Genomic DNA, 52,622 nt, shown 5'->3' with positions numbered 1-52,622 from the left:
GCCCCAAAACTAATGCAAAATTAGAAACTGCTATAATTATACAAATTGTACAATTTACCTAATTTAAAAAAAATGTACAATATTTCTCATTGACTTCAATCAACATAAGCGAGGCGGTATGACTGCTGTAAGTGCAACTGAAGCTCGTGCTAATTTTCAAGAACTCATTAATCGTGCTGAATATAAGGGTGAGCGCATTCTCATTCAGCGTCATGGCAAGGCTGTTGGGGCGATTATTGGTCTAGAAGACTTAAGATTGCTGGAAGCTATAGAAGATGCTATTGACTCTGCTGAACTGCGTCGTGCTGTTGAGCAAAATGACGGCTTTACCACACTAGAAGCGATTATTGCTAGTCGTGGGGATGAGTGAGCGTTATGATTTGAGAATTGCCAAAACTGCTGAGAAAGACTTGATTGATTTACCTGCGAAACAGTTTAAACAGGTCGTATCGAAGATTTTCTCGCTCCAGAGCAATCCTCGACCTCAAGACTACAAAGCACTCAAAGGTTATGAAGGTGGTTATCGCGTAGATCAAGGAGAGTACAGAATTCTGTATACGATTGATGATGAAAATTTGCTTGTTGATATCTTCAGAGTTGGCAAGAGAAATGATAATCAGGTGTATAAAAATCTGTAAACTTTGATAACACCTGAGAACTGCTACTGCACATTGCAAGTAAATGAAGTACAGTACTGAGGTCTAAAAGGCAGACAGAAAACCCTTTTTACTTCTGACTCCTGACTCCTGACTCCTGACTCCTGAATTCTGCTGTATATGTCCGATTCTCAAACTATTAGCGCTGCTGTTGCCAAACTTTACAACACCTACCCCTTCCCGCCAGAACCTTTACTAGATGAACCGCCTCCTGGTTACAACTGGCGCTGGAATTGGTTAGCTGCTTATAATTTCTGTACTGGTCAAAAACCCCAAAAGCAAGATATCCGTATTTTAGATGCTGGTTGCGGTACGGGAGTGGGGACTGAATACCTCGTCCATCTTAATCCTACGGCTTCTGTTGTGGGCATTGATCTTAGTGCTGGGGCGCTGGAAGTTGCTCAAGAACGCTGTAAACGTTCTGGTGCAAACCGTGTTGAGTTCCATCACCTGAGTTTGTATGATGTGGAACAGTTGTCGGGTGAGTTTGATTTTATCAACTGCGTTGGTGTGTTGCACCATTTACCTGACCCGATTCGCGGTATTCAAGCTTTGGCAAAGAAGTTAGCCCCAGGTGGCTTGATGCACATTTTTGTGTATGGGGAGTTGGGACGGTGGGAAATTCAACTTATGCAAAGGGCGATCGCACTCCTCCAAGGTGACAAGCGCGGTGATTACCGTGATGGTGTTCAAGTTGGTCGGCAAATCTTCGCTTCATTACCAGAAAATAACCGTATTGTCAAGCGAGAACGAGAACGTTGGTCTTTAGAAAATCAACGGGATGAGTGCTTTGCTGATATGTACGTGCATCCGCAGGAGATAGATTATAACATTGAGACGTTGTTTGAACTAATTTCTGCTTCCGGATTAGATTTTGTTGGTTTCTCAAATCCGGGTTTTTGGCAGATAGACAGACTTTTGGGCAAAGCGCCAGAGTTAATGGAACGAGTAGCTAAGTTAGGCGAGATCGAGCGTTATCGTTTGATAGAGTTATTAGATCCAGAAGTGACTCACTACGAGTTTTTTCTGAGTCGTCCACCTTTACCAAAGGCTGATTGGTCAGCGGATAATGATTTATTAACGGCAATTGCTGAGCGAAATCCTTGTATGGATGGTTTTCCCAGTCAATGTGTCTTCAACTACGATTACCAGATTGTGAATTTATCACCAGAAGAGTTGAAGTTTTTAGAAAGCTGCGATGGTTTGTTAACAGTAGGGGAGATTTTAGCTGGCTCATCATTGGATTTAGATGGAGTGAGAACGCTCCTGAAGCAGCAGCTGATTTTGTTGACACCAAGTTGACAAAACTGACATTTTGCAACACTTTCAAGAACACAACCTCGTCCGCCTCAGAATCAATTGGGAGGCTCACAGTTCAAGTCTACTAAAGTAAACTCAAAGGCTTATGCAGTCGTCTAAAGACGACTTTTACTATCAGACTGGGGTTTAAACCCCAGGCGGTTGTTGGCAGGAGGAGTGCAAAATATGGGCAGGCGCACTATAACGGCGTACCACCCGCTATGAATAAAAGAAACACTTTTTTCCCTGCTCCCTGCTCCCTGCTCTCTGCTCCCTGCTCCCTGCTCCCTGTTCCCTGTATTGCCAGATAACCAAACAAACTGCCAAAATCCAAACAAAGCAGGCGACGAGGGAGAAGGTAGAATAGAAATTAAGAGGAGATCTACCTTTCAAGTTGATTGCGACTCCTCGTCTCGCCACAGCTGTCAACACGGAATTTCAGGATAGAGGGATTGGTAAAGATTTGTCCTGTTCATCCATATTTTCCGTGTCAATTATCCTTTTTGTGCTTGGTGCATCTACCTGATGTCTTTTGTTTGGTGACAATAAGTTAATTGTTTTTTTCTAAAGTATTGTTACCCAATCGTGATATGATTCAGCTGGCTGAAGATGCAGTCAACACAATTAGCTGTACTGGTTTCAAGTCCCGTGAGCTTGTCAAACGAATCAACTGATCCCACACCAACAACACGACAAGATTCAAGACCTGGTTTTGAGGACACAGAACCAGACAACTCGATGCGCGAGTTCTATGAACTCTACCAAGAGTTGTTGCTCATCACTCTTGTCTTGACAGGGATTATATTTTTCTCTGTTTGGATATTTTATTCCCTGAACATTGCCCTAAATTATTTGCTTGGAGCATGTACAGGTGTGGTTTACTTGAGGATGTTGGCAAAAGATGTTGAGCGTTTGAGTGGAGAAAAAAAACAGTTGAGTAAAACTCGATTTGCGTTACTAGTAGGGGTGATTCTACTAGCATCGCGATGGAATCAACTGGAAATTTTGCCCATATTTCTGGGATTTCTTACTTATAAAGCAACGCTTCTCATTTACGTAGTTAGAGGAGCATTTGCCTCTGACTTGTCAAAGTTCCGGTAACCATACAGCAACGCTCAAACTGTGCGGGAGGACAGAACTTTTCCAAGAGGAAAATCCACCCCGCGAACCCGCTCCACTTCTCCAGGTAAGATTGGAGAAATGATAGATTAGGTTAGGAAAATGGTGAATTTTCTGAATGCCCTAACTTCTGTTCCCCTTGGAGAACTAGAGGTAGGTCATCATTTCTACTGGCAGTTAGGCAATTTAAAGCTGCATGGACAGGTCTTTCTCACGTCTTGGTTTGTGATTGGTATCCTGGTCGTAGCTTCACTAGCTGCTACTAAAAACATCCAAAAAATTCCCAGCGGTATCCAAAACCTAATGGAATATGCTCTGGAATTTATTCGGGACCTCACAAAAAACCAGATTGGAGAGAAAGAATACCGTCCTTGGGTGCCGTTTATTGGCACACTATTCTTGTTTATCTTCATATCGAACTGGTCGGGTGCTTTGATTCCCTGGAAGCTCATCAAACTTCCATCGGGAGAGTTGGCTGCTCCAACCAATGATATTAATACGACAGTAGCACTGGCGTTGTTGACTTCTTTAGCTTACTTTTACGCAGGTTTTAGCAAGCGTGGTTTGGGGTACTTCAAAAAGTATATAGAGCCGACGCCGGTTCTATTACCGATCGCGATTCTAGAAGATTTCACCAAGCCCCTCTCCCTAAGCTTCCGTCTATTTGGTAACATTTTGGCGGATGAATTAGTCGTAGGAGTGCTGGTTCTTTTGGTTCCTCTGTTTGTACCTCTGCCAGTGATGGCTTTAGGTTTGTTTACCAGTGCCATTCAAGCCTTGGTTTTTGCCACCTTAGCAGCGGCATACATTCATGAGGCGATGGAGGGACATGGTGGCGAAGAGCATGAGGAAGCACATTAAAATCAGTGAACAGTGAACAGTGAACAGTGAACAGTGATCAATAAAGAGTTATAACTGATAACTGCGGCTGGTACTTGATCACTGCTTAGAACCCTCAGTTGATGTCAAGTTAGATTTTGGATGCCCGAATTTTCGCTTTCGTTGCAAAATCTAAAATCGAAAGTCTAAACACAAAAATCGTTCGTTTTGTACTCAAGGTAAGGAAAATCAACATGGATCCATTAGTTTCTGCTGCTTCCGTTCTTGCTGCTGCGTTAGCAATTGGTTTGGCTGCAATTGGTCCTGGTATTGGTCAAGGTAATGCTGCAGGACAAGCAGTAGAAGGTATTGCTCGTCAACCAGAAGCAGAAGGTAAAATTCGCGGTACTCTGCTGTTAACCTTGGCATTCATGGAATCCCTTACCATTTATGGTCTGGTTATTGCCCTAGTACTACTGTTTGCTAACCCATTTGCCTAAAACCTAAAACTTTTCCTTAGTTTTGGAGACGTGAATGTTCACGTCTCTATAGCTGAGTTAATCAGTGAACAGTGAACAGTGAACAGTGAACAGTAAACAGTAAACAGTGAAGATTGATAACTGGTAACTGATAACTGATAACTGCGGCTGGTACTTGATAACTGTGAAAAAAAGTTGACCCTTGATGGCTATGGGGTCTCGACGATGATGAAAAGTAAGATGATTTTTCGCCCGTGAAAACTGCTGTTGTAGCCAAAGAGGAGAGAAATGTTTGATTTCGATGCAACCTTGCCCTTGATGGCAGTGCAGTTCCTGCTATTGGCAGCTCTATTGAATGTTATTTTCTATAAGCCACTGACCAAGGCATTAGACGATCGCGATAACTATATCCGAACGAATAACCTTGAAGCTCGTGAACGCTTGGCTAAAGCTGAGCGATTAACTAAAGAATATGAGCAACAATTAGCAGAAGCTCGTAGACAGTCACAAGCGACTGTCGCTGCAGCTCAAGCAGAAGCTCAAAAAACGACTGCTCAGAAAATAGCTGAGGCGCAAAAGGAAGCTCAAGCTCAACGAGAACAAGCGGCTCTTGAAATAGAACAGCAAAAGCAGGAAGCTTTACGTTCCTTAGATCAACAGGTAGATGCTCTGAGCAGGCAGATACTAGAAAAACTATTGGGACCTGTTTTGGCTAAATAGAGCGGCTCAATGCGCGATCTCACAACAATTCGATAAGTATATACGTAGCGGGGCGCATGTCGTCCCACAACGGTTAAATAAGTGTCAAAAGTGGCACTTTTTTCCCTTAGGGAATTTTCAACCTACTAAGCAAGGGAGCAGCGCAGTTGTAGATGGGTATCATTGGAAGTAGTTTTTTACTTGCCACAGAAGCGGTAGCGAATGGTCATTCAGAAGGTGGTTTCGGTCTAAACATAGACATTTTTGAAACCAATCTGATTAACCTGGCGATTCTGGTTGGCATATTATTTTACTTTGGGCGTAAAGTTCTTAGCAATATCCTCAGCGAACGACGCTCAAATATTGAAACGGTAATCAAAGAAGCAGAAGCGCAGGCAAAGGACGCAGCTGTTGCTTTGTCTAAGGCACAGGAACAGTTGACGCAGGCTCAAGCAGAAGCGCAACGCATCCGTAAAGCAGCTGAAGAAAACGCACAGGCAACTCGTGAAGCAATTTTGACACGAGCAGCAGAAGATGTGGAACGTTTGAAAGAAACAGCTGCTAGGGATTTAGACACACAAAGAGAGCGGGCGATCGGCGAACTGCAACAATATTTAGTGTCTAAGGCATTGCAAAAAGTCGAGTCTGAACTGCAGACAGGAATTGCTGACGACGCTCAACAGCAATTAATTGACCGCAGTATAGCGCTATTGGGAGGTTAGGGATGAAAAGTAATATCGCAATGGCGGAAATATCCCAGCCTTACGCAGAGGCGTTGATGTCAGTCGCACAATCCAAAAATTTAACAGATCAGTTCGGGGAAGATGTGCGTTCCTTGCTAAGCTTGCTTTCTGAAAGTGAGCAACTGAGAAATTTTCTTGAGAACCCATTTGTGGGGCTAGATGACAAAAAGGCAGTCATCAACCGTATCCTTGGTGACGGCGCTAATGCATACTTCCGCAATTTTTTATTGCTGCTGGTAGATAGACGGCGCATTTCATTGCTGGAACCAGTTTTACAGCAATATTTGACGCTGTTGCGGCAATTGAAACAAATTGCTCTGGCGGAAGTGATTTCTGCAGTTCCCCTGACAGAGGAGCAGCAACAAGCAGTCAGAGATAAAGTCATCGCACTGACTAAGGCTCGCGAGGTCGAATTAGATACAAAAATTGACCCCGAGTTAATTGGTGGTGTGATTATTAAGGTAGGCTCTCAAGTCATTGACGCCAGCTTACGGGGTCAGCTGCGCCGTATCTCCTTGCGTTTAAGTGGCTCTTAAATCAGTGAACAGTAAACAGTAAACAGTGAACAGTGATAACTGATAACTGATAACTGATAACTGATTAACTGCTGAGTGTAAAATCGTTCCGTCTCGCAATAAAGAGAAAATAGACAAATGGCAATTAGCATCAGACCAGACGAAATCAGCAACATTATTCAGCAACAGATAGAACAGTACGACCAACAGGTCAAAGTTGCTAACGTTGGAACCGTTCTGCAAGTAGGTGACGGTATTGCTCGTATTTATGGTCTTGACAAGGCCATGGCTGGCGAGCTACTAGAATTTGAAGACGGTACAATTGGCATCGCCCAGAACTTAGAAGAAGACAACGTGGGCGCGGTGCTCATGGGCGAAGGTCGTGAGATTCAAGAAGGTAGCTCCGTAACCGCCACTGGTAGAATTGCTCAAGTACCCGTGGGAGAAGCCTTGGTTGGACGAGTTGTCGATGCTTTAGGTCGTCCAATTGATGGTAAGGGAGAAATCAAGACCACAGAAACCCGTTTGATTGAATCTCCAGCACCAGGTATTGTGGCGCGTCGTTCCGTACACGAACCGATGCAAACTGGTATCACAGCTATCGACGCGATGATTCCCGTCGGTCGTGGACAGCGGGAATTGATTATTGGTGACCGTCAGACAGGAAAAACTGCGATCGCCGTAGACACCATCATCAACCAAAAAGAAGAAGACGTGATCTGCGTCTATGTTGCTATCGGTCAAAAAGCTTCCACCGTAGCTAACGTTGTGCAGACATTACAAGAAAAAGGTGCTCTGGACTACACCGTTGTCGTCGCCGCTAACGCCAGTGATCCAGCCACCCTGCAATTTTTGGCTCCTTATACAGGTGCTTCGATTGCTGAGTACTTCATGTACAAGGGTAAGGCAACCCTGGTGATTTACGATGACCTCTCCAAGCAAGCCACAGCTTATCGTCAAATGTCTTTGCTGCTGCGTCGTCCTCCCGGACGGGAAGCTTATCCTGGAGACGTGTTCTACATCCACTCACGTCTGTTGGAACGTGCAGCTAAACTGAGTGATGAATTGGGTAAAGGTAGCATGACAGCCCTGCCAATCATCGAAACTCAAGCAGGTGACGTATCTGCTTATATTCCCACCAACGTAATTTCTATTACAGACGGTCAGATCTTCCTGTCTTCCGACTTGTTCAACTCTGGTATCCGTCCCGCTATTAACCCTGGTATTTCCGTATCACGGGTGGGTTCGGCTGCTCAAACCAAAGCAATGAAGAAAGTTGCTGGTAAATTGAAGCTGGAATTGGCACAGTTTGACGAACTGCAAGCGTTCTCACAATTTGCTTCTGACTTAGATAAAGCAACTCAAGATCAGCTCGCACGCGGTGCGCGCTTGCGGGAACTTTTGAAACAGCCACAAAACGCGCCGCTATCGGTGTATGAGCAAGTCGCTCTTCTTTATGCTGGTATCAACGGGTATTTAGATGACATTGCAGTCAATAAAATTACTGACTTCACCAAAGGGCTGCGCGATTACTTAAAGACCAGCAAACCTCAGTACGTTCAAGGAATACAATCCAAGAAAGCACTGGGTGATGAAGAAGAAGCACTCTTGAAAGAGGCAATTAACGAATACAAGAAGACCTTCTTGGCAACAGCATAATTAGTCAACAGTCATTAGTCATTAGGAGGCAGTGCGTTGCGGGGGTTCCCCCGACGGTGCGACCTGCCGTTCATTAGTAAAGAGCTTAATGGCTATTGACTCTTGACTAACGACTAAGGACTAACGATTAAGGACAAAATTTATGCCAAATCTCAAAGCAATACGCGATCGCATTCAATCAGTCAAAAATACCAAAAAAATTACAGAAGCCATGCGGCTGGTGGCTGCAGCGCGGGTGCGTCGCGCTCAAGAACAGGTGCTATCCACCCGTCCTTTCGCCGACCGCTTGGCGCAAGTTCTGTACGGTCTACAAACCCGTCTGCGTTTTGAAGAAGCAAACTTACCACTGTTGAAAAAACGGGAAGTTAAGTCAGTAGGGCTGTTAGTGATTTCAGGCGATCGCGGTTTGTGCGGCGGCTACAACACCAACGTCATCAAACGTGCTGAAAATCGCGCCAAAGAACTCAAAGCAGAAGGCGTAGACTACAAATTTGTCATCGTAGGACGCAAAGCAACCCAGTATTTCCAACGTCGCGAACAGCCAATAGACGCTACCTATACTGGTTTAGAGCAAATCCCTACCGCTGCTGAAGCCAACAAAATTGCTGATCAATTGCTTTCTCTGTTCTTGTCAGAAAGCGTAGATCGTGTTGAGCTTGTCTACACCAAGTTCGTCTCCTTGGTGAGTTCTCGTCCTGTGGTGCAAACCCTGCTTCCTCTTGACGCTCAAGGTTTGGAAGCACAGGATGACGAAATTTTCCGCTTAACAACCCGTGGTGGTGAATTTGAAGTCACACGAGAGAAAGTGACCGCTCAAACCCGTACTTTCTCCCGTGACATGATTTTCGAGCAGGATCCAGTACAGATTCTCGATTCTTTATTACCTCTGTACCTGAGTAACCAGCTCTTACGGGCGCTGCAAGAATCCGCTGCAAGCGAACTTGCGGCGCGGATGACAGCAATGAGCAATGCTAGTGACAACGCCAAGGCACTGATGAATGCCCTCACTTTGTCTTACAACAAAGCGCGGCAAGCTGCAATTACCAATCAAATCCTAGAAGTTGTCAGCGGTGCTGAGGCGCTAGGTTAGGAAAACGGGACAATAGGAGAGAGGGAGGGAGAGAAGGAGAATTTTTCCTCGCTCTCACTCTCTGACTCCCGCTATCTCCCCTATAAAAATTCACAAATTTTTTCTATATTTTTTTCTATAAAGTAACACATTTCAAGTGGGGCGTACTATAATCGTAGTATAGGTAAAACACATGGGTCCGTAACGGTTTCGACAGGTTGGCGAAAGCTACTTTGTGAAACAGGTCGAGAGTGAGTCGTCTCTCGAAAATCCAAGGCTCAACATAAAGTAAATGCAAACAACATTGTACCTTTTGCTCGTAAGCAAGCTGTAGTAGCTGCCTAATAACCTCTTTTCGGTTCGAGCGTCTCTAGTTTGACTCCGTTAAGGATTAGAGACCAACCCCCAACGGATGCTCTAACAAGTGTCTCTGGTTCGCTTGTTAGCTAAGACTTAACCAGAGCATCCTAGCGTTCGGGATAATGAACGTTCCCCGCCTTGAGGGTAAAAAAGGCTAAGCCTGTGAACGAGCGGGGGGTCAATACCCAGTCTGGACAGCAGTTCGACTCTGCTCGGATCCACTAAAAAATATCTGCGAATCCGCCTGACAATTTTATGTGATGGCGGATTTCGTTTTTTCTGGGCCCTTTAAAAGTAGTTTGGGAGCATTCGTGATATCAAATCCGGTAGCATCCGAGTGATATAATTGCAACTAAGTAACGAAGGTCGATTGTCTTTGCTTAATTCTCCCTGTAGTAGAGGCGAAGATGTTTTTAAAAACTTATTTAACAATCATATGGCTCGTACAGGTTACACCCTGCCAGTGTTTGCAGTAGCCGCTGCTAAGGCTGCTCTTATGCATCTGCGTGAAAAAATAGATTCTCAACTCTCAGTTGAGATTGATTTGCTTTCTGAAACAGCAGAAATTTCGATTTCTCAAGTTGCAGCTTTAGACTCCCAGAGTGCTTTGGCTGTGACACTCAGCGATCCAGGTGATAACTTAGATTTAACAAAAAACACGCCTATTTGGGCTTGGGTAAAGTTGTCACAAAGGCAATCCCAAGCTTTGATTTTAGAAGCGGGAGAGGGTTTAGGAAAAACAACCTCTGGAGAACCAGCGATTTACAGTTATGCTCGTCGCTTGTTTGATACCAATTTACTACCTCTAATTCCCCCAGACCAAACCGCAACTGTATCAATTATTCTTCCAGAAGGTCGTCAATTAGCGCAACGTACCTCTAATGAAGCCTTTGGGATTTTAGAAGGATTAGCTTTGTTGGGAACCAGTGGAATTTCTCAACCCTTGTCAGCGGCTGACTATTTAGAAGAATTTCGTTTGTCGTTGCAGGCTAAGGTCAAAGTTTGTCCTGGTTTGGTGTTTTGTATTGGTAGTAATGGTATGCAAGTTGCACAACGTTTAGGCATACCAGAGTCAGCAGTTGTGCAAACTGGCAATTGGATTGGTGCAATGCTTGTAGAAGCTGGACTATATCAAGCAACTTCTGTTTTGCTGCTGGGATATCATGGCAAACTAATTAAGCTAGCTGGTGGCATTTTCAATACGTCTAGTCATTTAGCAGATGCCAAATTAGAAATTATAAGTGCAGCAGTTGTTGCTGTTGGTGGTGATATACAAGCAGTACGGGCAATTTTAGATGCTAAGACTGCAGATGCAGCACACAAAAAATTAATCGAACTAGGACTGGCAGAATCAGTATTTGGGATACTAGCTGAAAAAATTAGTCAGAGAGCTACTGCTTACGTGCAAAAATATGCTAATGTTGCCCTGAAAGTTGGTACTGTATTGTTTGACCGAAAAGGCGAAATTATCAGCCAAGACTTGCACGCAAAAGAACTCTTGAGTCTTGACCAAAACTAAGGGTGTAGGGGAATGGGGGTGTAAGGGTGTAGGGGGAAAGAAAAAACGATATTTTTGTACACCCTGCCCCGGAACCAATAAGGGTACAAGCCCTCACCAAATCTACGATTTTGGTGGTCTAAAATAAGTGGGGCTACAAGCCTCCACTTATTTATTCCCTACACTCCTACACCCCTACAACGCCAGGTGCTTCAAGTCGGGAAACCCGCCCAACGCACTGGCTCCCCTTACACCCTTACACCCTTAGCTTTGGTCAAAACCGAAAACCAAAATTGTAAAATTGCAACCTTCCATAACCAAGAAATTGACCATGAGGTTGCTCTCCCGGCGGAAACGCCGTGACTCCAAATAGGTAGACACCAGCAACCGTCGGATTCTGAACTGGCTTGAGAGCTAGTGTAATAGTTCTACCTGGAGGTACTGGCGGGTCAAATGTGAGCGATAGTGTTTTGGTTTTGTTGTCCCTTGTCACATCTTTCAAAGCAAGCTTTTGACGTTCCTTGGAAGGCGTTCCTTCAAAAGCAGAAGTGTCTCGCAAGTCAAAGCGCACACTATCTACTCCTTCACGCTGGTTAATTGTAATTCTTTGCAGCGGTTCTCCAGCATTTTCTGGCAGGCTAATGGTAAAGTAGTATGTTGCGCCCCATACATAAGTATCCTTGTAGGTCGTCACTGCACTCAGCAGGCTCGGCGGTTGGACAAAATAGACTTTACCATCTCGTAACTGAACCGCTTGACTCAAGTCCGCAGTGTATCCGCCTATGACTGCTGTACAAGCAATTGCTGTACTGAATAAAAATGCTATACGCATTGTTTTGCATCCGGTGGATCTATAACGGGTGACAAACTTGCCCCATAACTTGATTTTACGATTTACTTTTCTGTGTTCTATGTTTTTCTCAAACTTTTTCTTTATTTATCTTAAAACTACTTCATAACTTTTAATAATTAACCGCAACTAAATAGGTAGACAGAATTAAATGTAAAACTTAAATATAGGTTGGATTGAGGGACGAAACCCAACATTTACATTCGTTTTGATGGGTAACGCTTACGCTCTACCCATCCTACAAATAATTGTGACGGTCTACTGAAGTAAAAAATACCTAAATAACTTTGCAAAGTTATAACAAATTTGTAAAAGAAAATTGACATCTGTTGTCATAGTGCTTTGTTAAGTTAGAAACTAGAGATATAAACACACGCAATTATTCACAATTATGAATGCAGTTAGTAACCTCGAACTTAAGCGACCGATTTGGCAAAGTCTTGCCATATTAACTTTAGGCTTTTGGCTCAGTGCCAGCATGTTTTTGGATTGGGTAATTATGCCTAGCCTTTACGTTTCTGGCATGATGACTCAAGCCAATTTTGCTTCAGCGGGCTATGTGCTTTTCTGGAATTTTAATCGTATCGAATTACTGTCTGCTGGCTTAGTGTTAACCAGCGTGTTAGCTTTGTGCAACAGCCAATCTCAGTGGCGTCGCGGTGCAATTATTTTGTCCGTGGTATTGCTCGCCATAGCTTTGGCTGACACCTACTTGTTAACTCCGCAAATGTCTGCCATCGGAATCGAACTGAACCTATTTGAAACAACTGCTGAAATTCCAGCAAGTATGAATATACTGCATGGTGGTTACTGGATTTTGGAAGCAGTAAAACTATTGGTAGGTGGCACACTTTTGAGCTGGTGTTGGCGACGATAACAGGATGAGGAATGATGAATTATCAATCATAAAACACTTCATTCCTCGTTGTTAAAAAATAATAGGCGTATTGCGAGTATGGCAAATCCCACGGCGGCGATCGCTTTCAACAACCTTGTGGGTAATAACTCTGACACCGCTCCCCCCGCTAACGCTCCCAAAAAGCTAGTCAAAACCAGTGCGCCAGCTGTACCAAAAAACACCGCACGTGGAGATTGACTACGACCTGAAAGCGCAATTGCCGCTAACTGGCTTTTGTCACCCAATTCTGACAAAAAAACCGTAATAAAGCTTAATCCTAAAAGATGCCAATCCATAGTTAGTCAAGAGTCAAGAGTTAAGAGTGCTTATTAGTGACTGAGAATTATTAATTACCAAATCCCAAATCCCAAAATAACATTAGGGAAATTAGCAGCAGCGTTATACCTGCTGCTTTTTCTATAGTTTTTGGGGAGAGTCTGCTAGCCATCCAACTGCCTAACACGACACCCAATAGACTCGTCATGACTAGCGCTGTCCCAGATCCCAAAAACACAATCCAGGGAGATTGTGATTGCGCACTCATTAACAGAGTGGATAGCTGTGTCTTGTCACCAATTTCCGCCAGAAAGATGGTCAAAAATGTAGTTGCGAAGATAACTACTGGGGTTTGTGGCTTAGTCGGTTTATCACAAACCAAAGGTGACGACACCTCAACTAACGTAGTTGCACAATTGCAGTCTAGTTCATCTTTTTGCTCTAGCTGGCTTTGGGTCCCAGATGTAGCAAGGTTCAAGGGCTTGGAGTCAAGTTTCACAGGTAGTATTGTTTTGCTCGTCAGTTGTTTTCATTTTCTTATCATTTTCTCAAGATTTTTTACAAATAGCAACCCAGAATTTAGCTAATTCCGCAAGAAACCTTACACCTACCCGGTACGGGAGGCGTTTACACCGGTTTTGAGATCTGGTGGGCATTGCGAACTAATATCTCGTCTATCACATAGGCTTTTGTTCGCAATACCCACCCTACGAGCTGTTCCCTGTTCCCTATTCCCTGTTCCCTGTATTTCTTGAGAGAGAAAGATTTTTCCCAATTTCGTCAAATACCTACTGCTTGATCAAAGCGCAACATCTCCAAGCTTCTGTCCCCATATACCCCCTCTATCTGCTGACGACAACAGTCAATCGCAAAATCGTCTAATTCCTCCGGCTCAATACCGTACATATCCTGAAAGATTTCTGATTCTACACGGCAAAATCGCGGACGATCTGGGTAAATGCGACATTCTCGCGAGTCTTTGTCGAAATTTATGCACCATCCTCCTTCACCAACCATGCTCAGATACAGTTCTAGTTCTTCTGGTAATAAATACTCATGTAAGTCAGGACGATCTGCTGGATCAAGATGACAGCAGGCTCCACATTGCTTAACACATTGCCAAGTTGCCATGACGAAAAACCTATTGTGAACGTGCTATTGTTTTCAGTCTTTATAGTTTTTTTTATACTTTTGTTAAGTAAATTAAAGGCGATGGGCGATCGCCGGATATGATCTATTGCGGGTTTGATAATGACATAGCTATTTTAAAGGAGGACAAATGGACGCTATATTCAATATATTCAGTGGTTTAGGCAATATTCATTGGGAAGTCATTTTTCAACTACTTTTTGTTGCACTCATTATGTTAGCTGGCCCTGCAGTCATTTTTGTACTGGCATTTCGCAACGGCGACCTATAATCCGAGTGTTGAGAACAGAGTACCAGGAGTGAAGTGGAAATGCCTCAGTACTTAGTACTGATTGCTCAGCATTGATAAAGCTTGAAGAGCAGTTTGAAGAATCTGGTTGTATTGGGGTTGAGAAACATCAACTTGTATAGCCTGTTGACGACTGCTTCCCAGTAAACCGATGCTGTGTCCTAGCGGAACGGCTAGAATTTTGCCGTCAGGATTTCCGATTCTCAATTCTGGTACAGAACCGTTTTTATAAATCCCACACGTGTAGTGGCATTGATTGTACTCAAAAGTGGTTCTTAAAGGCGCTGAGTGTGCAGCGAAAAAAATGTGAGACTGGGTTGGAAGCCTAACACCAAGTAACTCCAACTCGATAGTAGTGTTGCCATTAAAGTGGTTTTCTCGTAGTTTGTAAGCGATATCCAGTCGCGGCGGTAGAGGAAAGTACTCACGCCAGCGCCAGGCGATCGCTTTAATTTTGTATTCCGAATCATCAATAGTTTGTGTTATGGTCAGCTTGATATGACCCTTGCCCACTATTTGTTGCTCAATGACTCGAACATTAGATGTCCAAAATACGGGATCTGGGTTGTCGATTCCGCACGGCTCTAATACATTAAGCTGTTGATAAAACTGATGATGAATTTGATTGAGTAAAGCCGATGTGTCAATCTTCAAAAGTGGTTTTAGGTGCTGAGGTTCTAGACACTGATTTGCAAACTCACTCAGACGCGATCGCAATGCTTCTAAATTCTCTGATGGTAAAGAAAAGCCCCCAGCAGCTTTGTGTCCGCCAAATTTTCCAAGCAAATCCTGAGAATATTCTAAAGCGTCAAACACATGGAACTCTGGAATTCCACGCGCTGAACCGCGAATCTGCCCCTCATCCTCATATGTGCCAATAAAGACCGGGACACCGTAGCGTTCCACCAAGCGAGAAGCAACAATACCAATCACACCGTGGTGCCAGTCAGGTTGTACAATAACCAACACGCGGTCTTCCTGTAGAGAGGGGAGATATTCTATTTCTACAATTTCTCTTGCCTCATTCTCAATTTGCTCGCACATTTCCTGACGCTGACGGTTAATTGCTTCGCACTGCATCGCCTTTTCCAGCGCTATCCCCATATCGTCAGTCGTCAGCAATTCGATCACAATCTGCGGATCAGCAATCCGACCAATTGCATTAATTCGCGGTCCCAAGCGAAAGCCAATATCTTCCGGCTTTAACGATTTTGAATTTTGAGATTGCGTCGCTTCGCGATCAACGCTACGCGATTTTGAATTTTGAATTGATTCGTCCCCTTGTCCTCCACTCAAGTGCACCCCAGACATCTGAATAAGCGCTCGCACTCCAGGTAGCTTGGATTTGGGTAAGTGCTGCAAACCACTTTTTACCCAGTGGCGGTTTACGCCAGTCAAGGGAGCTAAATCTGCAATCGTTCCCAGTGTAAAAAGTTCCAGCATCGAAGTTAAGATGTCATCATTAGCTTGTCCCAATTTTTGAGCAAGGGACACAGCCAAAATGTAGGCGACACCAACACCAGCAATACCTCGGTAAGGAGAAGATTCTCGTATCAGTTTGGGATTGAGAATGGCGTGTGCTGGAGGTAATTGTTGAGGGATATCATGATGGTCGGTGATAATAACTTTTAGACCAAGTTCTCTGGCTCGCTCAATTGGTTCAAAAGCTGAGATGCCATTGTCTACAGTCAGAATTAATCCTACACCTTCGCTATGGAATTCTTCAACAATGCGTTTATTGATACCGTAGCCTTCATGCATTCGACTGGGGATAGCATAATCGACTTGAGCACCCAGCCAGCGGAGACTACGCAAAAGTAAAGCAGTGCTTGTCATTCCGTCAGCATCGTAGTCACCGCAGATGGCGATTTTCTCTTGAGAGGCGATCGCCTCTGGCGCTGCGCTTGGCGCGATGGTCCCAAGGGGACCCGCCCAAGGGGCGATCGCATTGTGCAATAACTCCAGACTCATTCCCAAATCAGGAAAGTCTTCCAAAGGCGAAGGTAATATCAGGTTTCCTGAATTTAAAAAAACTTGTGCTTGTTCTGGCGTTTCAATACCCCGATTTATCAACAATTGGTTGATTAAGGGCGATAAACTCGTTGTTTGCGCCATCTGTTGCGCTAATTCTGTTTTTTGAGGATAAATTTGCCACCTTTGGTTAGGTAGTCGCCGATGAGGACGGGAAAATTCAGGTGTGAATTGGTCTAACACTATAGAGATGAGGAATTTGAACTACCTACACTGTACCTGTACTCAGGCAGGTATGGAGTACCGTGTGCCTATTGCTCGGTGAGTTTTCAGCCAGGCATCCAAAACTTGTCTTACTCCCTTCGCGGTGCAAGATTACCTATCTTCTTTTTGGTTTTCTTGGCGTCCTTGGCACGCCAGGTGCTACAACGGGGGAAACCCCCGCAACGCACTGGCTCGTCTTATTGCTAATCGTTAAATTAGGTATTCTTCTGGCGGGAAGGGAGTAACTGTCCTTGCAAACTTAATTATGGTCGTATTACTATACTAACGACCACAGAAAACAGGATTATTTGCTACAAAAAAGAGTCTTATTATGGGTAAATTAGTGTTTCAAAGGATGTTTTAAATAGTGTAGACCCCAAACATTATGAGAAAAACTTTGGTTATATTTTCGCATTTTGGGACTGGATGTTTGGTTTTTTATACGTGCCAAGCAACTATGAAAAACTGACCTTTGGTTTACAAAATGAATAATTAAATTTATTTAATAGTGTGACCAATATATTTTTACAGCCTTTGAGAGCAATCAGGCAGAGAATTAGCAAAAATTCAGTATGATTTCAATACATCTTTAACTAACTGTTCATACTTTATCATCTGGCATTCACTTAATCGAGAACAGCTATAGATGGTTAAGTTATTAAGTGCTGTAAGTAAAACGGCGTGAAAAAACCAAACTATGTAAAGATAAATAAATACGGAGAATGTATCTACTGAGGTAAGTAAGATATGGGTGCTCGTATCAGGGTATTCCTAACCCGTGAACAAGACAAAACCCTGTTCAATCTAAGATCTGCGGATGTACCACAGAAAGTTAAAGACCGAGCAGAGGTCGTTAGGCTAAATGCACATGGTTGGTACGTTGAAAAAATAGCTGCCCATTTTAATTGGACTCCTCAAACAGTAAGAGAGGTTTTACATAAATGGCAAAAGTTAGGTCTAGAGAGCCTTTGGGAGTTACCAGGTCGAGGGGGAAAACCCAAGTGCAAGGAGTCAGACATAGTTTTTTTGGAACAATGCCTGAAAAAGGAACCACGTACATACAACAGTGTTCAATTAGCTCAAAAATTACAAAGCGATTGCCTACGGCAGAGCTACGCTTAACGCTCTATTAAATTAAGTCCCGACAGGTTAAGACGGGTGCTAAAAAAAAGGGGGTCATATGGAAGCGAGTTAGAAAGAGTCATAAAGGAAAACAAGACCCTGTAGTACGAGAACAGAAGCAAGCTGACCTAGAGATGTTGGAATTAGCTGCTGCTACAGGAGAAATAGACCTCAAGTATTTAGATGAATCAGGGTTTTGTGCATGGAGTGAGCCAAGTTACAGCTATTACCAACGGGGTGAGCAAAAACGCTTAGAACAGACAAAGCGTCGGGGTCGAAGACTAAGCATTATCGGGTTTTTTCAACCTCTAATCAGTTTTGTTTACGGTTTGGTGATTGGGGGTGTTGATCGCAAGTCTTATATCCAGATGATGGAGAAAGAAGCCCGTGAAGCCTCTGATGTCGGACGCATTAGGGTAATCGTCCAAGACAATGGCGCAATACATCGGTGCAAAGAAGTCCAACAGATGTGGTCAAAGTGGGAACAGATGGGTTTATATATCTTCTTTTTGCCCAAATATTGTTCTGAAATGAACCCAATTGAATTAGAGTGGCAACACCTTAAAAAGGATGAACTAGCAGGACGAATGTTTGATGATGAGTTAGACCTTGCCTACGCGGTAATTGATGGTGTTCAAGCTAGAGGAGAAAAAGGAAACTACAGGATACAACGTATGAAATTTAACTCTAATTCTTCTAGTTAAATTTTCGTTACATACTTATAAATTTTCCCGCCGACTTACTTATTATACCTATTTTTAAATCGTTATTACCGTCATTTTCTAGCAGTTAATATGAACAAAGCACCCTTAGATTCACACCATCAGATCAATGTTTTTAATCAAGATTCAGATATAACAACAGAAATTAAAAACTCTCGATAGTTTCCAAGGAGTTAGTATCTTCACGATCATTTTGACTGCTTTTAAAATACTCTTATTCAAATGGAGTGGACAATCCTACATTCTAGTTTTGACTACAGTTGCTAACAGAAATACACCAACCATATAAAAAATACTTGGATGCTTTATGAATGAGGTATTTTTACGAACTCAACTGGATGGTCATCAGACAGGAATTACCCTTTTAAAACAAGTCAATCAAACAGTTAGTGAAGCCAACAATAATCAGCAACTGCCGTTGGTGGAATTCAATAAAATACTCAAAGGTAGACCTACTGCCTCTATTGCGATGGTTCCTTCCATAATTAGGCATACAAGACCTTGTTCTAGTGAGTCCCTCAACTAGAAATTTTATCAGTGCCGTGTGAAAATGAACTATGGAATGAGGATGATCTTCTAGAATTTCATGTTTCTTCATATGGTGCAGATTCTAAATTAATCCAAATTGCAGGGTATTGTAGTACCGATTCGTTCAAAACAGAGACCATCGAGGATCTATTTTGCTACTTCCAGGAAATCATTAAGAAGTTTGTTGACTACCCAGAAAACGAGATTTTTAACCTCTAAAAAGCTCAAATCTTGATTTTTTACAACTTGATTATTACTCCAGAGAGCAGCTAAAATCATTACCTACCCGAAATTAATGAGGAGATATAGGAATCCGGTTTTGTTTATGAATGTACTAGTTAAGGTAGGGAACGCTTAACAGGGAACGCTTAACAGGGAACGCTTAACAGGGAACAGGGAATATAAACTGTACCTAGCTGAACAAAAATCAAAAAGGAATCCTATATCATCAGACCGGAAAATAAAATAGGTGATCCGATTAGATTTGAAAAATTTAGAAGTCAGAAGTGTTAATAAGATATAAAGCAATAGACACAGTTAGACAAGGAGCAGCAGTATGGCACGAGTGATGATAGTTGGAGCAGGTGGGGTAGGGAATGTTGTTGTACACAAATGTGCTGCACGAGAAGAGTTTTCACACATTCTTCTAGCAAGTCGGACAATTGACAAGTGCCATCGTATTGCTGAAAGTGTCTCGTCACCAAAAGTCAAGATAGCTGAACTTGATGCAGATAATGTTAATGATACAGTCAAGCTTCTTAAAGAGTTTCGTCCTGATATTCTCATTAATGTGGCACTTCCTTATCAGGATTTAGCACTAATGGATGCGTGTCTTGAAGTAGGAGTTCACTATCTCGATACCGCAAACTACGAACCTCCTGACGAGGCAAAATTTGAATACAGTTGGCAGTGGAAATATCACGAGCGTTACAAAAACGCGGGAATAACCGCTATTCTCGGATGTGGGTTTGATCCTGGAGTGACGGGAATTTTTACAGCCTATGCGCTCAAACATTATTTTGATGAAATTCACTATCTGGATATTGTTGATTGCAACGCTGGAAATCATGGACAGGTATTTGCTACAAACTTTAACCCAGAGATCAACATCCGTGAAATAACGCAACCTGGCAAGTATTATGAGAATGGCACATGGATAGAAGTCCCTTCTCTTTCGATTCATCGTCCAATCTCTTATCCAGAAATTGGTATAAAAGAGTCATATCTTCTTTATCACGAAGAGCTTGAATCTCTAGTCAAGCATATTCCAACTATTAAGAGAGCACGTTTTTGGATGACGTTTTCACAAAGCTACATAAACCATCTTCAAGTACTTCAAAATCTTGGGTTGACACGTATTGATCCAATTGATTATGAGGGAACTAAAATTGTGCCGTTGAAGTTTCTCAAAGCTCTCCTTCCGGAGCCTTCATCCTTAGCAGAGAATTATACAGGACAAACATCCATTGGTTGTCATATTCGTGGGGTTAAAAATGGAAAAGAGCGCAGCTACTATATATACAATAACTGTGAGCACACTCAGGCATATCAAGAGGTTAATGCACAGGCAATCTCTTACACCACAGGTGTTCCAGCGGTGATCGGTTCATTAATGGTGGTTAATGGACTCTGGAAACAGCCGGGAGTGTTTAATGTCGAGCAGTATGATCCTAACCCTTTTATGGAACTGTTAGGACCTCTTGGTCTTCCCTGGCATGAAGTGATTGATCAGCCATCTCCATTCGAGGATAACTAAGGATGACGGACACTAGAAACTCAGTTTTGGCAACGATCCCATCACCTTGTTTCGTACTGGAAGAAGCACGTCTTGAGCAAAACCTCGCAGTTTTTGAACGAGTGCAACAAGAAACACCTGTACGAGTCCTTCTCGCTCTCAAAGCTTTCTCCCTATTTCATTGCTTTCCGCTGATACGAAAGACACTTCACGGGGCATCTGCAAGCTCGCTTTGGGAAGCGCAACTAGCTGCGGAAGAATTTGGAGGGGAGCTTCATGTATATTCTCCTGCCTATCGTGATGAGGATATGTCTGCAATTATGACATATGCTTCTCACATAACATTTAACTCTCTGAGTCAATGGGAACGATTTAGACCACTCATTGAACGATCGCCTTCTCCACCATCAATAGGGCTTCGGATTAACCCCCAGTACTCACCTGTTAAGACTGCGCTTTATAATCCTTGTCAACCATTTACACGTCTTGGTGTTTCTCCAGAACATCTTGGTACTTTGTTACCGCAGGGAATAGACGGTTTTTTATCTCACAACTTATGTGAGAGCGATTCCCATGAGTTGGAAAAAACCCTCATACACATAGAACAATTTTTCGGGCATTTTCTACCGCAGCTAAAATGGCTTAATCTTGGAGGTGGTCACTTGATGACTCGTCAAGGGTATGATATTGCACATGCGATTAAAGTTCTCAAGGCGTTTCACAATCGTTACCCTCATATTGAACTGATTCTGGAACCAGGTTCTGCAGTTGCTTGGGAAACGGGGTTTTTGCTAAGTACTGTGCGAGATATAATTCCCACCACTGATATCACGAATGTCATTTTGGATATATCGTTTACCGCTCATATGCCTGATTGTTTAGAAATGCCTTATAAGCCTGTTATTCGGGGAGCCCATGAACCACAGAAGGGAGAGAAAGCGTACCGCATGGGTGGCTCAAGTTGTTTAGCAGGAGATTTTCTTGGTGATTATGCCTTCTGTTACGACTTGTCAGTTAGCGATCGCATCATTTTTGAGGATATGATGCACTATACGATGGTAAAAACGACAATGTTCAACGGAGTGATTCATCCATCAATCGGTATACTTAAGAAAAACGGCACATTCGAGATCTTGCGGCAGTTTTCTTATGAAGACTATCGAGTAAGGCTTGGTTAACAGCACATTTGTCGAGTCAGGGACTTGCGTGAAAATAAAGTACCAGTTAGCAAGTAACTACAGTGACATCCTATCCCCACGTTTTAAATAGCAATCCTATTTGATTTGTGTTGGCATAGCCTGCGCGTAGCGCATAAGTCGCGCATGCTCAGATTCCCGACTTGTTTTAGAAATCGGGAATCTTGTTGTTCACAAATTTAGGACTGCTATAGTACCACAAATATCTTTTTGAAGAAAAATAAGATTTAAATTAGATTACTTAATTTTTCCCTCATGCATACTTCTTACTACTTTTGTCACTAGCTTTCTGGGAGCAAATCTTACTAATTCAGCCAGTATCTTATTTTTCACACCCGGAATCACAACAGTTGCCTTCGCCAATAAACCACTATAGCCAATTTTGGCTACAGTTTCTGCACTCATCATCTTCTTGTTTTTGAGCAGTTCAGAGTCAGCCATCCCGGTTATTTTATGAAAAGCAGATTCTGTCGGTCCTGGACAAAGAACAGTCACAGTGACACCTGTATCCTTTAACTCATTAGCTAGCGCTTCTGAAAAGAATAAAATATAACTTTTAGTAGCGGAATAAACTGCCATTAAAGGTCCTGGTTGAAATGCAGCTGTTGAGGCAACATTTAAGATTGTTCCGTTGCCTTGATTGACCATATCCTTTAGGAATAGTTTCGTTAAATGGGTCAGAGATACCAAATTGACCTGTAGCATATCCAGTTCTGCAGTGAGGTTGGTTTCGTGAAATAAGCCATAGTTACCAAATCCAGCATTATTCACCAGCACATCAACCTTTATAGATGCTTGTTGCACGTCTGTAAAAATTTCTTCAGGAGCGGTTGAAATAGATAAATCCTTAACAATTTTTGTCACATAAATGCCGAACTTTTGTGGAAATGTCTCCGCCATTTCGGAGAGTTTTTGTCCATTTTTATCTACTAAGACAAGATTGTAAGTATCACGGGCAAAAAGGTGTGCTAATTCGTAACCAATACCACTCGCTGCGCCTGTAATTAGAGCTGTTTGTTTTCGTTGATCTTGGTATTTGACTCTCATACACGATGTCCACCTGAAATTCTCTGAACTATCAATCTTTCCTACCTTAAATGACAAGCTTTACAGAAACTGCTCATTGTAATAGATATGAAATATTGATCAAGCTCTATGCCAACATCTGAAAAGAGTGTAACTTACCAATATCATAGACAGAGACAATTCTTAATAAACTACCCTAAGTTGCCTTGCGGCTGAACTTAGGGTTTTGCCCAATCGCGCAAACTGCGGATCGCTTGGCTACAGGATAACTTTGGTGCAACGTGAGCGTCTTTATGGACACCTCTAGAGTTATTTTCTGATCTGTAGTGGTTTTTTAGAGATTTGGTATAGAGATTGCCAGAAGTCGAGAATCTGTTCTGCTACGAGAGTCGGCTGGAAGAAGTGAAAGAAATGCCGTCCTTTTTGACATTCCCAATAGCGATCGCCCTCCATCAAAAACGGTCGCCATCCTTCCAGAGCGTCAGGTTCTACAATGATATCGTTAGTGCTACCACAAACCATTAAAGGCGCAGGGACTGGACTGGGAACCATGCTTAGTCGTTTAAACAGGGAGTGAGGTGAAAGCGAGCAATCTAAATCTCGTTCCAAAAGATTCTCCAGACGCTTGACAGCGTGTTCATTCTGATAGCCAAATAGGTTATACACCATTGCATTGAGAATTTTTTCCCGAGTCAAGGATACGCGATGGTTATAGTAATGAGCTTGCCAGTCAAGGGCTGCATCAGCACCCACAGCTAACAGGGTTAAAGATTTAACTTTTTCTGGATATCGACGTGTATATAGCAGTGCTAGTAATCCTCCCGTGCTATGACCAATCAAATGCACTGGTTGCTTGATTGATTGAAGATAATCATCTACCAGCAGTGTTGCAACATCCAAAGAACTCGCCTCATCCTGAGTTTGAGTATATTCCCACTGGGCAATAGTTACAGAACGTGACAATTCACGCAACAATGGTTGAGCAAAGCATAACAAACTAGGGCTTGTGTTCAACCAAATGGCATCTGGTTGTTTAGACATTCATTTATCCTGTAAGTAATTAGAGTTCTCAATTTCCCGTGAAGCTTGTGAATAGCTAACAGTAATAAAAGAAGTTAGCAATTAACTGTTCGCTATTGCTCATACATTGGCTGATGAGGATTGAAGTGAGACACCTCAAACAGCGTCATTTCCTTAGCCCATAACAAAATCAATCCAGCATGGGCAACATGAGCGCCCAGTAATTTACCTGATAGATTGGTGAGACGAAAGTTACCAGCCCACCAAGGTGAGTTGGTCAAGTCTTGCTGCACCAACAACGGATGTGTAGAAGTTGTCATTTTACGCCTGTCTGAAGTTTGTTGAGAATTTTATTTAACAACTGTAGAAAAGAGCTTACACTAAAATCAAAATTAATGAAATAAAGTCTCATTAAAACTTTAAATTTAAGGATAAGTTTAAGGAAGATGGCGAGGGTTGCGCCGATGCAGCGTGCGGTAGGCATACCCTCTGGGCTTACCTCAGGGGAGTGAAACTCTTGCGTAAACCTAAAAATGTCAAAACCCGGCTTTTGGAAAAACCGGGCTTCGGGGTAAATTTACCGTAAAACGGAACTATTACAAGTAATACCTAACAGTTGTGATAACTCGACTCTTTTGAGCACGTAAAGCCGTTTTTAAAAACAAAGTTGTTTGGTTGTGCAAAAGACCTTCCCACCAATTACGAGTCACAAAAGCAGGAATAATAACAGTTGTGTAAGTGTCGTGATAACGGTCTTCAAACTCACCAACAAATTCGACAATAGGAGATATCACAGAACGGTAGGGTGACTCGATAATCACCAAAGGAATATCTGACTCTAATTGTCGCCATTGTTCTTGCAGCTTTTCTCCCTCGGTAGAACTAAGATCTACGTGAATTGCAACAATTTCATCAGCAATCGTGCGTGCGTAGTCCAAAGCCTCTACAGTTCCCCGATTGAGTTGTCCTACTACAACCACAGCAGGATGAGTGATAACTTCCGGCTTGACTCTAGGAGTATAACTGCGAGGTGGTAATCCTTCAATACTGAGACGTTGGGCGACGTATTGATAGTGGCGGTGAATGGCTAGAAATATACTGACAACCACAGGAATTGCTACCACTACTAACCACGCTCCACCCAGGAACTTCGTTGATATGATCACCCCTAGAACTACAACTGTCGCAATAGCTCCCAAACCATTCATTAAAGCACTAGCTTGCCAACCTGGTGTGCGTTCATGGAACCAGCGGCGTACCATTCCAGCTTGTGATAGGGTAAATGAAGTGAATACCCCCACCGCGTACAGGGGAATAACAGCATTTACACTTCCTTTGAAGATAATCACTAAGATAGCCGCACAGACGCTGAGGAGAATAATGCCATTGGAGTAGACTAGGCGATCGCCCAACAGCGACAATTGTCTCGGCAAAAATCCGTCCCGTGCCAAAAAGTAACAAAGTCTGGGAAAATCAGCAAAGCTGGTATTTGCTGCTAAAAGTAAAATTAACAGCGTGACAACTTGGACAAAGAAATAAAATGGTCCTGTTCCAACAATGAGCCTACCTAACTGAGAAACCACTGTTTGCCCCTCTTCAGGAACAATATGATATACATTGGATAAGTAGGTAATTCCTACAAACATAAAACCTAGAATAATGCCCAAGTAGAGCAACGTGAGGCGGGCATTTTTCCACTCTGGTTGCTTAAAAGCCAGAACACCATCAGATATTGCTTCCACTCCTGTGAGTGCAGTACAACCAGCAGAAAAAGCTCTCAAAATGAAGAATAAACTCAGTCCTTCTTTGACAGGTATGTTGGGATATTCTGTCGGTACTTGTCCTGTCGCTTGTTTAAACAAACCAAGGACAATGAGTACAAAAATGCTAGCAATAAAGGCATAAGTAGGAATCATGAATATATTACCTGATTCCTTCACACCTCGAAGATTTGCCAGCGTCAACAAGACAATAAAAATCAAGCAAAGGCTGACTGTGAAGGGTTGTAGGACTGGAAATGCTGAGGTAAGGGCGGCTGTACCCGCAGATATACTGACGGTGACTGTTAGAATATAGTCAATCATCAGAGAACCTCCTGCCACCAGTCCTGGGTATAGACCCAAGTTTTCCCTAGCAACAATATAGGAACCACCGCCTTGGGGATAAGCTCGAATAGTTTGTCGATAAGAAAGCACGACTATTGCTAGTAGGATGATAATTGCTATAGCAATAAACAAAGACAAACCAAGAGCGCTACTTCCCGCTACCACTAAAACCAGCAGAATTTCTTCTGTGGCGTAAGCAACCGAGGAAAGCGCATCCGATGAAAGCACTGCTAAAGCCGCTGCATTACTCAATCGTTCTTCAGCGTGAGCGCTTGTAGGTAATGTTTTACCGAGTAGAAACTGTTTTATCTGAGGGTAGAAGGACATATAGGGTCCACCTGGCAACTATTTTTTTTGTGTCACCACTCTGTGGTAAGAAAAATTCACCACAAAGTTGAGAATATTGCAATTTTGCCAGATTAATTAGCAATTAACCTTAAATTTTACAGGAGACGTAGCTGAGCATCTCTACCTTCTACCGACAGATCATTTTGACATTCTTATTCCTGAGTTGCTGATTCTAGACATATTTCCACATCATCTGCTAGTAAATTGTGCGCCGCTTCCAGCATTGATGCTGCTATGTCTTTGAGGTCGTCCCGGTTATTCAAATAAGTTCTTAGCGCTTCTATCGGGTCGATGCTATTACTCGCACTTAATTCTGGAACACGGGGTCGAGCTAACTGACTAGCCAATTCTGGTTGAATGGTATAAGTATGCGCTGAACTTAAAGCAGTATGCAGCGAGGCGCTATCAATTAAATCCAACTGCTCTGAGCGAAGTTTGTAAATGAGCCGCACAACAGCATCTTGGATATCACGCTTGGCTAAGGCTTTCATGATCGCCGCCTGCGGATCTTCAGCTTTAGAGAGATCTACCTCAATTGTGTGGAAAGCCCGAACTGGCAAAGGACAAAATTCCCATTGAACACGACCTTTCTCCAGTTCTACCATAACGTAGCCCTTGTCCTCCTTTTCTTCGCTAAAATCTACCCGCTCAATACTCCCTGGATAAATCACGGGAGGATTATTAGATTTATTCAGGTTTTGATGGCGATGGACGTGTCCTAGCGCTACGTAATCAAAACAAGGTCGCGTCAGCAAAGATAAGGGAAGTGTAAAGCCTTTACCAACTGCTAGAAAACGCTCAGCTCCCAAATTTGCATTATCCATCATCAAGTGACCCAAAAGAACAGTTGGCACATTGGGGTCAAGGCGACGAGTTTCTCCTTCTAGAACAACCCGCAGACGTTCAGTCAGCAGTTGGTTGACTTCCGCCACAGATGCACCTTCGGTTTCCTGGCGAGTCATCAGCGTGGAACGGGTTAGCCAAGGAAGGGTAATAACCTGCACACTTCCATTGCGGGTTTGGATGCGATGAGTTTTTAAGGTATCACCTACGACAACTCCTGGGACTCCTAAAGCACGGTAAATACATAGACTTGCTCCTCCTTGTCCTTGGGTGTGTTGGTCGTGGTTTCCCACCAACAGTACAGTAGGGATGTTTGCATCGACAAGGCGGCGAAACTGACCAGCAAAGGCTTCTTGTACATAGGGCGCTGGTGTCGCATCGGGGAAAGCATCACCGCCAAATACAACCAAATCCACTGGTTCTGCTAACGCTCGGTCAATACATCGAGATAGGCTATTGACAAAATCACTCAAACGTGTGTTAATTCCTGTTTCAGGATTAATTCGTCCGTGGGAAAAGCCGCTTCCCATGTGGATGTCGGAGAGGTGGAGGATTTTAATCATAGTTGTCCTTTGCTATGGTGATTTGTCTAATACTTTATTATTGAAAAATGATCTGGACTTACGTAAAAATAACGTGGTTGCGTCATTGCGACGTAAGTCGTAACTACAGTCTTGTTCTTTCGTAACTTGTGCGTAAGTCCTAATGATAACCAATCTGCCTATCAAATTAGAACGCTTACCGAACAGTTTACCTTTAAGCCGATAAGTACTGATGATATCTAGGGGAATAAAATCTGATATGAGCGTAAATAATAATTATTTTGAAAACTTAAGAAATGATCCACGAAGTACAAAAGAGTTAGTCAAATTAGCACTCACTGAAGAAGATAATGAGACTTATTGGGATTTAGTGTGGATTTTGCGAGCGCGTGGGAGTGATGAGGAATTTGAAGCTGCATCACGATTGTGTGAAAGTCAAAATCCAAAAGAAAGAAGTTTAGGAGTTGATATATTAGGATATTTAGGAATACCAGAAAGAAGTTATCCAAAAGAATGTGGGGAAATTCTTTTAAATTTATGTAAGAGTGAAGAAAACCCAAATGTTCTTTCTTCTATTGGATATGCTTTCGGACATTTAGGGGATTCGAGAGGTGTTGTACCATTGGTCAAGTTAAAAAGCCACAGAGATGCAGATGTCCGTATGGGCGTTGTTTTTGGCTTGCTGTGTCAAGAAGAGGAATTGGCAATTCAGGCACTGATTGATTTATCTTGTGATGAGGATGAAGATATCAGGAATTGGGCAACTTTTAGTTTGGGTTATCAAATAGAAACTAATACGCAAGCCATTCGAGATGCTTTATTTCAACGTGTGATTCTAGAGATAGGGGAAGAAGACACCATCGCTGAAATCCGTGGAGAAGCATTGTTGGGTTTAGCGATTAGAAAAGATGAGAGAGTCATTAATCCATTAATAGCAGAACTCTCCTGTGGCTGTGTGGGCAGATTATCTGTTGAAGCAGCAAAAGAAATAGAAGATACAAGACTTTATCCAGTTTTGATTGAGTTACAACAATGGTGGGATGTGGACAGTGAGTTATTGCAAGAGGCGATAACTAGCTGTCAACCCAAACATTGACCAGCAAAGGCTTCTTGTAAATACGGCGGCGGTGTTGCATCGGGAAAAGCATTATTTTATACATAGCAAATGAAAAGTTAGAATTAACTGAGAAAGTCATAAGAGCTTTCTAGATACAATCTAAGGTTTATACACGGAAATCCTTAGATAATCATAATCTGTAGACTAATTCTTCAAGCAACAATCAATTTAAAGTTCAAGTCAAAAGTATCACCGCTAATTGATGTTGCATCGAGAAATTTATCATCATGAAATTTAAATATTTTTACTACCAAGTCAAACATCTCTGGTAATAATTAGCTGTGCAAGAGAAGTCCTGTCTGCTGAAACTCATTTTGTATCGTTCAGTTAGCAAAATCTGACCAGCCAGCTTTTTGTCTATTTTACATGATTGCTTTATTTCAACTGTTACGTATTAGTTAATGTCTACAGATGAACAGGAGACAGGGAATGTTAGAAAATATTCGACGAATTAAAAATCCCATTCTCAGAAGTGCGACGGCTGCAAGTATTGCATTTTCAGTAGTTACCATCGTTTCTGGTGTGGCTATTGGGCTAACTAATTCCAAAGATAAATCTGCTTTTGGTGTTGGAGTTTATTCCTCACTCTTGGGAACAGGTTGCGGTGCTATCTTTGGCTTATTCATGACGAGTCAGGCAAGTCAGGAAACATCAGTATCTACAGAAGTAAAACCCAGCAGCAAGATTTGGAAAGATTGGCGAAATTTTGTAGTTGTTCGTAAAGTGAAAGAGAGCGAGGAAATTACTTCTTTCTACTTGCAACCAGAGGATAAGGGCGAAATTCCTAACTTTCAACCGGGGCAATTCTTAACAATCAAGCTGGACATTCCCGGACAGAATAAACCTGTGATTCGCACCTACTCGCTTTCTGATTACTCTGACTTAAGTGAATATTATCGTCTATCTATTAAGCGTGAACCTACTCCCAAAGGTTTAGATGTACCGCCTGGTGTAGCGTCTAACTTTATGCACGATCGCATTCACTCTGGTTCGATCATTCCGGCGAAACCACCAAACGGCAAATTTGTTTTAGATGTTAAAAAGTCCATCCCCGCAGTGCTGATTAGCAATGGCGTTGGTATTACTCCCATGATGAGTATGGCGAAAGCTGCAACTCGTCTCAACCCTAACCGTCCGATTTGGTTTGTACATGGTGCCAGAGATGGTAGATTTCACGCCTTCCGAGAAGAGGTTACGGGTTTAGCGCAACAAAATCCTAACTTGCATGTGCATTTTCGCTACAGCCGTCCCACTCCTGAAGATGAGGGACACTACCACAGTGTTGGTTATGTCGATGCTGCCCTCATTAAACAGTTAGTTGGGCAACAGGCAGAGTATTTCCTGTGTGGTTCTCCATCCTTTATGCAGTCTATTATGCAAGGACTCAAGGAATCGGGAGTACCTGACAGTAGAGTCTTCTTTGAATCTTTCGGTAAACCGATGAAAGTTGCGTCCGAAACCCAACCCCCTGCTGCAACTATAGGTGAGGAAGTGCAAGAGGCAGAGATTGTCTTTGCAAAATCTGGCAAAACCCTGAATTGGAAGCAGGGAGATGGCAGCATTCTCGAATTTGCGGAAGCGAATGATATTAATCCTCCCTTCAGTTGTCGTGCGGGTATTTGTGGGACTTGTATGTGTAAAATTAACGCAGGTGAGGTTGCTTATCAGGAAGAACCAACCGCTGCAATTGATCAAGGTTCAGTATTGATTTGTATTTCTCAACCGGGGAGTTTAGTGGTGGTGCTTGATATTTAGCGATGGAACACTAGGATTAAGTTAAGTAAGTCAGGGTGAAAAAAACAAACTATGTAAAGATAAATACGGATATTAAAATATTTCGAGCCAAAAACAGCCGTAGAAACTCTGAGCGATAAAGGTTTGTTGTACGATAACGATACACAAACAGGAACCATTGTGCATATTCTCGGTGGCTTAAAACCTTGCGGTTATGTCGAAATAACAAGATAGGGTTCTCGTAGCAAAACAGAGGGCGAGGAGGAAGAGTTAGGGGAAATTCTTCTTTTCCCCATCACCTCATCTTCCCATCTTGTTAGATATGAATTCCACACTCAGTCTTACCAGTTCCCCGCCAACGTCCAGCGCGTTCATCTTCGCCTTCACCGACTCGGGTTGTGATGGGTTCATCGCCAATGCTGGGATAACCTTGGTCGTGTAGGGGGTTGTAGATGACGCCATGTTCAGCGACATACTCCCAGCTTTGTTTACGTGTCCAGTTTGCGAGAGGATTGATTTTTAGGCGGTTGTTGCTGTCAAGTTCAAATATGGGCATATTCGCACGGGTGACAGCTTGATCGCGACGACGTCCGGTAATCCAAGCGACGGTATTGAGTTCGGCTATACCTCGTTGCAATGGTTCTATTTTGGTGACTTCGTGGAATTTAGCAATATCTGTATCCCAAAGTGCTTCGCCATATTTTGCTTCAAAGGCTTCGCGAGTGTCTACATCTGGGGTTTTGTAAACTTTCAAGTCTAAATTGTAAGTGTCTTTGACTTTCGCAACCAGTTCTAGAGTTTCGCGGAAGTGGTACAGCGTGTCGAGGAAGATCACTGGGACTGGGTGCTTGAGGTCAACGTAGAGAATATGCGTGATGATGATGTCATCTACGTTAAAGGCGCTGGTTTGCACGAGTCCAGTTGAAATATTTTCTATAGACCACGCCAGTATATCTCTTGGATGAGCGGTTTCAAATTTCTGATTGAGTTGGTCTAGGTCAAAAGCGGCGGTTTGGGATGTAGTCGCTGGCGAAACAGTCATTAATTCTTCTCCAGTCCAATGATTTTTTTTGCTTAGTTAAATTTAATTTTACACTACAAAGGCACATATATCGGTCGGAATTAAGTACATATCATATTCGGTAACCTTTGCCAAGAGGCAGTGGGTCTAAGTAACTCAAAATATGTCTCGTTCCTTGTCTCTGGCAAGGAATGCAGCACGCTTAGGCTCCGCCTCTTGAGCCACTGAAGGCAGAGCAGCCCACAGCGAATTGCATTCCCAGGCTGGAGCCTGGGAACGAGAGTGACTGCGGCGTAACACCCCTGGTGAATTGACCAACAGTATCATCTTATTTGTGGAGATATTCTGTGTTCTGCGTTCTTCTTAAGCACTCAGTACTCAAGACTTTTACAAAAATTCATGTTTCAGAAAGTTTTGCACAAGTATGCATCTTGAGTTGAGTGACAACTACCGTGTTTACTAAGATAAATTAAGCTAATTTAAGTTTTACTATGTTTCCATTTATATATGTGGCAATACTGATATTGTTAATAGAATCTTTAAGATTAGATTAAAGGATTCTACAGATGAACGATTCCAAAACTCCAAACCCACTGAGCCAGTCTTTAGTTATGGGAGCTTTGGTCATGCTGACCAGCGCTGGTGTCATCACTATCATGAATTTTTTCTAAAGCGACAACTCTCATTTTTAGCAGAATAACTTTACAAAACCCATTTCAATTCTGAGATGGGTTTTGACATTGCTAGGATTTATCTTGGAGTGAACAAAGGTTGGATAGTGAATCAATGTGCTGAGAAACTCCTTGCGTGGTACGATCATCACTACAGACCATTGCCTTGGCGTCAGAAAATCAACATCTATCACACCTGGGTGTGTGAGGTGATGAGTCAACAAACAACTCTCGCTGTGGTTGTGCCAAAATTCTCAGAATTTGTTAAGCACCTTCCCACTGTTGATGACCTTGCTACTTGTGATGAAGAGATATTGCGTCAACTTTGGTCAGGATTAGGCTATTATGCTCGTGCCCGTAACTTAAAGAAAGGTGCAAAGTTTATTGTTGAGCAGCTTGAAGGTCATTTTCCGCAATCATATTATGAGTGGTTGAAAATTCCTGGTTGTGGACCTTACACGGCGTCTGTGATTGCAAGTATTTGCTTCAACGAAAAAGTTGCCTGTGTTGATGGTAATGTTGTACGAGTAGTGAGTCGTTTGCTTGCTTTATCTGAGGATGTGTGGAGTTCTTCTGGAAAATCAGCGATTCAAACTCATGTTGATCAGATGATTCCTGAGGAACGTCCTGGTGACTTTAACCAGGCAATAATGGAGTTGGGAGCGACTGTTTGTCGGAAATCGAAACCTCTGTGCCTTTTGTGCCCAATACGGGAACAATGTTTGGCTTTTGCACACAATTGCGTTGAAATTTGTCCTCCCAAAAAACCACGACGTGATACGGTGGATGTGGAGTTATTTGCTTTGGTGTTTTGGAGGAAGGCGACAGATACGGTGGCGATAGCGAAGCGCTGCTGCTTTCAGCAGAACGCCCACAGAACAAAAGGATTTCTCTCAAACACTGTCGGCTTTCCATTAGTTACCGCAACTGAAGCCTCAGAAGTCAAGAAGGTTCTTCAATCTCTAGAACATCTTCAATTTTTGGAACTGTCTAGCAAGTTTTCACACAGTATCACCCATCATCGTATTTCTGGAAGAGTTTTCATCGCGCAAGAGTTGGAAAACCCAAGCATCACTACAGAGAGTGTTATTTGGGAAAAACTTGGTTTGCCAAAATCTTTTGACTGGATTCCAAGAAGTGTTCTTGCTTCTAAACTCTCCACTGCATTGGACAACAAAGTTTTTAAGCTTTTTGAGAACTATATATTAGGTTAATTCCCTAATTCCTGTACTTGAGAAACATCTAAACCCGTTAACTTAGCAACCTGTTCCACCGTCATCCCCGCTTGAAGTAAATTTCGTACTGTTTGCTGTAACTGCGATCGCACTTGTTCAGTACGTTGACGTTCTTGTTCCGCGCGTTGGTATTCCTGTTCAGCGCGTTGGCGTTCTTGTTCCGCCAGTTGATGTTCTTGCTGTGCAATTTCCATACCAGTCGGTAGCACTTCTCCTTCCATTGTCGCCCAGCGTAACCAAACAGTATCCACTCCTCTATACTTACCTTGCCATCTCTGTAATCCTAACCCTAATGACTGACTCACCAACTGATTTCGTTCATTCGGAACCAAGGGCTGGTAAACTCCTTGTTGGATAGAAAAACCTGCCCAATCGTCAGGATTAAATGGGTCAAACCAGAAATATTCTGGCACACGCATTTGATTTTGATAAATCAGCTTTTTCTCATTCTTGTCTGCTTCGGCTGTACTCTCAGAAAGTAACTCAATAACTAAGTCTGGCGCTTTACCCTCTTCCCAAACAACCCAACTGCGGCGTTCTCCCTTTGGAACACCCAACACGACAAAAAAATCTGGTCCTTTAAAATCTTTGTTCCGCACCTGCGCCATACTGTAGTAGACAAACATATTCCCACTGACAAACCCATCCTCGCGTTGTGCTAACCAGAACTCTAGGGTTTCAATCAGCAAGTCCATCTGGTATTTGTGGCGTTGAGTTTCCATTGGGATACCATCATCGCAGGGAAGTTCTGCCTGGGTTGGCGGTAGTGTGACGTATGGTGCAGCTAGGGTAGTTTCTGACATAGCTTTTCACCTGGTGCGTAGCCATTGCGGACTATTTTATGTTAATCGATTGCAGGGATGGAGTGCGATGTGCCGCTATATTTATGGTGTCACGACAGGCAATATAATTTGCGATAAACTCTCACCCCCGCAACTCACCATCAATGTGATAATTTCAGCATCTATACTTGAGGCTGAATTATTACCAGGATTCATTGTATAGGCTGGGAAACACGAAGCACTCAAACTCAAACGTAAAGCATGATTTCTAAAAATTTTCGCACAAGTTGCTTGTAGATGAATTGTTCTTCTCACGCGATGGTTTCCATCTTGGCAACGTAAATAACCTTGAGTCAAATTGTACACTCTCCCGTTAGGGAAAATCTCTGACAGCACCGCACACAAATCATAACTCTTCTTATCAGACATACACCAGACTTCAACTACAACATCACCGGCTAAATATAAATCTGTCTCTAAACTCTCAGTTGTGTAAGTTAAGACATCTGAACGGTAGTCGATATGCGTTCTCTCAAAACAACCAGCCGGAATTGCAGCATGACCACCATTAGATGGAACAGGTCGCCAAGGGTCGTGAACAAGTACATCATCAGTGGAAGTTTCGGGACAAGTTGTGGCGAGAATACCTTCGCCTTCCCTGATGCTGGCAAGTCCGGTGGTTGACAAAAAGTACGATCGCCCTTTTGATATAGATAAGCTGGGAAAACCTTGCCATACATTGCTTCCCATATAAAATAGCCAAACAGGCAACTCATCAAGTAATCCTGTATCAACACCTTTGAGAAACTGGTCAAACCAGCATAGCTGCATCCTGTCAACAGGACTTGCTGCATCTGGACCAAAGTCAACCGCACCAACTTTACGACTCCAAGGTAAATGTGCCCAAGGTCCAATTAACAGTTCTTGTCGATATGCACTTCTAGCAGAGATATCCTTATATAAGTTTAGAGTGCCGCGTAGGTAAGTATCAAACCATCCTCCAATGTGGAACATCGGCAAATCAACATCTTTGAGATATGTTTTGGGGGAGAGTTTTTCCCAATATTTATCGGGTTGAGAATGTGCCAACCACTCATGATAAAATGAGTCTGGAGCAAAAGTTTTCAAAATTTCTGGATGAGTGGGTATTGGATCGTGTAAAGGTAAATGACGCGAAGCTGCCAACAGTGCTTGATAAGCCTTTTCATCTTTTTTGATCCGGGCAGTTTCTGTGGCTAATTGAATTGCCCAAGCGAGATTGCTTTGTAAACAGAATGCGCCTCCTTCATAAGCCCAATCTGTATATAAATCATAACCAATCATCGCAGGGCAAATTGTTTTTAGGGCGCTTGGTTTGGCAGCAGCAGCGTAAAGTTGAGTCATTCCTTGGTAGGAAAAGCCATACATCCCCACTTTTCCTGTACTACCAGGTAAATTTGCTGCCCATTTAACTGTATATTCACCATCTTCAATTTCATGGGTAAAAAGTTTGAAGTTTCCTTGTGATGTACCGCGTCCCCGGACATCTTGAATAACTACAATGTAGCCGTGGGCGGCGTACCAGGTAGGATGGGCGTAGACAACAGTGGAGGCGAGCGCCCTACCATAAGGTTGTCGCATTAATAACACAGGAAATTCCCCATCAGCATCGGGGCGGTAGATGTCTGCATCCAAGCGCACACCATCACGTGTCAGCATGGATACAGTTTGTTTAGGACGGACTTTGAACATGAATTATGATGCAGAAATTAAAAATTGAACCACAGATGATATTGATAGACTTACCAAAAAAAGGCAGCAATGCTGCTATGTATTAAGAAAAATTTCTGAGGGAAGTCACAAGTCACCCCTGTCCCCTCTCCGCGAATTCACCAGAGGGGTGCCCGTTAGGGCGGGGTGAGGTCTTAATCCGGAAGTTGCAAAAGCTGTTGCAGAAGGAAAGTACGCTTCAGGATACGATGAATTTGTCCAAGTTGGACAATTTGTGGAACGCAACGGTGTCATCTTGAATGGTACGAATGGGAACGACACGGTTCAAGCTTCCGGACAAAAATCTTCTGTGATTGGGGTGAAGGTGAACACCGCCGAAGTGGGTTCGCGACTGATAAATGCAGAAACAGAATCCTTGGGAGTTGGCGAAATCGACATTTTAACTGGTTCACCTGGACGGAATGTTTTTTACCTTGGCGACAACGCCAAAGAAAATCCAAAAGATTTCTACTTGGGTAATGGCGATCAAGATTACGCGCTGATTCGCTATTTTGACCCCACCAGTGAAGACGCGGTTTATCTGGCTGGAAATCCTAAAGACTATACGTTGGAAACAATCAACGGGAGCGTTAACATTTCCAAAAATGGCGATCGCTCTATTTGCAACATCACAACAAAGCTAAATGTAATAATTCTTATTTGCATTGAGAAATTGAGCATGGTAAATTACAGCAAATCCTGGGTTCTGATGGGGTTCAGCCATCAGAGGTAACGGGGAAAGTATGCCTGCGCCACGCCGTAGGCGAACGGTGAAAATCCGACACTGTCCCGCAGCTGTGATGAGACTCAAAATTTTGTCTCTAAGTCAGAATGCCCGCCTGAGGTAAAAAACATAAAATCGTCTGCGAGGTACAGATGCTAAATATTCTTTTTAATTGCCGTTGGGCGGTGAAAGTCGTTGTATCTAGTGTGAGTGCAATGACGACTTTGATATTGTGGAACTATGCTGTGTGTGCTGGAGAAATTCCACAATCAGAAAAAATCGCCCAAAGCACAAATACGCCAACAGATGAACAAGAACCCCCTATTGAAATTACAGTCACAGGTAAAGTGTTGAATCAGCCTGTATTCTCTCCATTTCGTCGAGAGGGGACAGTGAAAGATTCTACCCGTCCAGTCTACGTCATTACAGGCGAAGAAATGGAAGCGCAGGGAGTGCGAACCGTCAGAGAAGCGCTACGATTTCTCCCCGGAATCTTACCTGATGGAACAGTTGGAACAGAAGTGAACGCATTAAGCGGTCAATTTATCCGGGGTTCCAACTCCGAACAAGTATTGATTTTGCTTGATGGAAGACCAATTAATAATCTTGGAAGTGGTGGTTTTGACCTTTCAGAAATCACCACCAACAACATTGAACGAGTAGAAGTTTTACCAGGAGGAGGTTCCACCCTATACGGTTCCGATGCGATTGGTGGAGTGATTAACATTATCACTCGTCGTCCGACAGAGAAAGTGACAACACAAGCGGGAGTCACTCTAGGTGCATATGGACTCAATCAACAGACTATCACCAATAGCGGGAAAATAGAAAATATTTCTTGGGTTGTGGGATATAACCGCACCGAAGCAGATAACAATTATCCTTTTTCCATCCCAGAAGCCAACTTTGAAGGAACTAGAAAAAACAATGACACTCTCTACAACAACTTTAATGTGAAGTTAGAGGCGAATTTAGGAAAACGCAATACTCTTACTGTCTCAAGCCTATACTTAAGCAAAAACCAAGGAGTTCCAGGAGGAGTCCCTATTCCTGAACCCCAGTTTGGACAAGGCTATTTTAACTCCTTGACTGACAACAATCGCAAATACACAGATCAAGTTCTCACCGACTTAACCTGGAACTCAAAACTAGGAGGTGCAGATGACTCTCTTTTAACAGCGAGAGTTTATAGCGATTTTCTCAACACTCGTTTTGAGAATCGTAGTGGGACACTTTCATCTCAGCGACGATTTGATAACGAGCAAACCTCTTACGGAATTCAAACACAACATAGCTGGAAATTTGCTAAAAATCAAACCCTAGTCTACGGTTTTGATTACCGCAACACTTCAGTACGTAACAGCACCTTCAACTATTCCACCGAGCAACAAACTCTCAGCTACGACGATAGCATCTCTCAAGGAGCGCTTTTTGCCAGATATGAAATCAACTTTACTCCTAGCTTAAGTGTCAATTTAGGCTTACGCCAAGATTTTAGCTCTTTAACAGATGGCTCTTTTACATCACCTAGTGTAGGCGCACGCTGGGCAATTTCTGACTCCACTAACTTCAGAGCTAACTATATCAGGAATTTCCGCGCACCGACTCTTTTCAATTTATATGCTAGAGGTTCTACCTTCGTTGGTAACCCGAATTTGAAACCAGAAAATGGTGATAGTTATGATATAGGAATTGACCAAAAGCTGTGGGATTTTGGTTTGTTGCGCTTAACCTTTTTCAGCAATACCATATCAGATTTAATTGCCTATAACTTTGCTGTTCCTGTCGCCACATATGAAAATATTGGCTTAGTGCGCACCAGAGGAATTGAAGCTGCATTGAATGTACAACTGGCGAAAAATGTCTATGCCTTTGCCAATTATACACTCAATGACCCACGCATTAAAGAGAGCGTCAACTCTGGCGAAAAAGACAAAGAATTAAGATTTGCAGGTGCAGATAGTTTAAATTTGGGAATTTCTTATGAAACACCTCAAGGCTTCTATGCGGGAATACTCATGCACTCCCTTGGTTCATATCCTACCAACAATACCAACACAGAATCTTTGTCCGGGTATACGACTTTTGATTTCAAAACGCGAATTCCTCTGAGCGATAACTTAGTACTGACTGGTAGTGTAGATAATATCTTGAATCAGAGATATCAGTTATTTCCTGGTTATCCTGATGCAGGGAGAGTTTTTCAAGTAGGTTTAAATGCCACATTTTAAATACTACTAAAATACTATTTAGGAATTAATTCTTCCTCTCTTTTCTCCTCACGCCAGTCGCCTCTGTCGGGAAAGCCGTCATTCGCGCTGGCTCCTCTGTGTCCTCTGCGCCTCTGCGGTTCAATAAAACTCTTTTTCACAAATCAGATAGGATTGCTATAACCATCAACAATCACCAATCAACAACTCACAATCCAAAAGTACTATGAATCAATTTCATCCTTGGGTAACACCATTAAACCATGTCATCAAAGAACCTTCCCTAACAGGAGGATACATCGAATCTGAATATTTCGATTGCAGTTGTGACGTTTTATCATCATTACTTTACACCTTATTTCAGCAGAATTGGCATCAAGTAGGAGTAGGACACATTGTACAAGGTGGTGTGTTGGAACTAGAATTTCCTGCAGCACCCAAAATTTGTATTCTTTATGATGGTTACCTTACCGTAGTCACAGAAAGTTGGCATTTTCACTTATGTATTGAAGCAAATTTAGGTGGTCCCCATTGTAAAACACCATTAGAATTAAGGAAACAACGTCAAGTAAATCGTGCTGCTTTTTATCGACGATTTAATGCAGAAGGAATCCCCAGAAGTTGGGGAATTGATTTCTGGAATGGTGCAAGCGAAAATTTGATGACTATCTTCTTGCCTAATCCCTATGTCGAGGGAGAAAACTTATTACCGGAAGGTAAGCCGAACTTAGCAAAATTAGAGCTTTACCATGAACTACGGGATATTTATGTGTTGGGTAAAAAGCCGATACCGTTTGATAAAAATCCCCTCAAACATGCTTATATATCTGTTTGCACGTCTACTCGTTGTCTCCCTTCCCAAAATTGGGAACCTACTTTGGATGCACTAAAAGTAGCAGTTGAAAAAGCTGGTTTGGATGTGGAAGTCAGAACTTCTGGCTGTTTAGAAGTTTGCAAACTTGGTCCAGTTGTGTTTTATTCAGAGGATAGCACTTGGTATACTCGCGTCAAACCAGAGGTGGTTGAAACTATTGTCAATGAACATCTGGTTGAAGGTAAGAAAGTGACTGCGCATTGCTATCCCCCAGAGTCGGTTGAAAAAAAGTAACCGCAGATGCACAAGCTTTGGACGCGGATAAGTTATTAGTGTGTCTTTGTGGTTATTTCTGGAAAACTTTCCGATGAGAATTACAATACTTCACAAAGCTAAATTGTTCGCTTTTTTCTGTCAGTTTCTGTTGGTTGCTGTTTTGGCGATCGCTTGTCACAGTACCACAACTCCTCCCACTTTACCAACACACATCAAAGAATGCGCTCAAACTTACAATCCAAACACCGACTACTTCCCGGAAAAAGTAACCGTCAATTACGCCACGGGTTTTGAGGTGGAATATTATAAAAACTACAAGGTTGTGACGGTAAAAAATCCCTGGCGTGATGCACAAGTCAGTTTTCAATATATTTTAGTGCAATGCGGGACGCCTGTACCAACAGGGTTTAATCAAAGCCAAGTCATTACAGTACCTATAAATACGGTTGTCTCTCTTTCTACGACTCATTTACCACATTTAGCAAAGTTAGGAGTTGTAGATAAACTTATTGGTGTGAGTGATAGCAAACAAGTCAATACACCAGAAGTCGTAGAAAAAATGAAACAAGGCAAAATCACAAAAGTGGGAAATAATGCTAGTCTCAATGTTGAGCAATTACTAGAAATTAATCCTAACTTAGTGATGACTTACGGTACAGGAGACAAACAAACAGATAATTATCCTAAAATTCAAGAAGCAGGTTTAAAAGTGGCGATAAATGCCGAATATATGGAAACTTCCCCCTTAGGAAGAAGTGAATGGCTCAAGTTTACGGCTTTGTTTTTTAATCAAGAGAAAGTTGCCCAAAAAATCTTTGATGAAACTGTCAAAAAATATCAAGCTATAGCCGCCAAAGCACAATCTGTGAAAAATCGTCCGACTGTGTTTGTGGGATTCAACTTTAAAGGTATCTGGTATATGCCAGGAGGTAACAGTTATGTCGCAAAATTTTTGGCTGACGCCGGAAGTAACTATCTCTGGAATAACAAGAAATCATCTGGCACTCTTCCCCTATCATTTGAAACTATTTTAGAACGTGCTGCCAACGCTGACTACTGGCTAAATTCCAGTCAATATTGGAAAACTTTAAAAGATTTACAGGCTGAAGACAATCGCTACGCTGATTTTCAAGCAGTTCAAAAAGGAAACGTTTATAATAATAATGCCCGTATCAATCAGACTGGTGGCAACGATTACTGGGAAGGTGGAATTAGTAACCCTGATGTCATCTTATCCGACTTAATTAAGATTTTCCATCCAGAAATCTTACCAAACCACCAATTAATTTACTATCAAAAACTCAGCTAATCTCCCAAATCTCTTTTTTCTTTTCTTTTCTTTTTTCTTCTTTCCTCTTCTTTCCTCTTCTTTCCTTTCTTTGCGTCCTTGGCACGCCAGGTGCTACAACGGGGGGAACCCCCGCAACGCACTGGCTCGTCTTTGCGGTTCGTTTTTTCAATGTCATCCCTCAAACACAAACTCAAACCAATTTTACGAAATTTTCAACATTCAAGTTTTCAAAAACTCTTCTTCCCCGCACTACTCATAACATTAATTCTCACCTTCTTACTCGACTTAGCCCTTGGTTCCGTCCACATACCCCTAACCCAAGTCATTACAATCCTACTAAACGGAGAACCAGAAAAAGCAACTTGGACTAATATTATTCTGAAATTTCGCTTACCCAAAGCCTTAACCGCAACCCTTGCGGGTGCTGCTTTAGGCGTGAGTGGGTTGCAAATGCAAACACTTTTTAGAAACCCTTTAGCCGGACCTTTTGTATTAGGAATTAGTTCAGGTGCTTCTTTAGGAGTCGCGTTGGTGGTGTTAACAACAAGTGTCACCGGTGCGGGTACCTTGTTCAAAGATTTAGGAGTGATTGGCGATTTTGGTTTAGTTGTGGCGGCGAGTCTGGGTGCTGCAGCAGTGTTGGGGTTAGTGTTACTTGTTTCTCAGCGCGTCGAAGACACGATGACGCTATTGATTTTAGGATTGTTGTTTGGCTATGCAACGAGTGCTATTGTAAGTATCTTGCTGCATTTGAGTGAAAGTCAGCAAATCCAATCATACTTGCTGTGGACTTTTGGCAGTTTTGGTGGTGTCACCTGGCAACAAATGCTAGTTTTAGCGCCTGTGGTACTGATAGCGTTGTTAATTTCGCTCATGCTATCCAAACCTTTGAATGCACTCCTTCTGGGTGAAGCTTACGCTCGCAGTCTCGGTTTAGGTGTAGAAGAAGTCAGATTTTGGATTCTTATCACCTCTTCCATCTTAGCAGGTGCGGTTACCGCCTTTTGCGGACCGATCGCCTTTTTAGGTGTAGCAGTTCCTCACCTTTGTCGCAGTCTGTTCAATACTTGTGAGCATCGGGTGTTAGTCCCTGCTGTGACTTTCATGGGTGCAATTCTGGCGTTAGTTGCAGATTTGATATCGCAGCTACCGGGAAGTCAGATGGTGTTACCTTTGAATTCTGTTACCGCTTTGATAGGGACTCCTGTTGTGAGTTGGGTGATTTTGCGTCGTCACTCTCGCACATCTTTTCCGAAATGAATTCACTCCTCCCACAGCACTTGCTTCGCGCGCTTTGCGCTCATTCCCGTAAAATGCCGTAGGTATCTGTCCGTCCCACGGCTTTTAGCTGTCTGACTCCCTCACAAAGAGTGTATTTCTTGAGAGTTATAGCAGTTGCCAGGTAGATTAAGACATGAACTAATGAGAAAATACGGACACCACCAGACTTTCACACGGCTGTTAAGAGTTAAGCGTTAAGAGTTCCCTGTTCCCTGTTCCCTGTTCCCTGTTCCCTGTTCCCTGCTATAAGAAACACACTCTTTGTGAGTGGGTTAAGCAATACCCAAATTCACTCTGACAGTCATATCGTTGTAATCCTTATCACCTCCACCTGATAAATCTTCAAAGCCAAAGGTGTTATTCCCCAACAAGCGAATATGGTCAACCTTATCTGAGTTAGCTCCTAAGAAGGAAAAATACACTGCGGGGTCGTTATTTGGATTACCATCTAAAATTGCATCTGGTCTGCCATTAGCAATAATGAATGGTGCCAAGATTGAACCAGGGCTAAGATTGCTTGTGAATGTAGCAGTACTTTGGTTCCCCACTGTTAAGTCAATTCCTGGAACACGTCGCTGCACCGCAGCTTGAGTATAACCTGCATCACCAGGACGCAAGTCTACCGTCCCGTTGCCATCAATATCAATACCACCATTGGTATCAGCCACTTGATAAAAGCCAACGAAATTGTCAAAGGTTGCTTTTCTGTTTAAGACAAAGTCTGCTTTGACCTGAGTTGAACCGTAGCGCAAATCAATTAGTTCTCCAAAAGGATTTCCCTGAAGACCAGCACCCAGAGGTAACGATTGATTTGTTGCTTTAATGTTCACTACCAGATTTCGGAAGTCAGAAGTGTTGCTATTTGATGCATCATTCAAAGCCAATGTAAACTCGCCATTCCCTAAGTCTGTCACTTTTTGCGTTGAGGGGTTGGAAAAGATGAGGTCTTTGGTAGAGGTTGAACCAGCTTGCACAGCGTCAATACTACTATTGTTGACTAAGAAGAATTGCAGGCGTGCCCCTGAATTAAATTCAAGTAGACGTGTTAAGTCAGTATTAAACCCCTTGGGATTATCGGTAATCACTGAGAAAATGGTGTTAGCTCTTGAAAGTGCAGCTTGGGCATAATTTTCTGTACCAGGAGCAATACCATTAATTCTTCCTTGGTCATCGTCAACCACAAACACTCCCAGTTCATTCACCTGCTTAGCACTGGCTTTGTTGAGAGTGACTTCAAGTTTTGGTTTGTTGCCATCAGAAACACCTTCCAACTGGAAAATATTGTTAGACGCTAATTTCAGGGTAGCAGCACCGTTGACAGGATTGGTGACGGGATTGGTGACGGGATTGGTGACGGGATTGGTGACGGGATTGGTGACAGGGTTGGTGACAGTACCAATAGTAATTGCAGCAGTATCAGTCGCACTGCTAAAGGCAGTAGCGCCACCGTTGACGGTAGTGTCCGCAGTGCTGCCGTTAGTACCAGTGGTTTGGTCCCATGCACGGAAGGTCAAAGCATCGCTGATGATGCCATTGAAGTTGGCGTTGGGTTGGAAGTAAATGCGGGTGTTGGCATCAGCTGTCAATAGGCGGGCGTTGGTGTTGGATACAGACCCTAAGGGTGCCCAGTTATTGCCATTGTCGGTGCTGTAGAAGAAGGTGCCGTTGGTAGTGTCAGCATTTGCGATCGCAATACCTGTCAGTGGATTGCTGTCTGGGTCGGTGACGTTACCATTGACACCCACACTCACCAACGAGGAAACAAGCGTACCAACTGCCCCTATGGGTGCGCCTGCATTTTTGTCAATGGCAGTTAGAGTGACGTTGGTGTCACGGAGGATAGGAGCATCATTGACGGCATCAACGGTAATTGCAACAGCGTCAGTCGCAATGCTAAAGGCAGTAGTGCCACCGTTAAGGGTGGTGTTCGCAGTGCTGCCGTTGGTACCACTGGTTTGGTCCCAAGCACGGAAGGTGAGGGCATTGTTGATCGAGCCATTGAAGTTAGCGGTGGGTTGGAAGTAAAGGCGAGTGGTTCCATTAGCCGCCAATAGGCGGGCGTTGGTGTCGGACACAGATCCTAAAGCTGCCCAGCTACTGCCATCATCGGTGCTGTAGAACCAACTGCCGTTGGTAGTGTTCGCATTTGTGATGGCAATGCCTGTAAGTGCATTACCTGTAGATGCATTACCTGTAGTTATATTGTTGTCTGAGTCGGTGACGTTAACACCAAGACTGACTAAGGAGGAAACAAGGGTACCAACTGGTCCTGTGGGTGCGCCTGCATCTTCAACTGTGCTTAGGAAGAGGTTGGTGTCAAGCAGGATAGGAGCATTATTGACGGCGTTGATGGTAATTGTGCTAGTGTTAACCCCAGTGCTAAAAGCAGTAGCAGCACCGTTGACGCTGGTGTCCGCAGTACTGCCGTTGGTACCACTGGTTTGGTCCCATGCACGAAAGGTTAGAACATTATCGATGCTGCCATTAAAGTTGCCGTTGGGCTGGAAGTAAAGACGGGTGCTTGCATTAGCCGCCAATAGGCGAGCGTTGGTATCGGATAAAATTCCTACGGGTATCCAGCTGCTGCCGTTGTTGGTGCTGTAGAACCAATTGCCGTTGGTAGTGTTAGCATTTGTGATCGCAATACCTGTGAGTGCATTGCTGTCGGGGTCGATGACGTTATCACCAAGACGGACTAGGGAGGAAACAAGCGTACCAACTGCGCCTATGGGTGCGCCTACATTTTGATTAATTGCAGTTAGGGTGATATTAGCTTCACTGAGGGTAGGAGCATCATTGACGGAATTGATCGTAATTCCTGCAGCGCCAGTTGTACTGCTAAAAGCAGTAGTGCCACCACTAATGGTGGTGTTCGCAATGCCTGTGTTCGTACCAGTGGTTTGGTCCCACGCACGGAAGGTTAGAGCATTGTTGATGGTGCCATTAAAGTTGGCTTTGGGCTGGAAGTAAATGCGGGTAATTCCATCAGCCGCCAATAAGCGAGCGTTAGTATTAGATACCAACTCTAAAGGTGCCCAGTTGTTGCCATCGTCAGCGCTGTAAAAGAAGTTGCCGTTGGTAGTGTCAGCATTTGTGATCGCAATACCCCTGAGTGCATTGCTGTCTGGGTCGATGACGTTATCACCCGTGACTAAGGAGGAAATAAGGGTACCAACTGCTCCTGTGGGTGTACCTGCGTCTTCGTTAATGGCAGTTAGGGTGATGTTGGTGTTATTGAGGGTAGGAGCATCATTAACGGCATTGACGGTAATTGCTGCAGTGTCAGTCGCAGTGCTAAAGGCAGTAGTATCACCGTTAGCGGAGGTGTCTGCAGTGCTGCCGTTGGTACCAGTGGTTTGGTCCCACGCACGGAAGGTTAGAGCATTGACAATAGGACTAGGACTACTAATGTTGGGGTTGGGCTGCAAGTAAACGCGGGTGATTGCATCAGCTGCCAATAGACGAGCGTTGTTATCGGATACAGACCCCAAAGCTGCCCAGTTGCTGCCATTGTTGATGGTGTAGAACCAATTGCCGTTGGTAGTGTCAGTATTTGTGATCGCAATACCTGTGAGTGCGTCGCGGTCTTCGTCAATAACGTTACCACCAAGGGTCACTAAGGAGAAAATTGGGGTACCAACTGCACCTATGGGTGCGCCTGCATTTTCGTTAACGGCATTCAGGATAACGTCGGTGTCATTGAGGATAGGCGCATTATTGAGTACAGATGGATACGCTGCCATAACCTCCGCGCTTAATGCCAGTGGTTGATTTGAAACGTTGCCAATGTTGACTTCTAGGTTCCAATCACCCCCCAAAATAGCATTGCCAGTGAGGTTGGCGGAGGCGGCAACATTTGCTTTCGTGAGTTGGTGTAGCTTGGTGATGAATTCTACCCCAGCATCACCTGCAGCGACACTGCAACCGTAGAGGAGAAGGGAGGGAACTGGAGAGAACCGAAGGTGAGAATCTGGTGAGAACCAATTCTTGAGTTGGTCTGCGTAAAGTTCTAGGGTGTTGAGGCTGAGTTCGCTATTGCCAAGGGTTAGGGTTCCCGAAGAGCCGTGGGAAACTATGTGGACATTTTCCACTCCACGGTGTTGAGATAGTACCTGGGTAATTTGTGTGACTCCATCTTGCTCTGGGTCAAGAACAATAGCCTTGATATTTGCAACAACTAAATTAAGTAAAATTTCGTAGTTGTTGACAGATGGATCAATGAAAATAATGCCTGTAATCTTCATCTGGTGCTTTATAAAACAATATTACGTTTTCAATCTGATGACTAACCGTTCATTTATAGGGAACCAAAGGATGGAGAGAGTTCTAGGTATTTGTCAATTTTTCTAGACTACTCACTAGCCATGAGAGTTTTGGTTGGTAACACAAGGTTAATACTCTGTGTTTAGGTATTTTTATTGCTTTGTATTCTGATACAAAGTAAGTAGAAGCATTTATCCCAAAAATTGTTAATACCTGTTCAACACTACTTGCTGACTTTCGTATTTCCGTATAAATTACTAGTTTTTTTCAAAAAATATACTAAGATTTAGTTCTAATGAAGCTGTAGTAAAAGTATTTTTCTTTTAGTGTATAGTTGATAAAATGTGCTCAAAAATATGGGCTTGTACCCCCTCTGGACAAAGAAGGGCGATCGCCACATGAAGGCTCCTAAAGGAGCATCGCAAAAATTTCCGATTTCTATCTCACTTGTGCATAAGTTGATTTTGCTTACACTTATTTAGTAAATAAGTCTGATTTACATAATCGGATTTTTCATCAACGCCTAAGTTTGTTCAAACAGTGAACAGCTACCTACGCAGTACCAGCCGCAGTGAACAGCTACCTACGCAGTGAACAGTGAAGAAAACTAATCCGTAATTGTCTTGGTAACTGGTAGCTGGTAACTGGTAACTGGTAACTGGTAACTGATAACTGATAACTGATAAATAACAGCCCATTCAACAGTAGTTGATACCAAAGTGAAAAAAATTCTGATTTTATCAGCTAACCCAAACAATACCTCCAAGTTACGTCTGGATGAGGAAGTTAGAGAAATTCAGGCGGGGCTACAACGTGCCAAAAAGCGCGAACAGTTTGAAATCATTAGCAGGTGGGCTGTACGGGTTGATGATTTACGACGTGCTTTATTAGACTATGAACCGCAAATTGTGCATTTTTCGGGACATGGTTCTGGGAGTGATGGCTTGGCGTTGGAGAATAACTCTGGAGAATTACAACTTGTTAGTACTCAATCCTTAGCAAGGTTATTTAAGTTATTTAAAGACAAAGTAGAGTGTGTCTTGCTCAACGCCTGCTATAGTGAGGTACAAGCTGAGGCGATTCACCAAAACATAGATTATGTGATTGGGATGAATCGAGCTGTTGGGGATAGGGCAGCCATTAAGTTCGCCATTGGATTTTATGATGCGATCGGTGCAGGCAGAAACTACGAGGATGCTTTTGAATTTGGTTGCACTTCAATTGATTTAGAAGGAATTCCCGAATCAGAAACACCTGTCTTGAAATCTAGAAACAGCAATCAAGACACGATTGCTTCCACGACTTCAAAACAGCGCATCTTTATCAGTTACAAGCGCAATGTTGAACCGGATGAATCTGTCGCCACTCAAGTTTACCAGGAATTGTCACAACAGCACAATGTCTTTATTGACCAAATAATATTGATAGGCAAACGCTGGGCAGAATGCATTGAAACAGAATTAAGAAATGCTGATTTTCTCATCGTTTTCCTTTCCGAACAGTCTGTTAATAGCGAGATGGTGCAGTGGGAAATCTCCCTTGCGGTAGAATTAGCACAAAGGCAAGGAGGAAAACCTGTTATTCTCCCAGTGCGTTTAGCGTATCAAGAAGCGTTTCCCCATCCCCTCAGCATTTACTTGAATCACATCAACTGGGCATTTTGGGAAAGTCCAGAGGATACATCGCGTCTCATAGAAGAGTTAAGGCAAGCAATTCATGGTGGTTCCTTAAGAGTTGACCAACAAGCTAAGACTAATTTACTCAAGATTTGTGTACCTGAGCAGTTACCGCGACCAACACCATTTGCACAGCCAGTGGTGTTAGAAATGCCATCCGGGACGATGAAACCTGAATCTTCGTTTTATGTGGAACGCAACGCGGACACAATTGCATTGCAAACTATTGTACAGCAAGGCGTAACGATTCCGATTAAGGGACCTAGGCAAGTTGGGAAAAGTTCATTATTGATGCGGATAATTCAAGCTGTTCGCAATGCTGGTAAGCGAGTTGCTTATCTTGATTTTCAACAGTTAAGTACTGCAGTACTTAACGATGAGGAACTGTTCTTCCGTCACTTTTGTTTTTGGATAAGCGATGTGCTGGAACTGGAAGATAAAGTCGAGGAGTATTTTGCTCGAAACTTAACGACGATTCAGCGTTGCGATCGCTATTTACAACGCCATATCTTAAAAGGATTGGGACATCCCTTGGTATTGGCAATGGATGAAGTCGATAGAGTTTTTGATACCAAATTCCGCAATGATTTTTTTGGGATGTTGCGTAACTGGCATAACAGCCGTGCGTATTATCCTATTTTAGACACATTAGATTTAGTGCTTGTCACTTCTACTGAACCATATCAGTTAATTGATGATTTGAATCAGTCTCCGTTTAATGTCGGGCAGATCATTGAACTAGAAGATTTTACACCAGAACAAGTTGCCCAACTCAATGGTCGTCATAATTCACCTTTTGACAACAACACCTTACAACAATTGCTTCGCTTACTTGGCGGACACCCTTTTCTGGTGCGAAAGGCGCTGTACTTAGTTGCCAGCGGACAAATCACACCAACAGAGTTATTTACCAATGCTACTGCTGCTTCTGGACCTTTTGGTGATCATCTGCGGCGGCTGTTGTCACTTTTATATGATAAGCAAGAATTGATACAAGGTTTGCTGCTTGTCATTAATCAAAACATCTGTCCCGACAGACAAATTTTCTGGCGGTTGCAGGGTTCGGGATTGGTGCGGGCTTCCGGACAGTCTGTTCTGCCCCGTTGTCAGTTATACGCCGAATATTTCCGGGAGAATTTGCATGGCTGATGCAAGCATTTACACTGTTGGTGGCACAGTATAACAAAGTTTTCACTTTAAGTTGACACCAATAAGCATAGAACAGCCCCCACTAGATGAACAGAAGGCGATCGCTCACTTCCTCGACCATAAAATTAAACAAATAGACGACCTCATTGCCAAGAAAGAAGCCCTCATTGAAAAACAAGGGCGAAAAACGCACCGCCCTCATCAGTCACGCCGTCACAGGTAAAATAAATGTGCGCCAAGTCCCCATTCCCTAACCCCAGAAACCACCATGAAACAAATTCCCCTTGCAGAACTTCCCGAAACTGTCCAAAACCTAATTAACCAAACTCAAAAAACAGGCGAACCCCTCACCATCATCCAAAATGGTGTTCCCTTCGCCATCATTTCCCCCATTAAGAAAAAATCCCTCCTGCAAACCCTTTCCACTCTTGAACCACTGGAAGAAGAGTTTCCCGACGTGGACGAAGGATTATTACCCTTAGATGATATTGAGCTTTAAAAATGAGTTATTTGTACTTGTTAGATACAAACATCATTTCCGAACTCATTAAAAATCCCAGAGGCGTGATATTTTCCAAAATTCAAGATGTCGGAGAAGACAAAATTTGTACAAGTATTATCGTAGCTTGTGAATCAAGATTTGGAGCAAAAAAAAAGAACTCTCAGAAGCTCATAGAAAAACTTGAAATCATCTTGAATAGTATTGAAATACTACCCCTAACTCATCCCGTAGAGCAATATTACGCAGAAATCCGCACAGATTTAGAACAGCAAGGTAAACCGATTGGAGGTAATGACTTATTAATTGCTGCCCATTCTTTAAGCCTTGGTCTAACTCTCGTTACCGCCAATGTTCGTGAATTTTCCCGTGTTTCTAATTTAAAAGTAGAAAACTGGCTCATACCTGATGAAAAAAGCTAACAAGTTCTGATTTCTTCGTTCCAGAAAACACCATGAAACAAAAAACCTATCAACTTCTTCTAATACGAGTTCTATATGAAGATGCAACAAATCAGATCCCCCCAACCCCCCTTAAAAAGGGGGGCTAAGAAATTATTTAGCGCACCTTCATGGAGAAACGGTATAAGATGAAAAAAGCGTCTGTGATTTTCCCCTTAGCTATCCTGGCTTTTGGCAGTATGAGAAGGCAGAAGTACGAAGGCAGCTATGCTGAATATTTCCGGGAGAATCTACATGGCTGATGCAAGCATTTACACTGTTGGTGGAACAGTACAGACGAACCGGAGTGGGGTTTATATTTCCCGACAAGCAGATGAGGAATTGTTAGCACTGTGTCGAGACGGAAAGTTTGCTTATGTTCTGACGCCGCGTCAAATGGGTAAATCCAGTTTAATGGTACGGACTGCCCGTCAATTGAGAACCGAAGGGATTGAGTCAGTGATGATTGACTTGACGGGGATAGGTACGCAAGTCACAAACCCAGAACAGTGGTATCTGGGTTTACTGATTCAGATAGAAGCACAACTGATGCTGGATACTGATGTATATTCGTGGTGGCAAGCACACGCGCATCTCGGTTTCACACAACGGTTAACAGAATTTTTTCAGCGGGTGTTGTTGGTTGAAATCACGGCATCAGTGGTCATCTTTATTGATGAAATTGATACCACTCTTCGCCTAGATTTTACAGACGATTTTTATGCAGCTATTCGCTATCTCTACGTTTCCCGTGCTTCTCTATCATCAGAGTTTGAACGGCTTTCGTTTGTCTTATTTGGTGTCGCAACTCCCGGTGACTTGATACGAGATCCAAAACGGACACCGTTTAATGTTGGTCAGCGAGTTGACCTGACTGATTTTACCTTAACTGAAGCAGAACCGCTGGCAAAGGGATTGGGGTTGCCAACTCCTAAAGCACAGCAAGTGTTGCACTGGGTACTTGATTGGACAGGAGGACATCCATATTTATCGCAGCGTATTTGTAGTATTCTTAGCCAGCAGGACAAGAAAAATTGGTCAAAAGCTGATATTGACCGTATCGTGAGTAGAAACTTTTTCGGTGCAAGGAGTGAGGAGGATAACAACTTGCAGTTTGTCCGTGATATGCTGACCAAACGCGCACCAGACAAAGCTGCTGTTTTAAGCATTTATCGTGAAATTCGGCGCGGAAAACGCGCTGTTGCTGATGAAGAACAGTCAATTACTAAATCTCACCTGAAATTATCGGGTGTGGTTAAAAGGAAGAATGGGGTGTTGAAGGTGCGAAATCCCATTTATCAACGAGTGTTTGATTTAAAGTGGGTGAATCAACATTTGCCGTTGAATTTACGGGATTTCTGGCAGCGTTATAAGCCAGCACTTCCTTATGTTGCGATATTATTGATATTTTCAATTTTTATGGGAGGGATGGCGTTTTATGCTAACACACAACGTTTAGATGCTGAAGCACAACGTTTACATACTGAAAAAGCCCTCAAAAATTCACAGGTTTTAGTTCAAAGTCTGACAACAGAAAATCTTTTTACCTCAGGTTATGAACTAGAAGCTTTATTAGAAGGCTTGAAAGCAGGGAAAAATTTGAAACAATATGGTGATGCTGTAGATTCAGATAACCGCACAAAAGCGATTCTTGCTCTGCGAGAAGTTGTTTACGGATTGAAAGAACGCAACCGATTAGAAGGGCATAGCAGTTATGTCACAAGTGTCGTGTTCAGCCCGGATGGTAAGACTCTAGCTTCTGGTAGTAGGGACAACACAGTCAAATTGTGGAATCTCAACGGGCAGTTACAGCATACCCTGAAGGGGCATAGCAGTTATGTCACAAGTGTCGTGTTCAGCCCGGATGGTAAGACTCTAGCTTCTGGTAGTT

Annotated in this window: 44 protein-coding genes, 1 other RNA gene, 2 pseudogenes and 1 riboswitch; of the genes and pseudogenes, 32 read left to right on the top strand and 15 right to left on the bottom strand. The window is 43.0% G+C overall.

Going from position 1 to position 52,622, the window contains the following annotated elements; all coding sequences use genetic code 11:
- The first annotated feature begins 118 nt into the window (after nt 1-118).
- The 13 genes from DP116_RS02205 to cbiD all read left to right on the top strand — a co-directional run bounded on the left by DP116_RS02205 (nt 119) and on the right by cbiD (nt 10,936).
- Nucleotides 119-370, top strand: coding sequence for a type II toxin-antitoxin system Phd/YefM family antitoxin (locus DP116_RS02205; RefSeq protein WP_169153612.1), 252 nt, complete (start codon nt 119-121; stop codon nt 368-370).
- Nucleotides 363-638, top strand: coding sequence for a type II toxin-antitoxin system RelE family toxin (locus DP116_RS02200; RefSeq protein WP_169153611.1), 276 nt, complete (start codon nt 363-365; stop codon nt 636-638). Before DP116_RS02205 ends, DP116_RS02200 begins: the two co-directional genes overlap by 8 nt.
- Nucleotides 639-776: 138 nt before the next feature.
- Nucleotides 777-1,958 (top strand): class I SAM-dependent methyltransferase, encoded by a 1,182-nt coding sequence (locus DP116_RS02195; protein ID WP_169153610.1) that lies wholly within the window; start codon nt 777-779, stop codon nt 1,956-1,958.
- Nucleotides 1,959-2,603: 645 nt separating this feature from the next.
- Nucleotides 2,604-3,056: an ATP synthase subunit I gene (locus DP116_RS02190; RefSeq protein WP_048868465.1), complete on the top strand. Its 453-nt coding sequence runs from the start codon at nt 2,604-2,606 to the stop codon at nt 3,054-3,056.
- Between the two features lie 120 nt (nt 3,057-3,176).
- A complete protein-coding gene (gene atpB, locus DP116_RS02185; RefSeq protein ID WP_169153609.1) occupies nt 3,177-3,935 on the top strand; it encodes a F0F1 ATP synthase subunit A in 759 nt (252 codons plus the stop codon).
- A 212-nt stretch (nt 3,936-4,147) separates the two neighbouring features.
- The gene (atpE, locus tag DP116_RS02180) at nt 4,148-4,393 is read left to right on the top strand and encodes an ATP synthase F0 subunit C (RefSeq protein ID WP_015112744.1); all 246 of its coding nucleotides are present in this window, start codon (nt 4,148-4,150) and stop codon (nt 4,391-4,393) included.
- 267 nt (nt 4,394-4,660) lie between these two features.
- Nucleotides 4,661-5,092 (top strand): F0F1 ATP synthase subunit B', encoded by a 432-nt coding sequence (locus tag DP116_RS02175; protein ID WP_048868381.1) that lies wholly within the window; start codon nt 4,661-4,663, stop codon nt 5,090-5,092.
- 152 nt (nt 5,093-5,244) lie between these two features.
- Nucleotides 5,245-5,793 (top strand): F0F1 ATP synthase subunit B, encoded by a 549-nt coding sequence (locus tag DP116_RS02170; RefSeq protein WP_169153608.1) that lies wholly within the window; start codon nt 5,245-5,247, stop codon nt 5,791-5,793.
- Nucleotides 5,794-5,795: 2 nt separating this feature from the next.
- Entirely contained in the window at nt 5,796-6,350 is a 555-nt protein-coding gene (gene atpH / locus DP116_RS02165) for an ATP synthase F1 subunit delta (protein ID WP_169153607.1), read from the top strand.
- Between the two features lie 117 nt (nt 6,351-6,467).
- The gene (gene atpA / locus DP116_RS02160) at nt 6,468-7,988 is read left to right on the top strand and encodes a F0F1 ATP synthase subunit alpha (protein ID WP_169153606.1); all 1,521 of its coding nucleotides are present in this window, start codon (nt 6,468-6,470) and stop codon (nt 7,986-7,988) included.
- 142 nt (nt 7,989-8,130) lie between these two features.
- Nucleotides 8,131-9,078, top strand: coding sequence for a F0F1 ATP synthase subunit gamma (locus tag DP116_RS02155; protein WP_169153605.1), 948 nt, complete (start codon nt 8,131-8,133; stop codon nt 9,076-9,078).
- A gap of 174 nt (nt 9,079-9,252) precedes the next feature.
- Nucleotides 9,253-9,641: a transfer-messenger RNA gene (ssrA, locus tag DP116_RS02150) on the top strand.
- A gap of 212 nt (nt 9,642-9,853) precedes the next feature.
- Nucleotides 9,854-10,936: a cobalt-precorrin-5B (C(1))-methyltransferase CbiD gene (gene cbiD / locus DP116_RS02145; RefSeq protein WP_169153615.1), complete on the top strand. Its 1,083-nt coding sequence runs from the start codon at nt 9,854-9,856 to the stop codon at nt 10,934-10,936.
- A gap of 253 nt (nt 10,937-11,189) precedes the next feature.
- Here the strand turns inward: cbiD and DP116_RS02140 are convergent, their stop codons facing one another.
- Complete coding sequence (locus DP116_RS02140) at nt 11,190-11,747, bottom strand: DUF2808 domain-containing protein (protein ID WP_169153604.1); 558 nt, start codon at nt 11,745-11,747, stop codon at nt 11,190-11,192.
- A 409-nt stretch (nt 11,748-12,156) separates the two neighbouring features.
- Between DP116_RS02140 and DP116_RS02135 the strand changes: the two genes are divergently transcribed.
- Nucleotides 12,157-12,642, top strand: coding sequence for a DUF4149 domain-containing protein (locus tag DP116_RS02135; RefSeq protein ID WP_169153603.1), 486 nt, complete (start codon nt 12,157-12,159; stop codon nt 12,640-12,642).
- Nucleotides 12,643-12,680: 38 nt separating this feature from the next.
- Here DP116_RS02135 and DP116_RS02130 read toward each other — a convergent pair whose 3' ends face one another.
- The 3 genes from DP116_RS02130 to DP116_RS02120 all read right to left on the bottom strand — a co-directional run bounded on the left by DP116_RS02130 (nt 12,681) and on the right by DP116_RS02120 (nt 14,070).
- The gene (locus tag DP116_RS02130; protein ID WP_169153602.1) at nt 12,681-12,959 is read right to left on the bottom strand and encodes a TMEM165/GDT1 family protein; all 279 of its coding nucleotides are present in this window, start codon (nt 12,957-12,959) and stop codon (nt 12,681-12,683) included.
- Nucleotides 12,960-13,009: 50 nt separating this feature from the next.
- Nucleotides 13,010-13,438: a TMEM165/GDT1 family protein gene (locus DP116_RS02125; RefSeq protein WP_169153601.1), complete on the bottom strand. Its 429-nt coding sequence runs from the start codon at nt 13,436-13,438 to the stop codon at nt 13,010-13,012.
- Nucleotides 13,439-13,719: 281 nt separating this feature from the next.
- Nucleotides 13,720-14,070, bottom strand: coding sequence for a YkgJ family cysteine cluster protein (locus DP116_RS02120; RefSeq protein ID WP_169153600.1), 351 nt, complete (start codon nt 14,068-14,070; stop codon nt 13,720-13,722).
- Between the two features lie 148 nt (nt 14,071-14,218).
- Between DP116_RS02120 and psb30 the strand changes: the two genes are divergently transcribed.
- Entirely contained in the window at nt 14,219-14,359 is a 141-nt protein-coding gene (psb30, locus tag DP116_RS02115) for a photosystem II reaction center protein Ycf12/Psb30 (protein WP_211173030.1), read from the top strand.
- Nucleotides 14,360-14,410: 51 nt separating this feature from the next.
- Here psb30 and DP116_RS02110 read toward each other — a convergent pair whose 3' ends face one another.
- The gene (locus DP116_RS02110; protein ID WP_339381560.1) at nt 14,411-16,591 is read right to left on the bottom strand and encodes a single-stranded-DNA-specific exonuclease RecJ; all 2,181 of its coding nucleotides are present in this window, start codon (nt 16,589-16,591) and stop codon (nt 14,411-14,413) included.
- Between the two features lie 768 nt (nt 16,592-17,359).
- Here DP116_RS02110 and DP116_RS02105 point away from each other — a divergent pair.
- From DP116_RS02105 to nspC, 4 genes and pseudogenes are all read left to right on the top strand, one after another.
- A pseudogene (locus tag DP116_RS02105) lies at nt 17,360-18,438 on the top strand (IS630 family transposase).
- Nucleotides 18,439-18,763: 325 nt separating this feature from the next.
- Entirely contained in the window at nt 18,764-18,982 is a 219-nt protein-coding gene (locus tag DP116_RS02100) for a hypothetical protein (RefSeq protein ID WP_169153599.1), read from the top strand.
- A gap of 558 nt (nt 18,983-19,540) precedes the next feature.
- Nucleotides 19,541-20,740, top strand: coding sequence for a saccharopine dehydrogenase family protein (locus DP116_RS02095; protein WP_169153598.1), 1,200 nt, complete (start codon nt 19,541-19,543; stop codon nt 20,738-20,740).
- 2 nt (nt 20,741-20,742) lie between these two features.
- Nucleotides 20,743-21,897, top strand: a complete 1,155-nt coding sequence (gene nspC, locus DP116_RS02090) for a carboxynorspermidine decarboxylase (RefSeq protein WP_169153597.1) — start codon at nt 20,743-20,745, stop codon at nt 21,895-21,897.
- Nucleotides 21,898-22,152: 255 nt separating this feature from the next.
- Here nspC and DP116_RS02085 read toward each other — a convergent pair whose 3' ends face one another.
- The 5 genes and pseudogenes from DP116_RS02085 to sbcD all read right to left on the bottom strand — a co-directional run bounded on the left by DP116_RS02085 (nt 22,153) and on the right by sbcD (nt 27,820).
- Nucleotides 22,153-22,962 (bottom strand): SDR family NAD(P)-dependent oxidoreductase, encoded by an 810-nt coding sequence (locus tag DP116_RS02085; RefSeq protein ID WP_169153596.1) that lies wholly within the window; start codon nt 22,960-22,962, stop codon nt 22,153-22,155.
- A gap of 288 nt (nt 22,963-23,250) precedes the next feature.
- Nucleotides 23,251-23,982 carry an alpha/beta fold hydrolase gene (locus DP116_RS02080; protein WP_169153595.1) on the bottom strand — a complete coding sequence of 244 codons (732 nt, stop codon included), beginning with the start codon at nt 23,980-23,982 and terminating at the stop codon, nt 23,251-23,253.
- A 95-nt stretch (nt 23,983-24,077) separates the two neighbouring features.
- Nucleotides 24,078-24,281: pseudogene (locus tag DP116_RS02075) on the bottom strand (chlorophyll a/b binding light-harvesting protein); the annotation flags it as partial.
- A gap of 276 nt (nt 24,282-24,557) precedes the next feature.
- Entirely contained in the window at nt 24,558-26,393 is a 1,836-nt protein-coding gene (locus DP116_RS02070) for an APC family permease (protein ID WP_169153594.1), read from the bottom strand.
- 173 nt (nt 26,394-26,566) lie between these two features.
- A complete protein-coding gene (gene sbcD, locus DP116_RS02065; RefSeq protein WP_169153593.1) occupies nt 26,567-27,820 on the bottom strand; it encodes an exonuclease subunit SbcD in 1,254 nt (417 codons plus the stop codon).
- Between the two features lie 238 nt (nt 27,821-28,058).
- On the opposite strand from sbcD, the gene DP116_RS02060 reads away from it, so the two are divergent.
- The 3 genes from DP116_RS02060 to DP116_RS30235 all read left to right on the top strand — a co-directional run bounded on the left by DP116_RS02060 (nt 28,059) and on the right by DP116_RS30235 (nt 30,884).
- Nucleotides 28,059-28,895, top strand: coding sequence for a hypothetical protein (locus DP116_RS02060; protein ID WP_169153592.1), 837 nt, complete (start codon nt 28,059-28,061; stop codon nt 28,893-28,895).
- Between the two features lie 450 nt (nt 28,896-29,345).
- The gene (locus DP116_RS02055; RefSeq protein ID WP_169153591.1) at nt 29,346-30,671 is read left to right on the top strand and encodes a 2Fe-2S iron-sulfur cluster-binding protein; all 1,326 of its coding nucleotides are present in this window, start codon (nt 29,346-29,348) and stop codon (nt 30,669-30,671) included.
- Nucleotides 30,672-30,734: 63 nt separating this feature from the next.
- Nucleotides 30,735-30,884 (top strand): peptide ligase PGM1-related protein, encoded by a 150-nt coding sequence (locus tag DP116_RS30235; RefSeq protein WP_369333944.1) that lies wholly within the window; start codon nt 30,735-30,737, stop codon nt 30,882-30,884.
- 82 nt (nt 30,885-30,966) lie between these two features.
- Here the strand turns inward: DP116_RS30235 and cysH are convergent, their stop codons facing one another.
- Nucleotides 30,967-31,692 (bottom strand): phosphoadenosine phosphosulfate reductase, encoded by a 726-nt coding sequence (cysH, locus tag DP116_RS02045; RefSeq protein WP_169153589.1) that lies wholly within the window; start codon nt 31,690-31,692, stop codon nt 30,967-30,969.
- 706 nt (nt 31,693-32,398) lie between these two features.
- On the opposite strand from cysH, the gene DP116_RS02040 reads away from it, so the two are divergent.
- Nucleotides 32,399-33,556, top strand: coding sequence for an A/G-specific adenine glycosylase (locus DP116_RS02040; RefSeq protein ID WP_169153588.1), 1,158 nt, complete (start codon nt 32,399-32,401; stop codon nt 33,554-33,556).
- Here DP116_RS02040 and DP116_RS02035 read toward each other — a convergent pair.
- Nucleotides 33,553-34,380, bottom strand: coding sequence for a Uma2 family endonuclease (locus DP116_RS02035; RefSeq protein WP_169153587.1), 828 nt, complete (start codon nt 34,378-34,380; stop codon nt 33,553-33,555). The genes DP116_RS02040 and DP116_RS02035 overlap by 4 nt on opposite strands.
- Before the next feature lie 81 nt (nt 34,381-34,461).
- Entirely contained in the window at nt 34,462-36,057 is a 1,596-nt protein-coding gene (locus tag DP116_RS02030) for a CocE/NonD family hydrolase (RefSeq protein WP_169153586.1), read from the bottom strand.
- Between the two features lie 735 nt (nt 36,058-36,792).
- Nucleotides 36,793-36,965: riboswitch (cobalamin riboswitch) on the top strand.
- Between the two features lie 19 nt (nt 36,966-36,984).
- Between DP116_RS02030 and DP116_RS02020 the strand changes: the two genes are divergently transcribed.
- Nucleotides 36,985-39,063, top strand: a complete 2,079-nt coding sequence (locus DP116_RS02020; RefSeq protein WP_169153584.1) for a TonB-dependent receptor plug domain-containing protein — start codon at nt 36,985-36,987, stop codon at nt 39,061-39,063.
- Between the two features lie 14 nt (nt 39,064-39,077).
- On the opposite strand, the gene DP116_RS29900 is transcribed toward DP116_RS02020, so the two are convergent.
- A complete protein-coding gene (locus tag DP116_RS29900) occupies nt 39,078-39,203 on the bottom strand; it encodes a hypothetical protein (protein ID WP_281357349.1) in 126 nt (41 codons plus the stop codon).
- A gap of 65 nt (nt 39,204-39,268) precedes the next feature.
- Here DP116_RS29900 and DP116_RS02015 point away from each other — a divergent pair, with 65 nt between their 5' ends.
- The 3 genes from DP116_RS02015 to DP116_RS02005 all read left to right on the top strand — a co-directional run bounded on the left by DP116_RS02015 (nt 39,269) and on the right by DP116_RS02005 (nt 42,683).
- Nucleotides 39,269-40,150 carry a (2Fe-2S) ferredoxin domain-containing protein gene (locus DP116_RS02015; RefSeq protein WP_169153583.1) on the top strand — a complete coding sequence of 294 codons (882 nt, stop codon included), beginning with the start codon at nt 39,269-39,271 and terminating at the stop codon, nt 40,148-40,150.
- 73 nt (nt 40,151-40,223) lie between these two features.
- The gene (locus DP116_RS02010; protein WP_169153582.1) at nt 40,224-41,441 is read left to right on the top strand and encodes an ABC transporter substrate-binding protein; all 1,218 of its coding nucleotides are present in this window, start codon (nt 40,224-40,226) and stop codon (nt 41,439-41,441) included.
- 150 nt (nt 41,442-41,591) lie between these two features.
- Nucleotides 41,592-42,683 (top strand): iron chelate uptake ABC transporter family permease subunit, encoded by a 1,092-nt coding sequence (locus tag DP116_RS02005; protein ID WP_169153581.1) that lies wholly within the window; start codon nt 41,592-41,594, stop codon nt 42,681-42,683.
- Nucleotides 42,684-42,976: 293 nt separating this feature from the next.
- On the opposite strand, the gene DP116_RS02000 is transcribed toward DP116_RS02005, so the two are convergent.
- A complete protein-coding gene (locus tag DP116_RS02000; RefSeq protein ID WP_169153580.1) occupies nt 42,977-46,948 on the bottom strand; it encodes a DUF4347 domain-containing protein in 3,972 nt (1,323 codons plus the stop codon).
- A gap of 738 nt (nt 46,949-47,686) precedes the next feature.
- Between DP116_RS02000 and DP116_RS01995 the strand changes: the two genes are divergently transcribed.
- From DP116_RS01995 to DP116_RS01975, 5 genes are all read left to right on the top strand, one after another.
- Nucleotides 47,687-49,792: an AAA-like domain-containing protein gene (locus tag DP116_RS01995; protein ID WP_169153579.1), complete on the top strand. Its 2,106-nt coding sequence runs from the start codon at nt 47,687-47,689 to the stop codon at nt 49,790-49,792.
- A 52-nt stretch (nt 49,793-49,844) separates the two neighbouring features.
- Nucleotides 49,845-50,015 (top strand): hypothetical protein, encoded by a 171-nt coding sequence (locus DP116_RS01990; RefSeq protein WP_246275444.1) that lies wholly within the window; start codon nt 49,845-49,847, stop codon nt 50,013-50,015.
- A gap of 45 nt (nt 50,016-50,060) precedes the next feature.
- Nucleotides 50,061-50,291, top strand: coding sequence for a type II toxin-antitoxin system Phd/YefM family antitoxin (locus tag DP116_RS01985; RefSeq protein WP_169153578.1), 231 nt, complete (start codon nt 50,061-50,063; stop codon nt 50,289-50,291).
- 2 nt (nt 50,292-50,293) lie between these two features.
- Complete coding sequence (locus DP116_RS01980) at nt 50,294-50,713, top strand: type II toxin-antitoxin system VapC family toxin (RefSeq protein ID WP_169153577.1); 420 nt, start codon at nt 50,294-50,296, stop codon at nt 50,711-50,713.
- 273 nt (nt 50,714-50,986) lie between these two features.
- Nucleotides 50,987-52,622 (top strand): AAA-like domain-containing protein (locus tag DP116_RS01975; RefSeq protein WP_211173029.1); only part of this gene is annotated, 1,636 nt, incomplete at its 3' end.

It is taken from the genome of Brasilonema bromeliae SPC951, assembly GCF_012912135.1.
GTDB lineage: Bacteria > Cyanobacteriota > Cyanobacteriia > Cyanobacteriales > Nostocaceae > Brasilonema > Brasilonema bromeliae.
The sequence above is the reverse complement of the archived record's forward strand: the minus strand, read 5'-3'. Positions and strand labels throughout refer to the sequence as shown.

Bases quoted from the DNA above. Each gene is read 5' to 3' on its own strand.
- nspC (WP_169153597.1), top strand. From the start codon at position 20,743: ATGACGGACACTAGAAACTCAGTTTTGGCAACGATCCCATCACCTTGT.
- DP116_RS02005 (WP_169153581.1), top strand. From the start codon at position 41,592: ATGTCATCCCTCAAACACAAACTCAAACCAATTTTACGAAATTTTCAA.
- DP116_RS02010 (WP_169153582.1), top strand. From the start codon at position 40,224: ATGAGAATTACAATACTTCACAAAGCTAAATTGTTCGCTTTTTTCTGT.
- DP116_RS02120 (WP_169153600.1), bottom strand. From the start codon at position 14,070: ATGGCAACTTGGCAATGTGTTAAGCAATGTGGAGCCTGCTGTCATCTT.
- atpH (WP_169153607.1), top strand. From the start codon at position 5,796: ATGAAAAGTAATATCGCAATGGCGGAAATATCCCAGCCTTACGCAGAG.
- DP116_RS02055 (WP_169153591.1), top strand. From the start codon at position 29,346: ATGTTAGAAAATATTCGACGAATTAAAAATCCCATTCTCAGAAGTGCG.
- DP116_RS02195 (WP_169153610.1), top strand. From the start codon at position 777: ATGTCCGATTCTCAAACTATTAGCGCTGCTGTTGCCAAACTTTACAAC.
- cysH (WP_169153589.1), bottom strand. From the start codon at position 31,692: ATGACTGTTTCGCCAGCGACTACATCCCAAACCGCCGCTTTTGACCTA.
- DP116_RS01985 (WP_169153578.1), top strand. From the start codon at position 50,061: ATGAAACAAATTCCCCTTGCAGAACTTCCCGAAACTGTCCAAAACCTA.
- DP116_RS02135 (WP_169153603.1), top strand. From the start codon at position 12,157: ATGAATGCAGTTAGTAACCTCGAACTTAAGCGACCGATTTGGCAAAGT.
- DP116_RS02140 (WP_169153604.1), bottom strand. From the start codon at position 11,747: ATGCGTATAGCATTTTTATTCAGTACAGCAATTGCTTGTACAGCAGTC.
- atpB (WP_169153609.1), top strand. From the start codon at position 3,177: ATGGTGAATTTTCTGAATGCCCTAACTTCTGTTCCCCTTGGAGAACTA.
- DP116_RS02155 (WP_169153605.1), top strand. From the start codon at position 8,131: ATGCCAAATCTCAAAGCAATACGCGATCGCATTCAATCAGTCAAAAAT.
- DP116_RS02080 (WP_169153595.1), bottom strand. From the start codon at position 23,982: ATGTCTAAACAACCAGATGCCATTTGGTTGAACACAAGCCCTAGTTTG.
- DP116_RS02060 (WP_169153592.1), top strand. From the start codon at position 28,059: ATGAGCGTAAATAATAATTATTTTGAAAACTTAAGAAATGATCCACGA.
- DP116_RS02100 (WP_169153599.1), top strand. From the start codon at position 18,764: ATGAATGAGGTATTTTTACGAACTCAACTGGATGGTCATCAGACAGGA.
- DP116_RS02035 (WP_169153587.1), bottom strand. From the start codon at position 34,380: ATGTCAGAAACTACCCTAGCTGCACCATACGTCACACTACCGCCAACC.
- DP116_RS02175 (WP_048868381.1), top strand. From the start codon at position 4,661: ATGTTTGATTTCGATGCAACCTTGCCCTTGATGGCAGTGCAGTTCCTG.
- cbiD (WP_169153615.1), top strand. From the start codon at position 9,854: ATGGCTCGTACAGGTTACACCCTGCCAGTGTTTGCAGTAGCCGCTGCT.
- DP116_RS02170 (WP_169153608.1), top strand. From the start codon at position 5,245: ATGGGTATCATTGGAAGTAGTTTTTTACTTGCCACAGAAGCGGTAGCG.
- atpE (WP_015112744.1), top strand. From the start codon at position 4,148: ATGGATCCATTAGTTTCTGCTGCTTCCGTTCTTGCTGCTGCGTTAGCA.
- DP116_RS02070 (WP_169153594.1), bottom strand. From the start codon at position 26,393: ATGTCCTTCTACCCTCAGATAAAACAGTTTCTACTCGGTAAAACATTA.
- DP116_RS02085 (WP_169153596.1), bottom strand. From the start codon at position 22,962: ATGAGAGTCAAATACCAAGATCAACGAAAACAAACAGCTCTAATTACA.
- DP116_RS02130 (WP_169153602.1), bottom strand. From the start codon at position 12,959: ATGGATTGGCATCTTTTAGGATTAAGCTTTATTACGGTTTTTTTGTCA.
- sbcD (WP_169153593.1), bottom strand. From the start codon at position 27,820: ATGATTAAAATCCTCCACCTCTCCGACATCCACATGGGAAGCGGCTTT.
- DP116_RS02000 (WP_169153580.1), bottom strand. From the start codon at position 46,948: ATGAAGATTACAGGCATTATTTTCATTGATCCATCTGTCAACAACTAC.
- DP116_RS02205 (WP_169153612.1), top strand. From the start codon at position 119: ATGACTGCTGTAAGTGCAACTGAAGCTCGTGCTAATTTTCAAGAACTC.
- DP116_RS02015 (WP_169153583.1), top strand. From the start codon at position 39,269: ATGAATCAATTTCATCCTTGGGTAACACCATTAAACCATGTCATCAAA.
- DP116_RS02020 (WP_169153584.1), top strand. From the start codon at position 36,985: ATGCTAAATATTCTTTTTAATTGCCGTTGGGCGGTGAAAGTCGTTGTA.
- DP116_RS02095 (WP_169153598.1), top strand. From the start codon at position 19,541: ATGGCACGAGTGATGATAGTTGGAGCAGGTGGGGTAGGGAATGTTGTT.
- DP116_RS02200 (WP_169153611.1), top strand. From the start codon at position 363: ATGAGTGAGCGTTATGATTTGAGAATTGCCAAAACTGCTGAGAAAGAC.
- psb30 (WP_211173030.1), top strand. From the start codon at position 14,219: ATGGACGCTATATTCAATATATTCAGTGGTTTAGGCAATATTCATTGG.
- DP116_RS02040 (WP_169153588.1), top strand. From the start codon at position 32,399: ATGGGTTTTGACATTGCTAGGATTTATCTTGGAGTGAACAAAGGTTGG.
- atpA (WP_169153606.1), top strand. From the start codon at position 6,468: ATGGCAATTAGCATCAGACCAGACGAAATCAGCAACATTATTCAGCAA.
- DP116_RS01980 (WP_169153577.1), top strand. From the start codon at position 50,294: ATGAGTTATTTGTACTTGTTAGATACAAACATCATTTCCGAACTCATT.
- DP116_RS02030 (WP_169153586.1), bottom strand. From the start codon at position 36,057: ATGCTGACACGTGATGGTGTGCGCTTGGATGCAGACATCTACCGCCCC.